The organism is Pseudoxanthomonas sp. CCNWLY206-1 (genome assembly GCF_039710385.1).
Lineage (GTDB): Bacteria > Pseudomonadota > Gammaproteobacteria > Xanthomonadales > Xanthomonadaceae > Pseudoxanthomonas_A.
The window spans coordinates 173,015-229,328 of the sequence record NZ_JBDKXI010000007.1 but is presented as its reverse complement, the minus strand read 5'-3'; the positions used below and the strand labels follow the sequence as shown (position 1 = coordinate 229,328).

General features: G+C 60.6%; 55 protein-coding genes and 1 tRNA gene (2 of these 56 cut by a window edge). 40 read left to right on the top strand and 16 right to left on the bottom strand.

The annotated features are described in order from the left end of the window. Nucleotides 1-1,043, top strand: the 3' portion of a protein-coding gene (locus tag AADW18_RS16395; RefSeq protein ID WP_337344467.1) for a M28 family metallopeptidase. Its footprint begins 607 nt before the window's first position; the window shows 1,043 of its 1,650 coding nt (coding positions 608-1,650); its start codon lies beyond the left edge, outside the window; its stop codon occupies nt 1,041-1,043. 146 nt (nt 1,044-1,189) lie between these two features. Here AADW18_RS16395 and AADW18_RS16390 read toward each other — a convergent pair whose 3' ends face one another. The 6 genes from AADW18_RS16390 to AADW18_RS16365 all read right to left on the bottom strand — a co-directional run bounded on the left by AADW18_RS16390 (nt 1,190) and on the right by AADW18_RS16365 (nt 9,264). Continuing rightward, nucleotides 1,190-1,576: a VOC family protein gene (locus AADW18_RS16390; RefSeq protein ID WP_337344466.1), complete on the bottom strand. Its 387-nt coding sequence runs from the start codon at nt 1,574-1,576 to the stop codon at nt 1,190-1,192. A gap of 213 nt (nt 1,577-1,789) precedes the next feature. Next, on the bottom strand, nt 1,790-3,205 hold the full coding sequence (locus AADW18_RS16385; protein WP_337344465.1) for a dihydrolipoamide acetyltransferase family protein: 1,416 nt from the start codon (nt 3,203-3,205) through the stop codon (nt 1,790-1,792). Further along, nucleotides 3,202-3,570 carry an SH3 domain-containing protein gene (locus AADW18_RS16380; RefSeq protein WP_337344464.1) on the bottom strand — a complete coding sequence of 123 codons (369 nt, stop codon included), beginning with the start codon at nt 3,568-3,570 and terminating at the stop codon, nt 3,202-3,204. Before AADW18_RS16380 ends, AADW18_RS16385 begins: the two co-directional genes overlap by 4 nt. Continuing rightward, nucleotides 3,570-4,610: an alpha-ketoacid dehydrogenase subunit beta gene (locus AADW18_RS16375; RefSeq protein WP_346842734.1), complete on the bottom strand. Its 1,041-nt coding sequence runs from the start codon at nt 4,608-4,610 to the stop codon at nt 3,570-3,572. The genes AADW18_RS16380 and AADW18_RS16375 overlap by 1 nt, the downstream gene beginning before the upstream one ends. Before the next feature lie 8 nt (nt 4,611-4,618). Next, nucleotides 4,619-5,695, bottom strand: a complete 1,077-nt coding sequence (pdhA, locus tag AADW18_RS16370; protein WP_337344462.1) for a pyruvate dehydrogenase (acetyl-transferring) E1 component subunit alpha — start codon at nt 5,693-5,695, stop codon at nt 4,619-4,621. A 326-nt stretch (nt 5,696-6,021) separates the two neighbouring features. After that, the gene (locus tag AADW18_RS16365) at nt 6,022-9,264 is read right to left on the bottom strand and encodes a lamin tail domain-containing protein (protein WP_337344461.1); all 3,243 of its coding nucleotides are present in this window, start codon (nt 9,262-9,264) and stop codon (nt 6,022-6,024) included. 228 nt (nt 9,265-9,492) lie between these two features. Here AADW18_RS16365 and AADW18_RS16360 point away from each other — a divergent pair, with 228 nt between their 5' ends. Further along, the gene (locus AADW18_RS16360; RefSeq protein WP_337344460.1) at nt 9,493-10,371 is read left to right on the top strand and encodes a tryptophan 2,3-dioxygenase family protein; all 879 of its coding nucleotides are present in this window, start codon (nt 9,493-9,495) and stop codon (nt 10,369-10,371) included. A 186-nt stretch (nt 10,372-10,557) separates the two neighbouring features. Beyond that, nucleotides 10,558-12,060 (top strand): oligopeptide:H+ symporter, encoded by a 1,503-nt coding sequence (locus AADW18_RS16355; RefSeq protein ID WP_337344459.1) that lies wholly within the window; start codon nt 10,558-10,560, stop codon nt 12,058-12,060. Between the two features lie 317 nt (nt 12,061-12,377). Here the strand turns inward: AADW18_RS16355 and AADW18_RS16350 are convergent, their stop codons facing one another. Then, on the bottom strand, nt 12,378-12,872 hold the full coding sequence (locus tag AADW18_RS16350) for a MarR family transcriptional regulator (protein WP_337344458.1): 495 nt from the start codon (nt 12,870-12,872) through the stop codon (nt 12,378-12,380). 105 nt (nt 12,873-12,977) lie between these two features. Between AADW18_RS16350 and hppD the strand changes: the two genes are divergently transcribed. The 3 genes from hppD (at nt 12,978) to hmgA (ending at nt 15,935) form a co-directional block, all read left to right on the top strand. After that, a complete protein-coding gene (hppD, locus tag AADW18_RS16345) occupies nt 12,978-14,072 on the top strand; it encodes a 4-hydroxyphenylpyruvate dioxygenase (RefSeq protein WP_337344457.1) in 1,095 nt (364 codons plus the stop codon). 137 nt (nt 14,073-14,209) lie between these two features. Next, a complete protein-coding gene (locus tag AADW18_RS16340) occupies nt 14,210-14,608 on the top strand; it encodes an endonuclease domain-containing protein (protein WP_346842733.1) in 399 nt (132 codons plus the stop codon). Nucleotides 14,609-14,633: 25 nt separating this feature from the next. After that, complete coding sequence (gene hmgA, locus AADW18_RS16335; protein ID WP_337344556.1) at nt 14,634-15,935, top strand: homogentisate 1,2-dioxygenase; 1,302 nt, start codon at nt 14,634-14,636, stop codon at nt 15,933-15,935. A gap of 21 nt (nt 15,936-15,956) precedes the next feature. Here the strand turns inward: hmgA and AADW18_RS16330 are convergent, their stop codons facing one another. Then, complete coding sequence (locus AADW18_RS16330) at nt 15,957-16,508, bottom strand: hypothetical protein (protein ID WP_337344455.1); 552 nt, start codon at nt 16,506-16,508, stop codon at nt 15,957-15,959. 256 nt (nt 16,509-16,764) lie between these two features. Here AADW18_RS16330 and AADW18_RS16325 point away from each other — a divergent pair, with 256 nt between their 5' ends. From AADW18_RS16325 to AADW18_RS16310, 4 genes are all read left to right on the top strand, one after another. After that, nucleotides 16,765-17,376 (top strand): lectin, encoded by a 612-nt coding sequence (locus AADW18_RS16325; RefSeq protein WP_337344454.1) that lies wholly within the window; start codon nt 16,765-16,767, stop codon nt 17,374-17,376. A gap of 81 nt (nt 17,377-17,457) precedes the next feature. Continuing rightward, complete coding sequence (locus AADW18_RS16320; protein ID WP_337344453.1) at nt 17,458-18,408, top strand: calcium/sodium antiporter; 951 nt, start codon at nt 17,458-17,460, stop codon at nt 18,406-18,408. 63 nt (nt 18,409-18,471) lie between these two features. Beyond that, a complete protein-coding gene (gene nhaA, locus AADW18_RS16315) occupies nt 18,472-19,674 on the top strand; it encodes a Na+/H+ antiporter NhaA (protein WP_337344452.1) in 1,203 nt (400 codons plus the stop codon). Nucleotide 19,675: 1 nt separating this feature from the next. Next, a complete protein-coding gene (locus AADW18_RS16310; RefSeq protein WP_337344451.1) occupies nt 19,676-20,545 on the top strand; it encodes an NAD-dependent epimerase/dehydratase family protein in 870 nt (289 codons plus the stop codon). A gap of 24 nt (nt 20,546-20,569) precedes the next feature. Here AADW18_RS16310 and AADW18_RS16305 read toward each other — a convergent pair whose 3' ends face one another. From AADW18_RS16305 to AADW18_RS16295, 3 genes are all read right to left on the bottom strand, one after another. Continuing rightward, complete coding sequence (locus AADW18_RS16305) at nt 20,570-21,049, bottom strand: Mpo1-like protein (protein ID WP_337344450.1); 480 nt, start codon at nt 21,047-21,049, stop codon at nt 20,570-20,572. 87 nt (nt 21,050-21,136) lie between these two features. Beyond that, the gene (locus tag AADW18_RS16300) at nt 21,137-21,472 is read right to left on the bottom strand and encodes an SMR family transporter (protein WP_337344449.1); all 336 of its coding nucleotides are present in this window, start codon (nt 21,470-21,472) and stop codon (nt 21,137-21,139) included. Between the two features lie 414 nt (nt 21,473-21,886). Further along, complete coding sequence (locus AADW18_RS16295) at nt 21,887-22,840, bottom strand: phosphoribosylaminoimidazolesuccinocarboxamide synthase (RefSeq protein WP_337344448.1); 954 nt, start codon at nt 22,838-22,840, stop codon at nt 21,887-21,889. Nucleotides 22,841-23,031: 191 nt separating this feature from the next. On the opposite strand from AADW18_RS16295, the gene AADW18_RS16290 reads away from it, so the two are divergent. From AADW18_RS16290 to AADW18_RS16255, 8 genes are all read left to right on the top strand, one after another. Next, the gene (locus AADW18_RS16290) at nt 23,032-23,358 is read left to right on the top strand and encodes a DnaJ domain-containing protein (protein ID WP_337344555.1); all 327 of its coding nucleotides are present in this window, start codon (nt 23,032-23,034) and stop codon (nt 23,356-23,358) included. A gap of 152 nt (nt 23,359-23,510) precedes the next feature. Further along, a complete protein-coding gene (rpe, locus tag AADW18_RS16285; protein WP_337344447.1) occupies nt 23,511-24,185 on the top strand; it encodes a ribulose-phosphate 3-epimerase in 675 nt (224 codons plus the stop codon). 296 nt (nt 24,186-24,481) lie between these two features. Continuing rightward, nucleotides 24,482-25,957: an anthranilate synthase component I gene (trpE, locus tag AADW18_RS16280; RefSeq protein ID WP_337344446.1), complete on the top strand. Its 1,476-nt coding sequence runs from the start codon at nt 24,482-24,484 to the stop codon at nt 25,955-25,957. A gap of 74 nt (nt 25,958-26,031) precedes the next feature. Beyond that, nucleotides 26,032-26,610, top strand: coding sequence for an aminodeoxychorismate/anthranilate synthase component II (locus tag AADW18_RS16275; protein ID WP_337344445.1), 579 nt, complete (start codon nt 26,032-26,034; stop codon nt 26,608-26,610). Between the two features lie 95 nt (nt 26,611-26,705). Further along, entirely contained in the window at nt 26,706-27,758 is a 1,053-nt protein-coding gene (gene trpD / locus AADW18_RS16270) for an anthranilate phosphoribosyltransferase (protein WP_337344444.1), read from the top strand. Further along, the gene (locus AADW18_RS16265) at nt 27,755-28,096 is read left to right on the top strand and encodes an antibiotic biosynthesis monooxygenase (protein ID WP_337344443.1); all 342 of its coding nucleotides are present in this window, start codon (nt 27,755-27,757) and stop codon (nt 28,094-28,096) included. Before trpD ends, AADW18_RS16265 begins: the two co-directional genes overlap by 4 nt. Nucleotides 28,097-28,331: 235 nt before the next feature. Beyond that, nucleotides 28,332-29,126: an indole-3-glycerol phosphate synthase TrpC gene (trpC, locus tag AADW18_RS16260; RefSeq protein ID WP_337344442.1), complete on the top strand. Its 795-nt coding sequence runs from the start codon at nt 28,332-28,334 to the stop codon at nt 29,124-29,126. Continuing rightward, on the top strand, nt 29,123-29,845 hold the full coding sequence (locus AADW18_RS16255; protein ID WP_337344441.1) for a haloacid dehalogenase-like hydrolase: 723 nt from the start codon (nt 29,123-29,125) through the stop codon (nt 29,843-29,845). Before trpC ends, AADW18_RS16255 begins: the two co-directional genes overlap by 4 nt. A 485-nt stretch (nt 29,846-30,330) precedes the next feature. On the opposite strand, the gene AADW18_RS16250 is transcribed toward AADW18_RS16255, so the two are convergent. Further along, nucleotides 30,331-31,080 (bottom strand): sulfite exporter TauE/SafE family protein, encoded by a 750-nt coding sequence (locus AADW18_RS16250; RefSeq protein ID WP_337344440.1) that lies wholly within the window; start codon nt 31,078-31,080, stop codon nt 30,331-30,333. 152 nt (nt 31,081-31,232) lie between these two features. Beyond that, a complete protein-coding gene (crp, locus tag AADW18_RS16245) occupies nt 31,233-31,919 on the bottom strand; it encodes a cAMP-activated global transcriptional regulator CRP (protein ID WP_337344439.1) in 687 nt (228 codons plus the stop codon). A gap of 197 nt (nt 31,920-32,116) precedes the next feature. Between crp and speD the strand changes: the two genes are divergently transcribed. Then, nucleotides 32,117-32,911: an adenosylmethionine decarboxylase gene (gene speD / locus AADW18_RS16240; RefSeq protein ID WP_337344438.1), complete on the top strand. Its 795-nt coding sequence runs from the start codon at nt 32,117-32,119 to the stop codon at nt 32,909-32,911. A 174-nt stretch (nt 32,912-33,085) separates the two neighbouring features. Beyond that, nucleotides 33,086-33,406 (top strand): quaternary ammonium compound efflux SMR transporter SugE, encoded by a 321-nt coding sequence (sugE, locus tag AADW18_RS16235; RefSeq protein WP_337344437.1) that lies wholly within the window; start codon nt 33,086-33,088, stop codon nt 33,404-33,406. Nucleotides 33,407-33,696: 290 nt separating this feature from the next. Here the strand turns inward: sugE and coq7 are convergent, their stop codons facing one another. Further along, on the bottom strand, nt 33,697-34,338 hold the full coding sequence (coq7, locus tag AADW18_RS16230) for a 2-polyprenyl-3-methyl-6-methoxy-1,4-benzoquinone monooxygenase (protein ID WP_337344436.1): 642 nt from the start codon (nt 34,336-34,338) through the stop codon (nt 33,697-33,699). Nucleotides 34,339-34,524: 186 nt separating this feature from the next. On the opposite strand from coq7, the gene rplM reads away from it, so the two are divergent. The 6 genes from rplM to maiA all read left to right on the top strand — a co-directional run bounded on the left by rplM (nt 34,525) and on the right by maiA (nt 38,303). Then, the gene (rplM, locus tag AADW18_RS16225; RefSeq protein WP_337344435.1) at nt 34,525-34,953 is read left to right on the top strand and encodes a 50S ribosomal protein L13; all 429 of its coding nucleotides are present in this window, start codon (nt 34,525-34,527) and stop codon (nt 34,951-34,953) included. Nucleotides 34,954-34,955: 2 nt separating this feature from the next. Continuing rightward, on the top strand, nt 34,956-35,348 hold the full coding sequence (rpsI, locus tag AADW18_RS16220) for a 30S ribosomal protein S9 (RefSeq protein WP_337344434.1): 393 nt from the start codon (nt 34,956-34,958) through the stop codon (nt 35,346-35,348). 9 nt (nt 35,349-35,357) lie between these two features. Then, nucleotides 35,358-35,432, top strand: a tRNA-Gln gene (locus tag AADW18_RS16215). Nucleotides 35,433-35,701: 269 nt separating this feature from the next. After that, nucleotides 35,702-36,442, top strand: a complete 741-nt coding sequence (locus AADW18_RS16210; protein ID WP_337344433.1) for a 2OG-Fe dioxygenase family protein — start codon at nt 35,702-35,704, stop codon at nt 36,440-36,442. 110 nt (nt 36,443-36,552) lie between these two features. Then, nucleotides 36,553-37,542, top strand: a complete 990-nt coding sequence (locus AADW18_RS16205; protein WP_337344432.1) for a fumarylacetoacetate hydrolase family protein — start codon at nt 36,553-36,555, stop codon at nt 37,540-37,542. 98 nt (nt 37,543-37,640) lie between these two features. Then, nucleotides 37,641-38,303 (top strand): maleylacetoacetate isomerase, encoded by a 663-nt coding sequence (gene maiA / locus AADW18_RS16200; protein WP_337344431.1) that lies wholly within the window; start codon nt 37,641-37,643, stop codon nt 38,301-38,303. A gap of 97 nt (nt 38,304-38,400) precedes the next feature. Here the strand turns inward: maiA and AADW18_RS16195 are convergent, their stop codons facing one another. Then, a complete protein-coding gene (locus AADW18_RS16195; RefSeq protein ID WP_337344430.1) occupies nt 38,401-39,543 on the bottom strand; it encodes a PilT/PilU family type 4a pilus ATPase in 1,143 nt (380 codons plus the stop codon). Nucleotides 39,544-39,634: 91 nt separating this feature from the next. On the opposite strand from AADW18_RS16195, the gene AADW18_RS16190 reads away from it, so the two are divergent. The 14 genes from AADW18_RS16190 to AADW18_RS16125 all read left to right on the top strand — a co-directional run bounded on the left by AADW18_RS16190 (nt 39,635) and on the right by AADW18_RS16125 (nt 54,724). After that, nucleotides 39,635-40,030, top strand: a complete 396-nt coding sequence (locus AADW18_RS16190; protein ID WP_337344429.1) for a DUF4398 domain-containing protein — start codon at nt 39,635-39,637, stop codon at nt 40,028-40,030. 35 nt (nt 40,031-40,065) lie between these two features. Next, the gene (locus AADW18_RS16185) at nt 40,066-40,926 is read left to right on the top strand and encodes an OmpA family protein (RefSeq protein ID WP_337344554.1); all 861 of its coding nucleotides are present in this window, start codon (nt 40,066-40,068) and stop codon (nt 40,924-40,926) included. A gap of 353 nt (nt 40,927-41,279) precedes the next feature. Beyond that, nucleotides 41,280-41,498, top strand: a complete 219-nt coding sequence (locus tag AADW18_RS16180) for a YdcH family protein (protein WP_337344428.1) — start codon at nt 41,280-41,282, stop codon at nt 41,496-41,498. Between the two features lie 124 nt (nt 41,499-41,622). Further along, the gene (locus tag AADW18_RS16175) at nt 41,623-42,993 is read left to right on the top strand and encodes a pyridoxal-phosphate dependent enzyme (RefSeq protein ID WP_337344427.1); all 1,371 of its coding nucleotides are present in this window, start codon (nt 41,623-41,625) and stop codon (nt 42,991-42,993) included. A 106-nt stretch (nt 42,994-43,099) separates the two neighbouring features. Further along, on the top strand, nt 43,100-44,335 hold the full coding sequence (locus AADW18_RS16170) for a cystathionine gamma-synthase (RefSeq protein ID WP_337344426.1): 1,236 nt from the start codon (nt 43,100-43,102) through the stop codon (nt 44,333-44,335). Next, nucleotides 44,335-45,129 carry an ABC transporter permease gene (locus AADW18_RS16165; RefSeq protein ID WP_337344425.1) on the top strand — a complete coding sequence of 265 codons (795 nt, stop codon included), beginning with the start codon at nt 44,335-44,337 and terminating at the stop codon, nt 45,127-45,129. The genes AADW18_RS16170 and AADW18_RS16165 overlap by 1 nt, the downstream gene beginning before the upstream one ends. After that, on the top strand, nt 45,126-46,430 hold the full coding sequence (locus tag AADW18_RS16160; RefSeq protein WP_337344424.1) for an ABC transporter ATP-binding protein: 1,305 nt from the start codon (nt 45,126-45,128) through the stop codon (nt 46,428-46,430). Before AADW18_RS16165 ends, AADW18_RS16160 begins: the two co-directional genes overlap by 4 nt. Then, entirely contained in the window at nt 46,427-48,205 is a 1,779-nt protein-coding gene (locus AADW18_RS16155) for a methyltransferase domain-containing protein (RefSeq protein ID WP_337344423.1), read from the top strand. The genes AADW18_RS16160 and AADW18_RS16155 overlap by 4 nt, the downstream gene beginning before the upstream one ends. Nucleotides 48,206-48,255: 50 nt before the next feature. Further along, the gene (locus tag AADW18_RS16150) at nt 48,256-49,332 is read left to right on the top strand and encodes an SDR family NAD(P)-dependent oxidoreductase (RefSeq protein ID WP_337344422.1); all 1,077 of its coding nucleotides are present in this window, start codon (nt 48,256-48,258) and stop codon (nt 49,330-49,332) included. Further along, a complete protein-coding gene (locus AADW18_RS16145) occupies nt 49,332-51,293 on the top strand; it encodes a glycosyltransferase (RefSeq protein ID WP_337344421.1) in 1,962 nt (653 codons plus the stop codon). The genes AADW18_RS16150 and AADW18_RS16145 overlap by 1 nt, the downstream gene beginning before the upstream one ends. Continuing rightward, complete coding sequence (locus tag AADW18_RS16140; protein ID WP_337344420.1) at nt 51,293-51,562, top strand: hypothetical protein; 270 nt, start codon at nt 51,293-51,295, stop codon at nt 51,560-51,562. Before AADW18_RS16145 ends, AADW18_RS16140 begins: the two co-directional genes overlap by 1 nt. Further along, the gene (locus tag AADW18_RS16135) at nt 51,559-52,716 is read left to right on the top strand and encodes a glycosyltransferase (protein WP_337344419.1); all 1,158 of its coding nucleotides are present in this window, start codon (nt 51,559-51,561) and stop codon (nt 52,714-52,716) included. Before AADW18_RS16140 ends, AADW18_RS16135 begins: the two co-directional genes overlap by 4 nt. A gap of 38 nt (nt 52,717-52,754) precedes the next feature. Continuing rightward, nucleotides 52,755-53,219: a copper resistance protein NlpE gene (locus AADW18_RS16130; protein WP_337344418.1), complete on the top strand. Its 465-nt coding sequence runs from the start codon at nt 52,755-52,757 to the stop codon at nt 53,217-53,219. 206 nt (nt 53,220-53,425) lie between these two features. Further along, the gene (locus AADW18_RS16125; RefSeq protein ID WP_337344417.1) at nt 53,426-54,724 is read left to right on the top strand and encodes an acyltransferase; all 1,299 of its coding nucleotides are present in this window, start codon (nt 53,426-53,428) and stop codon (nt 54,722-54,724) included. 568 nt (nt 54,725-55,292) lie between these two features. Here the strand turns inward: AADW18_RS16125 and AADW18_RS16120 are convergent. Then, a protein-coding gene (locus tag AADW18_RS16120) for a reprolysin-like metallopeptidase (protein ID WP_337344416.1) crosses the window boundary here: on the bottom strand, nt 55,293-56,314 show its final stretch. It continues 1,306 nt past the right edge of the window; 1,022 of the gene's 2,328 nt are visible here — the last part of the coding sequence; the start codon falls outside the window, past its right edge; the stop codon is at nt 55,293-55,295.

The following is a 56,314-nucleotide window of genomic DNA, read 5'->3' as shown; positions in this document are numbered from 1 at the left end:
TGATCGTGCATGAAACGGCGCCCGCGGCTTATGGCTGGGCGACGGTGAAGAGTTCGGGCTTGTCGCCGCTGTTCGATATTCCGCGCACCGATGCCGCCCGTTATCACACCCTGCTGCGTGGATGGATGCAGCGTGACCTTGCGGTGTCGCTGTTCAAGCGCGCGGGACTGGACTTCGAAGCGGAGAAGAAGAAGGCGCAGCAGGCAGAGTTCAAACCGGTAGCGCTCGCTGACGCGACACTATCGGCTGCGTTTGCCATCAAACGCGACCAAGTGGTTAGTCGCAATGTCATCGGCAAGCTGGTCGGCACGCAGCGTCCCGAGGAAACGGTGATCTATTCGGCGCATTGGGATGCGTTCGGTGTAGGTGAGCCGGATGCCGACGGTGACCGCATTCGCCATGGCGCGGTGGACAATGCCACCGGGGTAGCGGCAGTGCTGGAGTTGGCGCGCGTTTACGCCGCCGGCCCGCGTCCGCAGCGTTCGCTGCTGTTCGTTGCGTTGACCGCGGAAGAAAAGGGTCTGCAGGGTGCGACTTATTTCGCCGCGCAACCGCTGGTGCCGCTGGAGACCACGGCGGCGGTGATCAATATCGAGATGCTGAGCCCGGATGGTCCCACGCGCGATATCGCGTCGTGGGGCAAAGGCCGGGTTTCATTGGAGGGCGATCTGGAGCGTGTGGCGCAAGCACGTGGGCGTACCTATTCGCCTGATCCCAATTTGGAGGCCGGTTTCTTCTACCGCGCCGATCATTTTGCGTTCGCGCGAGCGGGCGTTCCAGCGATTACGGTGGGTGCGGGCCTGGACCGTATTGAAGGTGGCGTGGAAAGCGGCAAGGCGCTGCGCGAAGCGTATTTCGCCAAGTGCTATCACCAGCCCTGTGATGCTTGGAACAAGAGCTGGGACGCCAGCGGGCAGGCGCAGGATGTGACGCTGCTTTACGACCTGGGCCACGGTATCGCCAACAGCGCCGCCTGGCCTCGATGGCAGGAAGGTTCGGAATTCAAAGCAGTGCGGGATAAGAGCGAGGCGGCGCGGAAGTAAGCTAACTGCTTCCTTGTGGGAGCGATGCAAGTCGCGACCGGAAAAACGAAGAACCGGTGCGCTTCAACTGATGCGCGACAGTTAGCCGTACAGGGTTCTGCAGCCTTCCGGTCGCGACTTGCATCGCTCCCACAAAAGAACAGCGCCTACTTCCAAGTATTCGCTTCCCCACGCGAACTATCTTCATCCATCGGCACGATACAGAAGCGATGACCGGTCGGCGCTTCCATCACCCACCAGCGGCCACGCACGCATTCGATGCGCTTTGCACCCAGTTTCTCCAGGCGTGCCGCTTCGGCTTCGATGTCATCAGCTTCGATGTCCAGGTGCACGCGCGAGGGGTGCGACACCTTCTGTACCTCGATGTGCAGTCCGCCGGGACCTTCCTCGAACTTGTCGTAGATGCCCAATCCGCCGTCATCGGCGCTGACGACTTTCAGCCCCAGCGCCTGGCTCCAGAAAGCGGAAGCGGCAGGCAGGTCATCGGTCTGGCTGTCGATGATGAAACCCGCAAGGCGGCTGCGATGAGTCATGCGATTTCTCCATAGGGCGGGCCTGGCCCGCCATTGCCATTTTTCCATCACCGATGGCCATCATCGAAGCGATGGTTCGAGAACAAAATCTTACGGCCGCAACGTTATGCGGAAGCAAAAAGCCAAGGATCCTTCGGTCGGCTCCTGCCCGTCATTTCGATCGTTATCGATACGGCCGAAAGATGGTAATGGCGGGTAGAGACCCGCCCTACGTCACTGCGGCAATGCCAAGTCGTCGATCAGTACTTTCAGGAAACGCGCCGCCTCGCCGCCCGTGCAGGCGCGGTGATCGAAGGTCACCGACAAAGGAATGATCTTGTGCGATTCGAAACCGCCCATCACCGGAGTGACCTGGTGGCGTGCACGGCCGGCGGCGACGATTGCCACGCACGGCGGTACCACGACCGGCGTGGCGTAGCGGCCGGCGAACATGCCGAAATTCGACAGCGAGATCGTATAGCCGGTCAATTCCGAAGCCGGGATGCTGCGGTCCTGCACCTGTGTGCGCAGGCGATTGACGCCCTCACGGACGCCGTGCGCATCCAGGATGTCGGCGTTGCGCAACGCGGGCACGAACAAACCGTCATCGGTGTCCACGGCGATGCCGACGTCGACCTGCGGGTGCAATGTGCGGCTGAGCTTTTCGCCGTCGAACCAGGCATTCATCGCCGGCACGGCCTGGCAAGCACGGACGATGGCACGGATCAATCGCACGGTGACATCGTTGCCCGGCTGCCATGCGTGGACATCGGCATCGTCGCTCAGCGTGGTCGGCACGACCTTGGCGTGAGCGTCGGCCATCACCCGCGCCATATTGCGGCGAACGCCTTTTAGCTGTTCCGGCTGGCCGCTGACAGAGACCCCCGGCGGCTGCGTGCGCATGGGCTTGCCTGAAGCGGAGAGGGTAGTGCGGTCGTTCGGTCCCCGTGCCGTAGAAGGAGGCAAGCTCTCATTCGCTGCGCTGGGCAGGCGCGCCTGTGTTGCACGCGGGAGAGGTGTTCCAATCTTCGCAGAACCCTCTGCTGCCGCTTGTTTGACGTCGGCCATCGTGACCACGCCGTCGCTGCCGGTGGCGCGCACCCGGCTAAGATCCACGCCGAGTTTCTTCGCCATCGCACGCACGGCCGGCATTGCTTTGACGCCGCCGACCGAGGAAGCCTGCTCCTGATGCACCGTATTCGACGACTGCATGGCGCCGACGACAGTGCCCGCGTCATCGCGCTCGCCGCCGTCGCTGCCGCCCTGCGCTTCGGACGGCGCGGGCTGCACCGGCAACTGACCGCCTTCGTCGCTGGCGACCGCCTTGCCTGCCGCGCCGGCCGCCGGTGTGCCCGCGCCATGGTGGTGGCCGGTGTCCTGGCCTTCCGCGCGCTGCGGCAGGTGGGGGTCGGGTTCGAACTCGGCCAGCATGTGGCCGGTGACGACTACATCACCCGCATTGCCTGCCAGTTTCAACACCTTGCCGGACACCGGTGACGGCACTTCCACTACCGCCTTGGCGGTTTCCATCGATACCAGCGGTTCGTCCAACCGGATCACATCGCCTTCCTTGACGAACCATTCCACGATGGTCGCGTCGGGCAGGCCTTCGCCCAGATCCGGAAGGTTGAAAGTTTTGCTGTCGCTCATGCGTTGTTCTCTTCTGCAAGCTTTTCTTCGAAAGGTTCCAAACTGCGCGCGGGGATCCAGCCAGCCTGGCCGAGTACATTCTCAGCCCACCACCAATCCGCCGTTTCATGGTGCAGGGTCAGGATCTCGCCCGTTTCCGCATCCAGTTCGCGCGTGTCGTAATCATCTATCGCCGTTGCTGGGCCGTGCTCTGTATCGAACATCGATGCCGGAATCCAGCCCCCCAATCCGCTGGCCAAGGTTGCCCAGACGAAATGCGGCCACTCCACGTCGCGGTCGCCCAGCGTCACGATATCGCCAGGCGCGATGCGGATGGCTGGGCGATCCGGCGCGCGGTGCGCCCTGATGACCCGTGCCCGCCGCATCAGCCTGCGGCCAGCGCGCGCTTGGCCGCGGCGACGATCTTCTCCACGCTGGGCAGGTACTTCATCTCCAGACGGAACAGCGGGATATGCGTGTCGTAGCCGGTGACGCGTTCGACCGGTGCCAGCAGGTCGTACATGGAATGCTCGGCCAAGCGCGCCGCGATTTCCGCGCCGAAGCCCGCCGTACGCGGCGCCTCATGCACGATGACGCAGCGGCCGGTCTTGCTGACCGATTCGGCGATGGTGTCGAAATCCAGCGGCTTCAACGTGGCCACGTCGATGACTTCGGCGCTGATGCCTTCGCCCGCCAGTTTTTCCGCGGCTTCCAGCGTTTCTTTTACCTGCGCGCCCCAGGTCACCAGGGTCACATCGGTGCCGTCGCGCAGCACGAAACATACGTCCAGCGGCAGCGCTTCGCCATCATCGGCCACCACTTCCTTGTACTGGCGGTAGATGCGCTTGGGCTCCATGTAGATCACCGGATCCTGGTCGCGGATCGCGGCCAGCAACAGGCCATAGGCGCGTTGCGGCGAGGAAGGCATGACCACGCGCAGGCCGGGCACGTTGGTGAAGATGGATTCGTTGGCTTCGCTGTGATGTTCCGGCGCGCGAATGCCGCCACCCCACGGCACGCGCAACACCATCGGGCAGTGCAGCCGCCCACGCGTGCGATAACGCATGCGCGCGGCGTGGCAGATGATGTGGTCGACCATCGGATAGACGAAGCCGTCGAACTGCGCTTCGGCCACGGGCTTCATGCCTTGCGCGGCCAAGCCGACGGTAAGTCCGGCGATGGTAGTTTCATCCAATGGTGTATCCAGCACGCGGTCGGAACCAAAGCGCTGCTGAAGTCCTGCGGTGGCGCGGAACACGCCGCCGTTCACGCCCACGTCTTCGCCCAGCACCAGCACGGAATCATCGTGCGCGATCTCCCACGCCAGCGCCTGGGTGATGGCCTCGATCAAGGTGATGGCGGTTGGCGTGGCAGCAGTGTTGGCGGCTGCTACGGAAGGTGCTGCGGTGGTTTTCTCGGGTTTCATCACGGTGCTCATCGGCGACCCTCCGCGGCAATGGCGGCGGCACGCTGGGCCAGCAGTTCGGGTGGCGGATCCGCATACAGATAATCGAACATCGCCTCGACCGGCTGCACCGGCGTGTTGAGGTAGGCATTCACTTCGGTGTCGACCGCAGCGGAGCATTCCTCTTTCCACTTTGCTTCCTGGTCTTCGCTCCAAAGTCCCTTGGCGGTCAACCAGGTGCGCAAACGCGGGACCGGATCGCGTTGCCAGGCGGCTTTCACTTCGGCATCGTCGCGGTAGCGGCGGGCGTCGTCGGCGGTGGTGTGGTCGGACAGCCGATAAGTGACGAATTCCAGCACGGTGCCGCCTTGGCCTTTGCGCGCACGCTCGCTGGCGCGGCGCATGGCTTCCAGTACGGCGATCAGGTCGTTGCCGTCGACTTGCAAGCAATGCAATCCGCCGGCCAAGCCTTTCTGCGCGAGCGTCTGCGCGCCGGTTTGCGCCGAGCGCGGCACCGAGATCGCCCAGCCGTTGTTGATCACGCACAACACCAACGGCAGCTCGTAGGCGCCAGCGGAATTCAGCGCGGCATAGAAGTCCGTCTTCGAGGAACCACCGTCTCCACAAGTACTCACCGCGATATGCGGCTGCTTGCGCAGCTTGAACGCGAGCGCGGCGCCGGCGGCGTGCAGGCATTGCGTGGAGATCGGCACACTCCAGGCAAAGTCGCGGCGCGGCACTTCATAGTCGTTGCCACGCTCATCGCCGCCCCAGTACATCAGCACGTCGCGCGGTTTGACGCCGCGCATGAATTGCGCGCCGTATTCGCGATAGCTGGGGGCGAACACGTCTTCCGGGCGCATCGAAGCGCCGATGCCGATATGGGTGGCTTCATGGCCCAGGCAGGATGCGTACGTGCCCAGCTTGCCTGTGCGTTGCAGTGCGATGGCCTTGGTGTCGAAGGTGCGCACGAACAACATCTGTTTGAACAGTTCCAACAACCGTGCGGTATCGCGTCCGGCCTCCGGAAGATCGTCCCTGACAAGCGTGCCGTCCGGGCCGAGGTATTGCAGATATTCGATTTCAAATTTTGCGGCGATGGTCATCGCTGGATGTCGCTCTTGTAGGTCTTGCGGCGAATGTTAAGCCGTCCATGTTAAAGAACCGCAGCCGATACGCTTTCGTGCGCTGCAACAACTTTGGTGCTGAAAGGCGCTGTTTTTTTGTCGTGCGCCGCGACCAAGCGCTTGCGGTGTCAGCCTGTCTGGCGGTGTCAACACCGCGGATGAACGCGGTGCAGCGTTAGTGGCGACATGCTTCGGCAAGCAGGGCGGTGATATTGCTTTGCAGCAAAAAAGCAGCTGTTCGCCGCAAAAAGAAAGGGCGCGGCCATCGCCGCGCCCTTTCCGGATCTGCTTATGAAGCAGAACGGTCAGCGGATACCGATATTCAGGCTCGCCTGGTTGTTATTGCTGTTCGGGTCCGGCGTGCTTGCGCTTACCTGGGCGGTGAACTGCAAGGTGGTGCCGTGCTTGGGCTTGCCCGGCACGACGATGGCGAACGCCAACGTCTGCGTGCTGCTATCCATCTCGCCGCTGCGCGTGCATTGCGCGCTGGAGCCGGTGGGGGTGTCCTGCATGCGAGTGCACGACCAACCACGCGGGGCGGCGACGGCGGCGTAGCTGGCCGCGACATTGCTCTGCACCAACACCTTGACCGCCTCGGCCTTGTCCGGGCCAGCGTTGCGTACCGGCATCAGGAAGGTGGCGACAGTGCCGCGACGCAGTGGCAGCGCACTACCGAGCAGACGTACCGACATGTCGGCCGAGGCTTGAGGCAGAGCGGCTATTGCCACCGACACTGCCGCCGTGTTGTCTGCATTGGCGGTGTCGAGGACCGGCGAGCTGGCGGACACACCCAATCCCAGGTTGGTGCCGGCGCGTTCTGCCGGAGCAATCGCTTCGATGGCGAAGGCTGCTTCGTCGTTCGCTGCCAGCGAACCGGTGGTGCAGATCACGCGCGTGTTGCCGGCATCCTGGACCGGAGCAGCGCAGCTCCAGCCAGCGGGGATGCTCGTCAGTGTGGGCGACAGCTGTGCGGCGAACACGAACGCCACGGCGGTGGCGTTCGCTGCGCCCGGTCCGGCATTGCGAACGTTGGCGGTGTAACGCACGGTGTCGCCTACGTTGGCAGTGCTGCGGTCCGCTGTCGCGGTAACCGAGAGGTCGGCGCGGGCGAAGGTCGGGACGCGAATGCTGACGCGCACCGGATCGTGATCGGACGAACGCACCGCGATGCTGCTGTCGCCGAAGTTGTCGACGCCGAAGTCCGCGTTGATGCGTGGGTGATCGATGCGAACATCCGCGCCCATCAGCAGGGCTTCGTTGACCAGCACGTGGTCCAGCGTTTGCGCGTTGCCAGCGAACACGTACGAGTAACGCTGCGCCGGGTCGGCGATCAGCTGCGAACCGTCGATCAGTGGCGTGGTCAGCGGACTGTCCACGTACGTCAACACTTGGTCGGCCGGGGCTTCCTCGCCCCTCAGCACGCCCATCACGTCGACATAGCCGTCGTTGAATTCGAACGCATTGAAATCGCCGACCAGCACGATCTTCTCGCTCGGGTCCATCACCTGCATCTGTTGCACCAGGCCAGCAAGATAGGCGGCCTGTGCGCCACGCTTGGCGCGCACGCGTTCGCCGCCGGTGGCCCAGCCACTGCTGCCGGGCGTCATATCGTCGATGTCATTGAGCGAACGCAGGTGGTTGACGATGACCGTCACTGGGTAGCTGCCCGCGGCATCCTGATTCACGCGAGCACGCAGGCGCAGCGGCGGACGATCGTTCAGCAGACTGGTGCTGCCGTCCGGGTTGGTCATCAATGTGCCTTTGCCGAACTGGGCGACGTCCAGCACCTCGACCCGCGCGACGCCATCGGCGGCGGTGCGCGAGCTGACCAGGAAGCCGACGTTGATGCCGCCGATGTCATTACCCGGCTGCAAGTAGGGCACGTAGCCAGGCTTGCTGGCGCAGGTGGCATCGATGCGTTCGGAAAGCAGTTGCAGGATGCGCAGGTTCTCCACTTCCACCACGCCCAGGATGTCCGGTGTCTTCAGGTATTGGCAGATCGCGATCGACGCCTTGTCCAGGCGCTTGTTCATGGCTTCCGGCGTCAACGTGACGGCGCCGTTGCTGTCGTTGATTTCATCAAACAGACGCAGCAGGTTGAAACTGCCGACGGTGACTTCGTCGTAGCGCGCGTCGTTGACCGCGCTGGGTAGCATGCCGCCGCTGACCGAAGGCGGCGTGGTGGTGTCGGGCAACAACGCCCAAGTGCCGCTGAAGTAATCCAGCACGCCCAGCAGGCCGGCGACATTGGCGCCGGTGTCCACCGAGATCGGCAATGCGCCGACCTGGCCGCGGCTGCGCACCATCAAGCGTTCCTGATTGGTGTCGAAGCGGGGCGGGTTCTTGCCGGCGGGAATGGCGATGACATCCAGGATGCCGATGCCGGGTTCGCGGAAAGGACGTGCCACTTCTGGCAGCGTCACGTGGAAAACGCCGTCGGTGGAAGCGGTGGCGTCGTTTTCATCGATGCTGCCGCCGGACGGCGCCACGACCACGGACTGCGCCAGGCTGACGCGCATGCCTTCCAGCCGCTCCAGCGTGCCGGGCAGCGCGTCGGGACCCAGATCGGCCTGGGTCAGCTCGACCGCCGCGGGCAGGGCATTGCCGGCTTGCAGCAATTCCACCGTGGGCGTGACGATCTCGGTGATGCTCAGCTGGTTGGGCGCTGTAGACGGAGTGAACTCGGTGACGGTACCGGTGATCCGCACCCGGTTGCCGACTGCGGCGGTGGCGGGCGGCGCGCTGCTGGTGAAGACGAAGATGCCTTCCGACGTTGCCGGATTGCCATCGTCGTTCGCGCTTTGCAGGAAGAAACCACTGTTGAACTTCAGCGCAGTGACGATGCCTTCGGTGACGACCAGCTTGGTCGCATGCGGCGAAGCCAGACCGCTGCCCTGGATCTGCGCGATGGTCAGCGGAATGGCCGGCTCCGGCGGTTCCGGCGGCTCGGCGCCACTGTTGCGCGGATCTGGAGTGCCGGCGGTGAAGTCGGCATTGTTGTTATTGCTGTCCACGCTGCCGGCGCCGTTGCGCAGGGCGGCGGTGGAGTTGCTGAGCGTCGCGGTGGGCGCGGCGCCTTCAAAACAGTTCGCGGTGCTGCCGAAGCCGACCAGGTCGACCACGACGGCATCGCTGATCGGGCAGGTGCCCGACAGCGTGACAGCGTTATTGGTTAGCGCGACCTTGCCGTTGGTGCCGGATAGGGCCAGGGTGCCGATGGCATCCGGCGTGGGCAGGTCGACCGTGCCGCCGGCGCCCTGCGCCTGCTGGATCAGGTAGTAACCGCCCGGCGCGATGCTTCCGCTCAAGTTGGTGCGCTGCCAGGTGCTGCCGGTGGCCGACGCGTACTGCACGCTCCAGCCATCCAGGCTGACCGCGGCGGCACCGTTGTTGCGCAGCTCAATGAAGTCGTTCTTGAACGTGGCGCCGGAATTGCCGCCACCGCCGTAGACCTGGCTGATCACCACCTGCGCCTGCGCCGAGGCGGCGGCAAAGATGGAAGACAGCGAAAACAACACGGCCGCGATGCGGCCCCGGGACATTTCCATACAGCAGACTCCCCTCATGGATGTGGACGCCGCACACACGATGGCAAACCCCCGCCACCGGCCGACGCATTGTGCATCAAGGATGTCGGCCGGGCATTGCAGCGGCATGACATGACATGTCCAAGTGCCGGTTTTTGCTGGCATTCGGTCCCGGTTGGCGGTGTGCCGACCCGCGATGGAGTACCCTCTGTGCCCGGCTGGCGCACCAGCAACCAAAAAAAAGCGTAAATGACCGTAGAAAAGAACGAACGTCCGCTGGAAGAAGGCATCCACACTGACCTTGCCGGGCGCATGACCTACAGCGGTTACCTGCGCTTGGACCAGCTATTGTCAGCGCAGCATCCGGTCTCCGATCCGGCGCATCACGACGAACTCCTGTTCATCGTGCAGCACCAGGTTTCGGAGCTGTGGATGAAGCTGATGATCCATGAACTGAGCTCGGCCATCGCGCACCTGCAGCGGGACCAGGTCTGGCAGTGCCGCAAGGTGCTGGCGCGCAGCAAACAAGTGTTGCGCCAACTGACCGAACAATGGTCGGTGCTGGAAACCCTGACGCCTTCCGAATACATGGGGTTCCGCGACTTGCTGGGCCCGTCATCGGGGTTCCAGTCGTTGCAGTACCGCACCATCGAATTCCTGCTGGGCAACAAGAACCCGGCCATGCTCAAAGTGTTCGCGTATGACGCGGAAGCGCAGGCAGGTCTCGAAGCAGTCCTGCGTGCGCCGAGCTTGTACGACGAATTCCTGCGCTACCTGGCGCGGTTCGGCCATGCGGTTCCCGCTGCGCACCTGGAACGCGACTGGAGCCAGCCGCATCTGTCCGACGCGGCGTTGCTGCCGGTATTCAGTGCGATCTATGAAGATACCGATCGCTACTGGCGCGAGTATTCGTTGTGCGAAGACTTGGTGGACCTGGAAACCCAGTTCCAGCTCTGGCGTTTCCGGCATATGCGCACGGTATTGAGAATCATCGGCTACAAACGTGGCACCGGTGGTTCCAGCGGCGTGGGGTTCCTGAAGAAAGCGCTGGAACTGACGTTCTTCCCGGAGCTGTTCGAAGTGCGCACGACCATCGACGGCGGCTCAACTGCGTCGCAGGCATATTGAGACGCGCGGCAGCGCGGTAGTTTCCCCTGAAAAATCAATATCGGTGGCCATGGTGCCGCCGGCTTTGCCGTATCTGGCCGTTCATGACAGGCATTTGACGCGAACTACGCGTCTCGGTGATCCTCCCCCGATTCCGCGTCCTGGCGCGGCCTGTCACTAATCTGAACGTATTAAGGGGGAAACCGCATGAGCGGTGCCGTCGACACGCAAATCCCGGCGCTGCCGGAGTTCAAGCAGACCATGGGCCATCCGCGCCCATTGTGGATGCTGTTCATGACCGAATTCTGGGAACGCTTCGCGTTCTACGGCATGCGTTGGGCGCTGGCCCTGTACATCGTTGCCCAGTTCTACGGAGGCGACAGCGCTGGCGAGGCGCCCGCCAGCCGGCTGTACGGCGCCTACTTGGCGCTGGTCTACGCGGCGGCGCTTTTCGGAGGCTATGTCGCCGATCGCGTGATCGGTTACCAGCGTTCCATCCTGCTCGGCGCCGTGATCATGTCCACCGGCCTGTTCCTGATCATGTTGCCCAACGAGCAACTCTTCAGGCTGGGTCTTGCCACGGTGATCGCCGGCAACGGCCTGTTCAAGCCGAACATCTCGGCGATGGTCGGCAAGTTGTATTCCGTGGGCGACGAACGCCGCGACTCGGGTTTCACTCTTTTCTATATGGGCATCAACCTGGGCGCGATGATCGCGCCATGGCTGACCGGCCTGCTCGCCGAACGCGTGATGGGTGGAACACCGAACATGCCCGCTTACAAGGTGGTGTTCCTTGTTTCGGGCATTGGCATGCTGATCAGCCTGGTGTGGTTCTGGTTCGGCCGCAGGCAACTGCAAGGCATCGGCCGGCCGCCGGAGGGCGCCGAGGGCAAGGGCCGTGTACTGGCGACAGCGATCTGCGCCGTCATCGCCATCCCGGTGATCTATTTCCTGCTATCGATCGGCGCCGGCGCATTGCAGTGGACCTTGAGCGTGTTGTTCGTCGGCCTGTGCGTGCTGATCTTGAAAGAAGGTTTCAAGGACGGTGCGGTGAGGCGCGACATGGCCATCGCGATGCTGATCATCTTCGTGTTCAACGTGTTGTTCTGGTGCTTCTTCGAACAGGCAGGCAGTTCGTTCAACTTCCTTGCCCAGAACATCGTCGACCGCGATGTCGGCGGATGGATATTCCCGGTCGGCTGGTTCCAGTCGGTGAACTCGCTGGCGATCATCACGCTGGCACCGGTGCTGGCTTGGCTTTGGGTGAAGATGGGACGCAATAACCCATCGATCCCGCGCAAATTCAGCCTCGGTCTCATCTTCAATGGCCTCGCCTTCCTGCTGCTGATGTTCGCGCTGTCCAGCCTGGTCGATCCGGAGACGCTGAAAATCCCGTTCTGGACGTTGTTCATGGTCTACGTCGTCCAGTCGGTCGGCGAACTCTGCTTGTCGCCGATCGGCCTGTCGATGGTGACCAAGCTCGCGCCGGTGCGCCTGGTCGGCTTCGGCATGGGCGGCTGGTTCCTGTCCACCGCGATCGGCAACAACCTGTCGGGCATCTTCGCCAGCCACGTCAGCGGCGAGGAAGGCATGAACGTGCAGTCGGCATTGAGCGGCTACACATTCGGCTTCTGGGCGCTAGTGATCCCGGGCGTGCTGCTGTTCCTGATCGCACCGCTGGTACAGAAACTGATGCATGGCGTTAAGTGACGTACCGGCGCGTGCCGCAGGCACGCCTTTGCCGGTACGTCACCCCGGCGCAGGCCGGGGTCCAGCGTCTTTAGCCTTTGCCGGTACGTCACCCCGGCGCAGGCCGGGGTCCAGCGTCTTTAGCCTTCGCCGGTACGTCATCCCCGCACAGGGACCAGCGACTGAGAGCCACCGAGCTACAGTCGCTGGGTCCCGGTCTTCGCCGGAAGCGCTTTTCAACAGCCGAATGGCTGGTCATGACGTCAAAAGAAAAGGCGGCCACTGGCCGCCTTTTCTTTGTTCAAGCTTGCAGCTATCGACTTTCGAGGACGCACCGCTCAATGCGACTCCGCCAGCTTGACCACGCCTTCCGTCAGCTTCTTGATCAAGCTATCCAACTGCACCCGGTCTTCCGCACTTAGCTGCTCCAGCAGCAGGCGTTCGCAGCCCAATGCCATCGGCACGATCTCGTCGTAAACCGAGTAACCCACCTCCGACAATGTCAGCACCGAACGCCGCCGATCGTTTCCGTGGGTGTCCCGCTCGATCAGCCCGCGTTCCAGCAGCTTGGCCACGGCGCGGCTGACCGCCACCTTGTCCATCGCGGTGCGCTCGGCCACTTCCCCGGCCGAAAGATCCTTGTAGCGCCCCAGCACCGCCATGATCCGCCACTCGGTGATCGCCAGGCCAAAGCGGCGCTCATAAAGCAGGGCGATGGTCTGGCTGAGTCGGTTGGACAACACGCTGAGCCGATAGGGCAGGAAGTTTTCCAGCTCCAGAACGGCGTGCTCGGTGGGGTGGTCCTGGGGAGCGGCTTGCGAAGGGTCGGTCATGGGCGCGGGTCGATAGAAGAGGGTTTTTTTGCACTGCAGCTTGCTATTAGTTACATGTGAAACTATAAAGGCGGCAGATACGACGCAAGCCTAGCGAGGCGCCCCATGAACGCACAACCCAACCTCGGCATGCAGGTGACGACCTTCGAGAACCCGATGGGAATCGACGGCTTCGAATTCGTGGAATTTGCCGCTCCTGCCGACCAGAGCGAAGCATTGCACGATTACTTCCGCCGTTTAGGCTTCACCGCGGTGATGCGCCACAAGGTGCGCCCGATCACTGTGTACCGCCAGGGCGGCGTGAACTTCCTGGTCAACGAAGACCCGCATTCCTTCGCCGCGGATTTCGCCAAAGCGCATGGCCCCAGCGCCTGCGGCTTTGCGATCCGCTTCAAGAAGCCCGCCGATGAAGTAATCGCGAAGGTCATCGCCAACGGCGGCGAGGCGGTGGGTGACAAGGCGGAGACGCGAGCCGTGCCCGCGCCCGTGGTGAAAGGCATCGGCGACTGCATGCTGTACCTGGTGGATCGCTACGGTGATGCCGGCAGCATCTACGACACCGACTACCTGCCGATCCCCGGCGCCGAGCAGCATCCGAAAGGTTTCGGCCTGACCTTTATCGATCACCTGACCCACAACCTGTATTTCGGCAACATGGACAAGTGGTCGGACTACTACGAGCGTTTGTTCAACTTCCGCGAGATCCGCTACTTCGACATCAAGGGCGCGAAGACCGGTCTGCTATCGAAGGCGATGACCGCGCCGGACGGCATCGTACGCATTCCGCTCAACGAATCGTCGGATCCCAAGTCGCAGATCAACGAATACCTGGACGCCTACAAGGGCGAAGGCATCCAGCACATCGCCTGCTTCACCGACGATATCTACGAAACGGTCGAGGCGATGCGTGCGCAAGGCGTGGCGTTCCTGGATACGCCCGATGCCTATTTCGAAGTGATCGACCAACGCGTGCCGAACCATGGCGAAGACGTCGCGCGCCTGGCCAGGAACAAGATCCTGATCGACGCGGATCCGGAAACACACCAGCGCAAGCTGCTGCAGATATTCACCCAGAACGCCATCGGCCCGATCTTCTTCGAGATCATCCAGCGCAAGGGCAACGAAGGATTTGGCGAAGGCAACTTCCAGGCGCTGTTCGAAAGCATCGAACGCGACCAGATGAAGCGCGGGGTGCTCTGAGCGGCGCATGATGTTGGCCCTCTCCCAGTGGGGCGACAGCGCACGGGTTACGCGCCACTGGCGCGTGTGCGCTGGAGCGCCCACGCTGCTAGCGTGGGCAGGGGCGCGGAGCGGGGGTTGGGGTGAGGGGCAGAAGAATGGCAGATCCTTACAGGCCACCTATGGCTACCACCGCTCTTGAGCGCGCGCGCGAATTGCGCGTCAGCTCGACTGATGCGGAACGAAAGTTATGGAGTTACCTGCGGGGCAGGCAACTCGATGGATTGAAGTTCAGAAGGCAGCACGCGATTCCGCCTTGCATCGTCGATTTTTTCTGCTCGTCCGCAAAACTTATAGTCGAACTGGACGGCTCGCAACATACTGAGGAAAGCGATAGGGTACGCACTCGCTATCTGCAGGCCAAAGGGTTTGTGGTTCTGCGGTTCTGGAACAATGAAGTACTGACGCAGACAGAAGCGGTGGTGGAGGCGATCTTCAACGCCGCCTCAGCTTCGCCCCTCACCCCAATCCCTCTCCCGCAGGGAGAGGGGCTTTAAAGCGAAGGCAAAGCCCATGTCCAGCATGACCACTAATACCACCTACCAATCCGGCTTCGGCAACGAGTTCGCCACCGAAGCCGTTCCAGGCACGCTGCCGGTCGGGCGCAATTCGCCGCAGCGGGTCGCGCATGGTTTGTATGCGGAACAACTTTCCGGCACCGCGTTTACCGCGCCGCGCCGCGAGAATCGGCGCAGCTGGCTTTACCGCATCCGTCCCGCGGCGATGCATTCGTCGTTCGAGCCGTTTGTACAGCCGCGATTTCATAACGATTTCAGCAGCGCGCCAGTGTCGCCGGATCAGCTGCGCTGGAATCCATTGCCTCTTCCTGATGCCCCCACCGATTTCGTGGACGGCCTGTACACCATGGCAGGCAATGGTTCGGCCGAAGCGCAGCATGGCGTAGGCATCCACTTGTATGCCGCCAATCGTTCGATGCAGGGGCGGTTCTTCTACGACGCCGACGGCGAACTGCTGATCGTGCCGCAGCAGGGCCGGCTGATCATCGCGACAGAATTGGGAGTAATCGAGATCGAGCCGCAGCAGATCGCGGTGATCCCACGCGGTATCCGTTTTCGCGTCGAGTTGCCGGACGGCGCATCGCGCGGTTATGTGTGCGAAAACTTCGGTGGGTTGCTGCGGCTGCCGGACCTGGGCCCGATGGGTGCGAATGGGTTGGCCAATTCCCGCGACTTCGAAACACCGCACGCGGCGTACGAAGATATCGAAGGCGATTTCGAACTGGTCGCCAAGTTCCAGGGACACCTGTGGCGTGCCGTCATCGGTCATTCGCCACTGGATGTCGTGGGCTGGCACGGCAACTACGCGCCATATCGTTACGATCTGCGTCGATTCAACGCGATCGGATCGATCAGCTTCGATCACCCCGATCCTTCCATCTTCACCGTGTTGACGTCGCCCAGCGACACGCCGGGAACAGCCAACCTGGACTTCGTGATCTTTCCGCCACGCTGGCTGGTGGCACAGGATACGTTTCGGCCGCCGTGGTTCCATCGTAACGTCGCCAGCGAGTTCATGGGATTGGTGCATGGTGCATATGACGCCAAGGCCGAAGGCTTCGCGCCGGGCGGCGCTTCACTACACAATTGCATGACCGGGCATGGGCCGGACGCAGCGACTTTCGAGAAAGCCAGCCAAGCGGACCTCTCGAAACCCGATGTCATCCGAGACACCATGGCTTTCATGTTCGAGACGCGTGCGGTGATCCGTCCTGCCCGACAGGCGATCGACGCGCCGCATCGCCAGCGCGACTATCAGGCGTGCTGGGCGGGCTTGAAGAAGCACTTCGTGATGCCGACGGAATAATCGGCCCGCACGCATCCGTGGTTACTGTGCGGTGGCAGAAGTCGAAGCCGATAAATCCATGCTTTCCAAAGCGGGTAGACAGTCTTCTGGCAGCACTTCGGCCAAGCGCTCGCGCACGCGCCGGGCGAGTGAAGCAGCGGAAGTGTCTTGCAGGCAGCGGAGCGATGCGAGCAACTGGACGAGGGTTTCCTCGGGTTCGTGGCAGGCCTGCAAATCGGCCTTGTGGCGGATCGCCGCGTCATGACGTTGTAGCGCCAGCATATCCAGCATGTAGAGCTTGGCGGCTACCATTGAGCGGCGTGCGCCGGAAGTCCGGAGCGCTGGCTGAGCAGTAGTAACGGCGGGGGCAACCGGCGACGCTGTTGCGATAGGCGCCGGAGCGGCGTCGACCAAGTAGCCGGTGTCGGACAATTTGCGGATCAATGCGGGAGCGTCCTGTCCCAGCAGCCCGGTCAGGGCGGCCAAATCCCGCTGACCGTCGCACAGGATCAGCGCGCGGCGTTCGCGCATGCTTAATGGCCCGGCATGCGATTGCAGGGCGGTGCGGGCAAGATCGGTCTTGCGTGGAAGCATGTGGGCGATGGCGGGGTACGGGCGTGAGCGGCGCGGGCAGCCTAGGCGCTGGCGATGAAGCGCTCATGACAGCTCACGAGTGACGGTACCCGGCGGCGGCGCATTGGTGGGGGGCGGGCTCGCCGACAGCGGGAGGCAAGCGCAGGCCTGCCCACGGGTGCCACGGCCGCGTTCCGGGGCCGTTGACTCACATGATTGTTCGCGACGAGTTAACCAATAAGCAGTAGGCTGCCTGCTTTCCCCGTGGAGTAGCTCTATGAAGTCGATACCGTCCCTGGCCGCCATGGCTGTGCTTGCCGTCGTCCTGTCGACCGCGTGCAAGCCGGAAACACCGGCTCCGGAATCGACCGATGCCCCTGTCCCGGCGCCGACGGCGCAGACACCGGCTCCCGGCGTGGAGCCTTCGCCGCCCACGGCGTTCGGTCAAGCCACTTTCCTGGGCTATGGCGAGATGCGGCTGGGCAGTACCATCGACGAGGCCAAAACCGGATGGGGTGGCGAGTTGAAAGGTGCGCCCACTGAGGGCACCACCTGCCACTATCTGTATCCGACCTGGGCCAAGCAGCCTTCCGATCTGGCCTTCATGATGGAAGAAGGCAAGTTTGTCCGCTACGACGTAGGCACTACCGCAGAGGCGGCTCCTGGCGGCGGCAAGGTCGGCATGACCGCCGAAGAGCTGAAGCAGCTCTATGGCGATGCGTTGCAATCCATGCCGCATAAGTATGTGGAAGGTGGCCAGTATCTCTCGGTGGATGCGGACGCTGAAGCACCCAGCAAGCTGGTGTTCGAAACCGACGCCAGCGGCAACGTCACTCGCTGGCGCGTCGGGCTGTTGCCGCAAGCGAACTATGTGGAAGGTTGCTCCTGACCCAAGGGTTGTCCTGGCGCTGGCCGCTGGCTGGCGCCAAGGCATAGAATCGCTTGATTCCAAAGGCGGGGAGTAGCGGCTATGACGGAAGCATGGGGCTTTTTCGTGCTGGGACTGGTGCTGCTGGCATTGGGCGGCGACTCCATCGTCAAGGGTGCATCGGGGTTGGCACAGCGCCTTGGCGTTTCCCCCTTTGTGGCGGGTCTGCTGCTGATCGCCTTTGGTACTTCGCTGCCTGAGCTGGCCGTCAACGCGCACGCCGTTGCGGTAGGTGCGCAAGATCTCGCATTGGGCAACGCGATAGGTAGCAATATCGTCAATCTCGGCCTGACGCTTGGGGTCGCGGCGATGGTGGCGCCATTGCTGATCAGAATGCGATTGCTATCGCCGTTGCTGGTGTTGCTGACAGTGGCCACGCTGGCCGTGATTGTCTTCGGTCTGGACGGCGTGATCGGGCGAATCGAAGGGGCCGTGCTGCTGCTTGGCTTTGTCGCGATGTTGATTTTCATACTGGCGCGCAGCGCGCGCGAGAACGAGAGCGTCCGTGCGGGCGTGATCGCCTATGCCGCCACGCGTCCGGTCTTGTGGATGAATTTGCTGCGTTTCGTGGTGGCGGCAGCGCTGCTTTACTTCGGTGCGAAGTACGTGGTGCAGAGTGCGCCCGTGATCGGCGCGAGCTGGGGCATCTCTCCGTTATTGGTTGGTCTGCTGCCGGTTGCCGTGGGTACCGCGCTGCCGGAACTCGCCGCCGCCATCGCCGCGGCCAAGCGTGGTCAAGGCGACATGGTTGCCGGACACGTCATTGGCTCCAGCCTGTTCAATTTGTTGGTGGTGGTAGGTGGCATGGCAGCGTTTCGGCCGCTGCCGTTGCCCGAGTCGTTCGTGCAGCTGGAACTGCCGATCGCCATCGTGCTTTCACTGATGCTGTACCCGATGCTGCGCGGTGACCTGCGTGTCAGCCGAGGCGAGGGCGCCATTCTGTTCGTAGCGTTCCTGGGTTGGGTTGTACTGGAAGCTTTGCTGATTGCCTGATGCAAAATCACGGAGGACTCGGGCTGCCAGGGCGGACCGAAGTGGGCTGTTAGAATCCTGCCAATGAGCAGACCCAACCCTATCGCGCGCGCACTGAGCCTGCTGACCGAGTTCTTCCGCCTGCAATCGGCAGGCGGCATTGTGCTGATGCTGGCTGCCGCCTTGGCGATGATTCTGGCCAACTCACCGGCCAGCAATATGTATGAAGCTTTCCTGCATTTGCCTGTAGGCTTCGCCGTCGGCGCATTCCGAATGGACGAACCCGCAGAGTTCTGGATCAACGATCTCCTGATGGCAGTGTTCTTCCTGCTGGTGGCGCTGGAGATCAAGCGCGAAGCCCTGAGTGGCCAGTTATCCAGTCGCGACCAGATGATGTTGCCGATGCTGTGTGCGCTCGGTGGCGTCATGGTGCCGGCGGTGCTGTTCTGGGCGGTCAATCATGGTGAAGCCATTGCGATGCGTGGCTGGGCCATTCCCACCGCCACGGATATCGCGTTTGCCCTGGGCATCCTTGCACTGTTAGGGCCACGCGTCCCGCTGGGCATGAAACTGCTGCTGTCCACGATAGCGGTCGTGGACGATCTCGTCGCCATTCTGATCATTGCCATCTTCTATACGCACGAGCTGGCGATTGGCATGCTCGTCTGGGCCGCCGCCGGTGCGGGACTGATGCTGCTGCTCAATTGGCGTGGAGTGAAGCGACTCTGGCCTTATCTGTTGCTGGGCGCGGTCGTCTGGTATTTCATCTTGAAATCCGGCGTGCACGCCACCCTGGCGGGCGTGGTGACCGGCTTGCTTATTCCGCTGAAGGGGCGCGACGAAAAAGCCGCATCGCCGCTGGAAACCCTGGAGCATTCGCTGCATCCGTGGGTGGCATATCTGGTGCTGCCACTGTTCGCCTTCACCAACGCCGGATTGTCGCTTGGCGATCTCAGCATGAGTGATGTGCTGGCGCCGGTTCCGCTGGGCATAGGTCTCGGCCTGGTGCTGGGCAAGCCGATCGGCATCGTCGCCACGGCCGTGATTACTTCTTCCATGGGTCTGACCAAATATCCTGCTGGCATGGATTTCAAGACGATGGTGGGTTTGGGAATGCTGTGCGGCGTCGGTTTCACCATGAGTCTTTTCATTACCAATCTGGCATTTGCATCAGCGGGTAATCATCTGGTCGACGCCGCTGTGCTGGGCGTGCTTTGTGGCTCACTGGTGTCCGCCATTCTTGGCTGGTTGTGGCTGCGGGCCACGCTCAAGCTCCTTCCTGTCTGAGATGCGCAGCGCACTGGTCTTTGGAGGCAGCGGCCAGATTGGTTTGCCGCTGTTGGCCCATCTGCTACAAGCCGGCTGGCAGGTCCATGCGGTATCGCGCTCATCGCACGAATCGCAACCGGGGCTGCATTGGCTGGACGGCGAATTCGGGCGGGCGATGGCGCTGCCCGATCGTGTCGATGCGATTTTCAGCCTGGGACCTTTGGACAGGTTCGCGCAATGGTATGCACAGGAGCAGGTGAGTTCGCCGCGCGTCGTGGCGTTCGGCTCGACCAGTCTGGAAACCAAGCAGGCGTCCGTCGACGATTACGAGCGCGATCTGGCGGCGCGATTGGAAGCCGCCGAAGCCGAGGTGTTCCGGCATGCCGCGGCGCGCGGTGCGCATGCCACGTTGCTTCGCCCCACATTGATCTACGGCGGCGGACACGACAAGACGCTCACGCGGATCGCGTCGATGGCCCAACGCACCGGCTTCTTCGTGCTGCCTTCGGGTGCTGCCGGGTTGCGGCAGCCGGTGCATGTGGTTGATCTGGCCGACGCGGCGTTGGCAGTGATCGATCGGCCCGCCACCTACGGGCGCCACTACGCGTTGCCTGGTGGCGAGACGCTGCCTTATCGCCAGATGGTGAAACGCACGCTGGGCGCGTTGCAACCGCCGGCACGATTGATCGAGGTGCCGTCGCCGTTGTTCCGAACTCTGTTATGGGCGGCTCGGCGAAGCGGGCGAATGCAGGGTCTGAGCGATGCGGCGGTGATGCGCATGCGCGAAGACATGGTGTTCGACGCGACACCGGCCAGGGATGATTTCGGCTATTCGCCGCGGCCATTTCAGCCAGATCCCGCGGCGCTGGGATTGCAGGCGCGCGCCTAGAGTGCTCCGACGGGTGTGTTGCCCTCAGTAACGCCAGCCCAGTTTGCGATACAGCTTGCTCAGTACCCACGCCGGGCCGATCAGCAGATAGGTCAAGTCGGTCAGGAAGCTGGGCTTCTTGCCCTCGATCTTGTGGCCGATGAATTGCGCGATCCAGGCAATCACGAATACCGCCACCGCCAGCCAGAACAGGTTCTGCAATCCAAGCGCTGCTTCCAGCCAGCGAGTCGCCCAGGCCATGCTGACGAAGATCGCCAACATGCCGAAGCCAAGCTGCGGCGAGAGTTTGAAGTAGAACATCCATGCGCCGAACATGGCCATCGCCGCCCAAGCGCCGGACTTCACCCAGGTGCCGAACACCGGGATGCACCAAAGCAGCGCGATGACCGTCCAAAGAATCGCCGGTACCGCGAAGACGTGAATCAGCTGATTGGTGTCGTTCTGGTGGTCGCCGGAATAACTGGCGAACCACCGGTCCACCGGGCGTTTGGTCGTTGCGTTCATTCATCCCTCCCGAGGATTCAGTTCGCTAGGGTATGGAGCATAGCGCAGCCTGGAAGTCAGCGCTGAGCCGGCCGTCACCCGGGCGGCTCAGTGTGCGGCGGTCCTGGAAAACACCTGGATCACGATCACGCCGGCTACAATCAGCCCCATGCCCAGCATCGCCGGCACGTCCAGCGGCTGCTTCAGCACCAGCCAGCCCACCAGCGAGATCAATACGATTCCCACCCCGGACCAGATGGCGTAAGTCACGCCAACCGGAATCGCTTTCATGACCAGCGAAAGACAGTAGAACGCGATGCCGTAGCCAAGCGCGACGACCAACGAAGGTCCCAGGCGTGTGAAACCTTCAGACGCCTTGAGCGCGCTGGTCGCGATGACCTCGGCCACGATGGCCACACCCAGGAAGACGTAGGCGATATTCATGCGGAACTCCGTGCGGATGACTAGGCGGGGCCGAAGCCTACTTCACGGAGCGCTGAACCTTTGCTGTCCCCGCGCAGTTGCTGTTTGCGCCGATTTGAGCGCAAAGCGATCGGCAGAAGCGGGAATGGCGGGCTTAGAAGCTGTCGCGACTTCTGGTCAATCATGGGGCGCAAAGCAGCGCCTGCGCTGCGCTTCACGTAGAGCCGAGCTTGCTCGGCTGCTCTTCGATCTTTGTGCGTGAGGCTCAAAGCAGCGGAGCAAGCTCCGCTCTACAAGAAGCGCTTAACGGCTTGTCGTTATCGCCGGCCGTAGCGACGGCGTCGTTGCTACTGATTCGGTGCTATCGCGGGGCGCAGCTCCGCTCTACAAGAAGCGCCTACGGCCATGGCTGGTCGGTCGCTCCATGCCCGCAACTCAGTCGACCTGGATGTCGGCCAGCTTCTGCAGTGCCTCGGCATACTTCGCGCGGGTGCGCTCAATCACTTCGGCGGGTAGTTTTGGGCCAGGCGCGGTCTTGCCCCAATCCAATGTTTCCAGATAGTCGCGTACGAACTGCTTGTCGTAGCTTGGCGGGCTGGTGCCGACTTCGTACTCATCCGCCGGCCAATAGCGCGAGGAATCCGGCGTCAGCATCTCGTCCATGATGTATAGGCGCCCGTTTTCGTCGGTGCCGAATTCGAATTTGGTATCGGCCAGCAGGATGCCGCGTTCCGCCGCATATTCCGCTGCGTAACGGTAGATACGCAATGTGGCATCGCGCACTCGCTCGGCGAGTTCCGCGCCCACCGTCCTCACCATCGCATCGAAATCGATGTTTTCGTCGTGGTCGCCGACGGCGGCCTTGGTGGACGGAGTAAAGATCGGCTCGGCCAGTTTTTCCGCCTGGCGCAGACCATCGGGCAATTCGATGCCGCTGACCTTGCCGGTGCGCTGGTAATCCTTCCAGCCGCTGCCAATCAGATAGCCGCGTGCGATGGCTTCCACCGGTACCGGCTTCAGCCGTTTGGTTACCACGGCGCGCTTGGCGTAAAGCGCGGTGTCCACTCCAGCTGGCAACACGCTGGCCACATCGATGCCGGTCAGGTGATTGGGCATCAGGTGGGCGGTCTTGGCGAACCAGAAATTGGATATCTGGCAGAGCATCTCGCCCTTTCCGGGAATCGGATCGGGCAGCACCACGTCGAAGGCGCTAAGGCGATCGGTGGCCACCATCAACAGGTAATCACCTGTGAAGGCAGCACTGGAAGCGGCATTCGCAAGCGCTTCCGCGGGCAGGCGCTCGCGCGGGATATCGAAAACATCGCGGACTTTGCCGCGGTGGCGCAGCGGCAGGCCGGGCAGATCGGATTGGAGCAACGTCGTAGGCACAGACACTCCTTGGGGAGTTTGGAAAACCATCACGGTGATCCAGGGCGCCGGCGCAGCCGGTCGTCCTGCGCCCCGGCTGCGGTTCCACTCCCGCCAAGCGGGGCCGGGTTCCGGACCGGGCCGCGTAGTGTACGGCGACCGACGTCGCCATGTGGCGTAAAATGCCGGAATTGATGGAGAAGCTCGGTCCGATGAAGCGCTGGTACGGGAAACTGCTGGGATTTATTGCCGGATGGCTGCTGATGCGGCACCCCGCGGGCGCTCTGATCGGTCTGCTGATCGGCCATGCCTTCGATGAGGACTGGTTCAAGTTGAGCCGTGACAACCCCTATCGGGTTTTCAACCTGACCAGCGACGCCACCGACGCCGAGATCGATCAAGCCTATCGCCGCCTGATTTCGCAATATCACCCGGACAAGATGGCTGGCGTCGCTGACGACCTGCGCCGCCAGGCCGAAAAAAAAGCCGGCGAAATCAACGCCGCCTACGACCGTATCAAGGCACTGCGCAAGCGCTGAGAACCTGTTCAAAGTCATGCTGCGCTTGCCATCTGGCGCGCGTGCGGTGCTCGAGTGCTCATGTACTTGTATGTACACTGCGCTTTCTGCCCTCCGTCAGGCGCCATCTGGCTGCGCTCGCGACAGACTTTAAACAGGCTCTGAGCATCATCATGTCCAACTGTCTCATCGCCCCTTCCATCCTCTCCGCCGATTTCGCCCGTTTGGGCGAAGAAGTGGACAACGTGCTGGCGGCCGGTGCCGACTGGGTGCATTTCGACGTCATGGACAACCACTACGTGCCCAATCTCACCATTGGTCCGCTGGTTTGTTCGGCACTACGAAAACACGGCATTACCGCGCCGATCGACGTACACCTGATGGTGGAACCGGTTGATCGCATCGTCCCGGACTTCGCTGAAGCGGGTGCCAGCATCATCAGCTTCCACCCCGAAGCCACCCGCCACGTGCACCGCACGATCCAGCTCATCAAGTCGCACGGCTGCAAAGCCGGCCTGGTGCTGAACCCCGGCACGCCGGTGGATGCGTTGGATTGGGTGCTCGAGGACTTGGACCTGGTGCTGCTGATGTCGGTCAATCCTGGCTTCGGCGGACAGGCGTTCATTCCCTCGGCGCTGGATAAGCTGCGCGCGGTCCGCAAGAAGATCGACGCCACCGGCAAGGACATCCGCCTGGAGATCGATGGCGGGGTGAAGGCGGAAAACATCGGCGAGATCGCCGCCGCCGGGGCGGATGCTTTCGTCGCCGGTTCGGCCATCTTCAATGCCCCGGACTATGCGGACGTGATCCGCAGGATGCGCCGGGCCGTGGCTGCGGCGCGCGCCTGACCGCGCACAGCAGAAGGGCGATGACTCGCGTCATCGCCCCGGAAAATTGGAGGCTGATCCTGCCTCCGCCCGTCGTCCCTGCTATGGCCTTCCACGCTACAGCGGGGAAATGACAGCCTGATGACCGCTGCTGCGGGACGCCGAAAGGGGAACACCCAGCGCCCCGTCAATCGGGTAAAGTAGTGCCGTGTTCAGCCAGACGACCCCGCTTTCCGTTTCTTCCGCACGCCATGGGTGGCGATGGTGGCCCGTTGCCGTCGTCTGCCGCGCCCCTGTGACCCGGAAGGAACTCCGTCTTGATCTCGCTCGAACAATTTCAGCAGTACGCCGCTAGCGGCCATACACGCATCCCGGTTGTCCGCGAAGTGCTGTCCGATCTGGACACGCCGCTTTCGGTCTATCTGAAACTCGCTGACGCACCCTACACCTACCTGCTGGAATCGGTGGAGGGCGGCGAACGTTTTGGCCGTTATTCGATCATCGGCTTGCCTGCCAAGCGCGTCGTCAGCTTTCGTGGGCATGCGATGGAAATCCGCGAGCGCGGTGAACTGGTCGAAGCCCGCGAAGTGTCGGACCCGTTCGCCGAAGTCGAAGCGCTGCGAGCCGCGCATTCCGTGCCCAAGCTGGAGGGTCTGCCGGGTTTCACAGGCGGACTGGTGGGCTGGTTCGGGTTCGAGTGCATCGGCTATATCGAGCCGCGACTGGCAACCGGCGACAAACCCGATGAGCTGAATACTCCCGACATCCTATTGATGCTGTCGGAAGAATTGGCAGTCTTCGATAATCTGAAAGGCCGTCTTTACCTGATTGTCCATGCCGATCCGCGCGAAGCAAACGCATGGGAGAACGCACAGGCGCGACTAGATGCGCTGACCGGCAAGCTGCGTCAGCCCGGCGCCGGTTATCCCGCGCCAATCACCCGCGACGTGCTGGACGAGAGCCACTTTGTTTCCGGCTTCACCCGCAATGGCTTCATCGCGGCGGTGGAGAAATCCAAGGAATACATCCGCGCCGGCGACATCTTCCAAGTGGTGCTGTCGCAGCGACTCAGCGTGCCCTTCAGCGCACGCCCGGTGGATGTCTATCGCGCGCTGCGGGCGCTGAACCCATCGCCGTACATGTACTTCCTGGACGTCGGCGATATTCAAGTGGTTGGTTCGTCGCCAGAGATATTGGTGCGGCTGGATGGCGATGAAGTCACGGTACGTCCCATCGCCGGCACGCGTCCGCGAGGCAAGACGCATGAAGAAGATATCGCGCTGGAGGCCGAACTGCTGGCCGACCCCAAAGAACGCGCCGAGCACCTGATGCTGATCGACCTGGGCCGCAACGACGCTGGCCGGGTATCCAAGGCCGGCACGGTGGAGGTGGGAGAACAGTTCGTCATCGAGCGCTACAGCCACGTGATGCACATCGTCAGCGAAGTCACCGGGAAATTGCTTCCCGGCCTGAGTTACGCGGATGTGCTGCGTGCGACTTTCCCGGCAGGCACCGTCAGCGGTGCTCCCAAGATACGGGCACTGGAAGTCATCCGCGAGCTGGAACCGATCAAACGCAACGTCTATGCCGGGAGCATCGGCTACATCGGCTGGCACGGCGATGCGGACACCGCCATCGCCATCCGCACCGCCGTCATCAAGGGCGGCCGGCTGCATGTGCAGGCCGGCGCCGGCATCGTCTACGACTCGGACCCGGAGAAAGAATGGGATGAGACGATGAACAAGGGCAGGGCGTTGTTCAGGGCGGTGGCCGAGGCGGCCAAGGGTTTGTGAGTGTGCGTGTGCGCCATTTCGAAATCAGGAAACAATTCCCCATTGCCGCAAGCGAAAGGGCGGAGTAAAGCCAAATGCTCTTGATGTTGGACAACTACGACAGCTTCACCTACAACCTCGTCCAGTACCTGCAATCGTTGGGGGCTGAAGTGAAGGTGGTGCGCAACGATGCGATGACGGTGGACGAAATAGAAATGCTCTCGCCCGAACGCATCGTTATTTCGCCTGGTCCGTGCACACCGAACGAAGCCGGCGTTTCCCTGGAGTTGATCGAACGACTTGGGCGGACGACACCTATTCTCGGCGTTTGCCTGGGTCACCAGAGCATTGGCCAAGCCTACGGCGGCGACGTGGTGCGCGCCGGCAACATCATGCACGGCAAGACCTCGCGCATCCGCCATGAAGGAAAGGGCGTGTTCGCCGGACTGCCGGACGCTTACGAAGCGACTCGCTATCACTCGCTGGTGGTGGATCGCGCGACGCTGCCGGAGAGTCTGGAGATCACCGCGTGGACCGAAAACCAGGACGGCAGCTTTGAAGAGATCATGGGGCTACGGCACAAGGAGTATCCCGTGGAAGGCGTGCAATTCCATCCGGAATCCATTCTCACCGAGCATGGCCATGCGCTGTTGAAGAACTTCCTGGAGAGGTGATTTCTTCCGTCGTCATCCCAGCTTGCGCTGGGATGACGAGCAAAAGCAGTGCACCTGTTCCGCTATTCGCCATCTATCATTTCTGGCTCTAACCCATGCCCATCACGCCCTCAGAAGCCCTGCAGCGCACCATCGAACACCGCGAAATCTTCCATGACGAAATGGTCGACCTGATGCGGCAGATCATGCGCGGCGATGTATCGTCCACCATGTCGGCAGCCATCCTGACCGGCCTGCGAGTCAAGAAGGAAACCATCGGCGAGATCGCCGGCGCGGCCACGGTGATGCGCGAGTTCTCGCGCACGGTCGATGTGCCGGACAAGCGGCATCTGGTCGACATTGTCGGCACCGGCGGTGACGGCTCGCATACGTTCAACATCTCGACGGCCTCGATGTTCGTTGCCGCGGCGGCGGGCGCCAAGATCGCCAAGCATGGCAATCGCAGCGTTTCGTCCAAATCCGGCAGTGCGGATGTGCTGGAAGCGCTAGGTGCGACCATCGAGCTGCAGCCGGAGCAGGTAGCGCAAAGCATCGCCTCGACGGGGATCGGTTTCATGTTCGCGCCGGTCCATCACCCGGCCATGAAAGTGGTGGCGCCGGTGCGGCGCGAAATGGGTGTGCGCACCATCTTCAATATCCTCGGTCCGCTGACCAATCCGGCGGGTGCGCCGAACATCCTGATGGGTGTGTTCCATCCCGATCTGGTCGGCATCCAGGCACGCGTACTGCTGGAACTCGGTGCCGAGCGCGCCTTGGTGGTCTGGGGGCGCGACGGTATGGATGAGCTGTCGCTAGGTGCCGGGACCCTGGTGGGCGAGCTGCGCGATGGCGTGGTTCGCGAATACGAAGTGCACCCTGAAGACTTCGGTATCGCCATGGCGGCAAGCCGCAATTTGCGGGTGGCCGATGCGGCCGAATCGAAGTCGATGCTGCTCGGCGTGCTGGACAACCGCCCAGGACCGGCCCGCGAGATCGTCGTACTGAATGCCGGTGCGGCGCTCTACGTGGCGGGCGTCGCCGAGAGTATCGAAGAGGGCATCGCTCGCGCACGCGATGCCATCACGACTGGCAGGGCGCTCGCCAAATTGGAAGAGTTCATTGCCGCGACTCGCGCCTTTTCCACACAGCCCACAGGAGCCAAGCCATGAGCGCCAGCGGATTTGCCCACCTGCCCAAGCCACCGTATTACGCCGTGATCTTCTCTTCGCAGCGCACTGACCAGGACGATGAGGGCTACGGCGCCACCGCCGAGCGGATGGTGGAGCTGGCTCAACAGCAGCCCGGTTATCTGGGTGTGGAGTCGGCCCGCGGTGCCGATGGCTTTGGCATTACCGTGGCCTATTGGGAAAGCGAAGATGCCATCCGTGCCTGGCGCCAGCACGCCGAACACACTGCCGCCCGCGAACAAGGGCGGCGCGATTGGTACGAGCATTTCGAGCTGCGCATCGCCAAAGTGGAGCGTGCCTACGGATGGAACAAGGATTGATCGCGTCCGTATCGGCCGCAAAACGATAAGTGCGAGAATGCCCACTCTCGCGATGAACCTTTTCAAAGTCTGTCGCGAGCGCAGCCAGCTGGCGTGTGGCGGAGCGCAGAGCGCGTTGTCGTGGAGCGGGCAGTGTACGTACCGGTACATGAGCATTTTGAGCACCGCACGCGCGCCAGATGGCAAGCGCAGCAAGACTTTGAACGGGTTCTAAGGCGAGGACGACAGGACATTCATGAGCGACATCCTTAACACCATTCTTGCCCGCAAGGCAGAAGAGATTGCTGAGCGCAGGGCACGCGTGCCGCAGGCGGAACTCGCCGCGCGCGCGGAGGATGCGCCACCGACACGCGGTTTTGCTGACGCCATGCAGGCGACCATCGCCCAAGGCGACCCGGCGGTGATTGCGGAGGTAAAAAAGGCCAGTCCGTCCAAAGGCGTGATCCGTCCCGATTTCCGGCCGGCGGATATCGCGGTGAGCTATGAATTCGGCGGTGCGACTTGTTTGTCCGTGTTGACCGACGTCGATTTCTTCCAGGGCGCAGATGCCTACCTGCAGCAGGCGCGCGAGGCCTGTACATTGCCGGTGTTGCGCAAGGATTTCACTGTCGACCCTTATCAGGTTTATGAAGCGAGGGTGCTGGGAGCCGACTGCATCCTGTTGATCGTCGCCGCATTGGACGATACGCAGCTGGTGGAACTTTCCAGCTTGGCGATGCAACTGGACATGGACGTGCTGGTGGAGGTTCACGACATCGATGAACTGGAACGCGCGTTACAGGTGCCCGTGCCGTTGATCGGCATCAATAACCGCAATCTTCGTACTTTCGAGGTTTCGCTGGACACCACGTTGGCGATGAAGGATGCGGTACCCAAGGACCGGCTACTGGTCACCGAGAGCGGCATCCTGGTGCCTGACGACGTGATCAGGATGCGCACGGCCGGTGTGGACGCCTTCCTGGTCGGCGAGACCTTCATGCGGGCCGAGGAGCCAGGCGAAGCGCTGCGTCAGCTATTCTTTGCAGCATGAACGACTCGGTTTATCCCAAGCCGCTCGCCGATGCGCCGTTGGTGGTGTTCGATTTCGATCACACCTTGTATGACGGCGATTCCGGTGGCCATTTGGTCAAGTGGCTGATCAAGCGGAATCCATTGCGGATCGCCGCCGCGCTGGCCGCTTCGGTGGTGCTGGGGCCGATGGTCGCGTTTCTGCCGACTCGCCGCCGAGGGGTTTCCGGCTATATCTGGATCGGGACCTTCGGCCTACATGGCCGGCGTAGCTTCGATGCATTGATCGACCGCTATGTGGCGGCCCACCGCGAGGAAGTGCAGCGCCGGCTGTTGCCGGTGGCTTTGGAAGTGTTCCGCCAGCACCGGCTGGCCGGAGACCGTGTGGTCGTCGCCACCGGTGCGCCGCCGGAGCTCGCGCGCGCCATTCTCAGCTTCGTCGCGCACGAGGATGTGCCTGTTGTCGGCACGGCGGTCGGGCCACGATGGGGTGCGGTGATCGCCATTCGCCATTGCCACAGCGAAGAAAAAATGCGGATGCTGCGCGAGCGTGGCTACCATGACGTCTCGGTAGCATATTCCGACAGCAGCGCCGATCTTCCGCTGCTGAAGGCGGCCCACAAGCCGGTGGTGGTGAATCCGAAGAAAGCACGCGAGGCGTTCTTCCGGCGCGTGTTGCCTCGCGACACGCCTATTCTCAACTGGGGCTGCCAAAATCGAGGCGGCGAACGAGGCGTTTAGCTCTGATCGCCTTCATGGCACCGAGCGTGTGCTTCTCGTAGAGCGGAGCTGCGCCTCGCGATAGCGCCGAGGTGGTAGCGATGACGCCGTCGCAACGGCAGGCAGGCAATGAATAGCCGCGAAGACGTTTCTTGTAGAGCGGAGCTGCGCCTCGCGATAGCGCCGAGGTGGTAGCAATGACGCCGTCGCAACGGCAGGCAGGCAATGAATAGCCGCGAAGACGTTTCTTGTAGAGCGGAGCTTGCTCCGCTGCTCTTAACTCACTCAAAATACGCCGATCAAAGAGCAGCCGAGCAAGCTCGGCTCTACGAGAAGCGCTTCTATTCGCTACCGCCTGCCGTTGCGACGGCTCCATTGCCACTGGTTCGATGCTATCGCAGGACGCAGCTCGGAAATCAACGGCGCTCAGGCGTCCGCCAGTCCTTGATCAAATCAAGCAGGTCGTGATGGGCGAAATCCTGATATTCGCCGGCATCGTAGAACCGTTAGAACAGCCAAGCCCGGCCGATGTGGTACACGCTTATGCATAGCACGACGATGCCGACGATCGTCAATATGATGCGCTCCGAGACGTGCCTCACCAAATACGCAGCGAACGGCGCGGCCACGGCGCCGCCGATCAGCAGTCCCAGCACGATCTCCAGATGCTGGATGCCAATGGACAGAAAGAAGGTCAGTGACACCGCCAGAGTGATCACAAATTCGGCTGCACTGACCGTGCCGATGGTGGTGCGGATCTTGCCGCCGCCGGCAAGCAGGGTGGAGGTCGCCAGTGAACCCCAGCCGCCGCCGGCGGCGGCGTCCAGCAATCCCGCAAAAAAACCCAATACCGGTACCCGACGGATCTCCTGCCTGGGTACGAATCTGCCGGCCGAACGTAGCAGGATTAAGACCGATAGCGCCAGGAGATAGACATAGATGAAAGGCCGGATGAGCTCGCCAGGCAATTGGGTCAGCACGTACGCGCCGATGACTCCGCCGATGGTGCCGGAGATGGTCAGTCGCCAGAACAGGCGTTTGTCGATGTTGCGGAAGTAGGCGTGAGAAGCGCCCGAAACGCCAGTGGTGAAAATTTCAGCAGTGTGCACGCTGGCGCTTACCGCGGCCGGCGGCAAACCCATGCCAAGCAGGATGGAGGAGGACACCAGGCCGAACGCCATGCCGAGGGCGCCGTCCACCAGTTGCGCTGCCAAGCCGATGACGATGAACCAGTAAAACTCGCTCCCAAATTCCATCCAGTGCTCCCGCGGGCAGGGTCACCCGTGTGTCACGGTCAGAATAGCGGAGACCCATCGACGGTGTGCCGACTCAGGGAAGCAGCCCCGTGACACAAAACGCCGACTACCTGGAGGCCGTCAGGTAAGTTTATTCACATCGGCGGACACGACTAACGGGTGCCGTAGAGCACCACCGTCTTGCCACGTGCATGAAGGGCGCCATCAGCTTGCAGCTTCTTCAGGACTCTGCCGGCCATCTCGCGCGAACAACCGACCAGGCGTGCCAGCTCCTGGCGCGAGACACGCAGCTGGGTACCTTGAGGGTGGCTCATCGCTTCCGGTTCGCGCGCCAGATCGTGCAGGGTGCGAACTATGCGATCCGTCACATCCAGGAATGCCAAGCGGCTGGCTTTCCTGCTGGTATCCAGCAAGCGCCGCGACAACTGCGCGCCGATCGAGTACAGCAGCTTCGGCGCATCGGCGGATAGCGATCCGAGAAAAAGCTGATGCAAGCGCTCGTAGCTGATCTCGGCGAGTTCGCACTGGGTACGGGTGCGCAAGATCACTTCCCGTCGGTCAGATTCGATGAACAGGCCCATTTCGCCGACGAATTCGCCAGAGCCGAAATATCCCAGCACCAACTCTCGGTCGTCGTCCTCTTCGGTAATGATGCTGACCGAGCCGCTGACCACGTAGTAGAGCGTGCCGGCGGGGTCTCCAGGACGGAAAACGTCCGCGCGGGCCGGATAGCGGCGGCGGTGGCTGTGGGCGAGGAATCGCTCTATGGCGGCGGCGTCCGGCGTCAACGGACTGGCGGCTGGTCGAGCGGGGGCGATAAAGTGGTTGCCTGGGCTCATGGGTGTTTCAGGGCGGTTAATCTATGAAGCTTAGTCCGAATACGGCCCCAACAGCAAACCTCACGATGCAAGTGATGGGCCAAAGTCGCGTCGGAGCATCGACGGCAGGTGGGTTGCCCCCAAGCAGACGTTTCGTTGTAACGTTATTTGCCGCATAATCGCGCCCCTCTTCCGCTTCCCCCACAGGGATCGCCGCCGTGGTCAAACCACTGCCTCGCCTCAGGCTGCAAGGCTTCAACAACCTCACCAAGGCGCTGAGCTTCAATATCTACGACGTCTGCTACGCGGTCTCCGAAGAGGAGCGCCAGCGCTACATCGCGTACATCGATGAAGAATACAACGCCGACCGCCTGACCCAGATCCTGACGGATGTGGCCGAGATCATCGGTGCCAACATCCTGAATGTGGCCCGCCAGGACTACGATCCGCAGGGTGCGTCGGTGACCATCCTGATCTCCGAAGAACCTGTGATCGACAAGAAGCAGGCCGGCAAGGAGATCATCTCCGATGCAGTGGTGGCGCATATGGACAAGAGCCATATCACCGTCCACACCTATCCGGAAACGCATCCGCAGCACGGTATTGCCACGTTCCGGGCCGACATCGATGTCGCCACGTGCGGCGTCATTTCGCCCCTGAAGGCCTTGAACTATTTGATCGAAAGTCTGGAATCCGACATCGTCATCATGGATTACCGGGTACGCGGCTTCACGCGCGACGTGAAAGGCAAAAAACACTACATCGATCACAAAATAAACTCGATCCAGAACTTCCTGGCCAACAACATCAAGTCGCGTTACGAGATGTTCGACGTCAATGTCTATCAGGAAAACATCTTCCACACCAAGATGCATCTGAAGGACTTCGACCTGGATCAGTACCTGTTCGAAGAAAAAGCCAAGAATCTGTCGTTCAAGGAACGCATGAAGATCGAAGCGCTGCTCAAGCGCGAGATCGAGGAGCTGTTCCACGGTCGCAATCTGGTGGAGTGAGCATGAGCGGGTTTGCGGACCGGGGTTACGCCTGGTTCGGATTGCCTGCGTTAGATTCGCTTTGCAATGAACACAGCGGGACGACCCGCATGCGGCAGTGGTGCTGCATTACGTAGACCGACGGCGGTCCGGAGCGAAGGCTCCGGGCCGTTTTTTTTAGCTTGGAGGTACATCATGGCTTGGCTCTATCTGCTGCTCGCCGGACTTTTCGAGATCGGATTTGCGATCGGCCTCAAATACACGGAAGGATTCACCCGATTGTGGCCGAGTGTCGGCACCGTGGTTTCGGCAGCGATCAGCCTGTGGCTGCTGACGCAGGCGTTGAAGGCGATTCCGGTGGGCACGGCCTATGCGATATGGACCGGCATCGGTGCGGCCGGCGTGGCAATGCTGGGCATCGTCCTGTTTTCCGAGAGTGCCTCGCTGCCGCGTTTGCTCTGCATCGCGGCGATTGTGGCGGGCGTGATTGGCCTGAAGGTCACTTCGGCCGGCTGAGCTTTGGGTGTCATCGGATGTCGCGATAGAAGCCATCTCCCGGGGGAGCGACGTCCCGCCGCGAGCTCTTCGCCTCCATCGCGGCCTGATCGAAAGAGCTCGCGGCGGGACGCCGCTCCTACAACGGCGAACGATCTGACCGTCAAAGGCGAACAATCATGCTCATGTAGGAGCGCCGTCTCGGCGCGAGCTCTTCGCTTCCGTCGCAATCTTGTGGAACAGCTCGCGGGGCGAGACGCCGCTCCCACAAGCCCGAACCCCGCCCTACAGGCCATCGGGCAAGAGGCTACCTACAAGCGGTAGGCGATCGCCTTCATCAGGTTCGACGCGCCTGCCATCAAGGTGGGAATAGGGGGCGGAAGCGCGCGGGCGCCCGCTTGCTCGGCGTGATCGGCATGGCGCGCCTCGTCTTCCTTCATCACTTTCAGGATGTCGCGGCTGCGCAGGTCGGCTTCCGGCAGGGTCTGCAGGTGCTCATCCAGGTGTGCCTCGACTTGGCGCTCGGTTTCCACCACGAAACCCAGACTCCAGCCGTCGCCGCGTAGTCCGGCCAAGGCGCCCAACGCATAACTGCCGGCGTACCACAGCGGATTGAACAGGCTGGGGCGGCTATCCAGTTCACGGAGCCGGTCCGCGCACCAGGCAAGATGGTCGGTCTCTTCTTGGGCCGCTTCCAGCAGATACTTGCGAGTCTCTGTATCGCGTGCGACTGCAGCTTGGCCAAAATAAAGGCCCTGAGCGCAGATCTCACCGACATGATTGATGCGCATCAGCCCGGCGGCATGGCGCCGTTCGGTCGCATCGAGCTCCACTTCAGGCGTGTCGGCGGCAGGGTTGATGCGATGGGCGGGAGGATCGCCGAGAACGGTTTCGAGCCCGCGCTGGGCCTCGACCAAGAGCCGATCCAAGGGAGAGAGAGTACGAGTAACCATGGGCGCTATTGTGCCGCTGCGGGTACAACCGCTGCTAGGGCTACATTTCGGCGCTTGGGGTGACTTGCGCGGAAAATCGCTGGCCAGTACAATTCCGCTTCTGTCGTTCCGCAATTCACAACGCGTGGCAAAGTTCCGCCAGATCACACGGCCGGAATCAGCCCGACCAAACCAAGAGCTTTATTCATGACTACTTTCACCGCCAAGTCCGAGACCGTCCAGCGCGACTGGTATCTCGTCGACGCCACCGGCAAGACGCTAGGCCGTCTGTCCACCGAGCTGGCCCGCCGCCTACGTGGCAAGCACAAGCCCGTGTACACCCCACACGTCGATACCGGCGATTATCTGGTGGTGATCAATGCCGAAAAGATTCACGTGACCGGCAACAAGCTGGCCGACAAGAAGTATCACCGTTTCACTGGCTACATCGGTAACCTGAAGACCGAAACGCTGGCTCAGGCGCTGGAGCGCCACCCGGAGCGCGTTATCGAGATCGCAGTGAAGGGCATGTTGCCGCGAGGCCCGCTGGGCCGCGACATGTACCGTAAACTCAAGGTCTACGCAGGCCCCAACCATCCGCACGCCGCCCAGCAGCCGCAAGTCCTGGATATCTGATCATGGCAATTACCCAGAATTACGGCACCGGCCGTCGCAAGTCCTCCACCGCCCGCGTGTTCCTGCGCAAGGGCACCGGCAACATCACCGTCAATGATCGTCCGCTGGACGAATTCTTTGGCCGCGAGACCGCGCGCATGATCGTGCGCCAGCCGCTGGAGCTCACCAAGAACACTGAAAACTTCGACATCTTCGTGACCGCCATCGGCGGCGGCACAACCGGCCAGGCCGGCGCCATCCGCTTGGGCATCGCCCGTGCGCTGGTGGAGTATGATGAAACGCTGAAGACGGATCTGCGCAAGGCTGGTTTCATGACCCGCGATGCTCGCGAAGTCGAGCGTAAGAAGGTCGGTCTGCACAAAGCACGCCGCGCCACGCAGTTCTCGAAGCGCTAATAGCTATACAGCCCCGTCGCCAAGCGGTAAGGCACCTGACTCTGACTCAGGCATTCGGAGGTTCGAATCCTTCCGGGGCTGCCAATTTGAAGTCGACGGACAGGCGTCAGCTACATCGCGCCGAGCATCAGCAAAAGCCCGCCCTGTGCGGGTTTTTGCTTTTGATGGATCAAGCCTACGGTTGGAGTAGGCCGCGTCGCAATCCAGTGCATGCGGGGCAGGGACGAACAATGAAATACAGGTTGATACATGCCCGAGTAGCGTCGCCGCCGCGAGAGCATCTGGTTGCGGCGCTTGTATCAGCCGCAAGGCGGCGACGTGACTCATCCAATCGCGTAAAAGGGCCCTAGCCTATGGTCGCCACGTTTCTTCCGCCTTACTCGTCTCCGGAACAATGGCTGCCGCGGATGCATGAGCGCGGTTATATCGTGCTGGCTCCTGACAGCGTCGGGGTCTTGTGCGGCTTCTCCCCTGAGTCGCTTGACGGGTTGAAACCCAGCTGGGACGACCTGCAGCCGGATCTATATCTCAAAGATGGCGGGCGTTACCGCCGACGCCGGCATTCCTGTTTCGTCGTCGACGACGGAACGGTGACGTTGACCCCCCATCGCGCCCATTGGCAGTCGCCCGACTACAACGCCTTGCATGGCGGCATGCAGCGCTGGTTCGAGCCGATGCATCCTTCCGTGCTTTCACAGCCAAGTTGGGCGCAATTGTTGACCACGCTGGGTGGATGGTGCTCCACGCTGAAAGGCGCGCAGCCCTGGCATGTGGAAGCGCATCAGTTCCGCATCGATACCACCGACGGTATCGGCCGTCCGACACCCGAGGGTGCACACCGTGATGGCGTGGATTTCGTGGCGGTAATGCTGGTTAACCGGGCTGGCATCAAAGGCGGAGAAACACGGGTGTTCGATGCCGCCGGTCCTGACGGTCAGCGGTTTACCTTGGAAGCCCCATGGTCGCTGATCTTCCTGGACGACGAGCGGGTGATCCACGAATCAACACCTATCCTGCCGGTGGCGGAAAGCGGATACCGGGATACGTTGGTACTGACGTTTCGCGCGGGCGCATTTCAAGGCGATGATGTTTGATGCGACGATCTAGGGAAAAGCGGCCTGCGGATGGGTTCGCAATCGAACGGCAGGCGGACTATATTGGTTGCATCTGAAACCATAGCCTTGAACCACATCATTGGAGCGTTATGAAACTTGGTTCGCTTAAAGAAGGCGGCCGCGATGGCACGCTGATCGTCGTCTCTCGGGATTTGACGCGCGCGGTACGCGCTACCGGAATCGCGGCGACCCTGCAGCAGGCGCTGGAAGATTGGTCGAATATCGCGCCGCGGCTCAATGCCTTGTCCGAGTCGCTGAATGACGGCGATGCCGATGGCGTATTCGAAGTGGACTCCAAGGCCTTGGCTGCCCCGCTGCCGCGTGCTTATGAATTTGTCGATGGCAGCGCTTACCTGCCGCATGTCGAGCGCGTGCGCCGAGCTCGCAATGCCGAAATGCCCGAGAGCTTCTATACCGATCCACTGATGTACCAAGCGACCAGCGCCGGTTTCTACGGCCCACGCGACGCCGTGCGGGTGATTAGCGAGGACTATGGCATCGATCTGGAAGCCGAGATCGTCGTCATCACCGATGACGTGCCGATGGCCGTGACGCCGGAGCAAGCGGCGGCGCACATCCAACTGATTGGTCTGGTCAACGATGTTTCGCTGCGGAACCTGATCCCGGCGGAATTAGCCAAGGGATTTGGCTTCCTGCAGTCCAAGCCGCGTTCTGCGCTGTCGCCGGTATTCGTCACTCCGGATGAACTGGGCGACGCTTGGCGTGGCAATAAAGTGCACCTGCCGCTGCTGACGCATATCAACGGCGAATGGTTCGGGGCCCCGGAAGCGGGCGTGGACATGCAGTTCGACTTCTCGCAACTGGTAGCGCACGCCGCCAAAACGCGGCCATTGTCGGCGGGAACCGTGGTCGGCTCCGGCACCATCGCCAATGAAGACACTTCCAAGGGCGCCTCGTGCTTTGCCGAGAAGCGCACCTTGGAGATATTGCGTGACGGAAAGCCGTCCACGCCTTTCATGAAATTCGGCGATGTCGTCCGGATCGAAATGAAAAATCGTGACGGAAATTCCATTTTTGGCGTGATCGAGCAACGGATTGAGCAGCAGCCCTCGCCCTGAGGCATGCTGAGGCGGGACGTGACATGGGGAGCGGAACTTGGCAAAGGACAGCAAACGCCGAATGACACCACCTGGGTCAAATGCCAGGGTGAGCAGACATGAGTGAACAACTGCGCCTTTATTCGTACTGGCGGTCCAGTGCCGCCTACCGGGTCCGTATCGGCTTGAACCTGAAAGGCCTGCGTTACGAAACGCTTCCGGTGCATCTGGTTCGCGACGGCGGTCAGCAGCACCAGCCTGAATACGTCGCCAAGAATCCGCAGCACATGGTGCCCACGCTGCTGCACGGCGAGCGTGTGATTCGCCAGTCATTGGCCATCCTGGAATACCTTGATGAAGCCTGGCCATCGCCGCGTCTATTGCCGATGACGGCGCGCGACCGTGCACGGGTGCGTGGACTGGCGCAAATCGTGGGCAGCGACATCCATCCGCTGAATAATCTGCGCGTGCTTCAATATTTCGACAAAACCTGGAACGTACCGCAGAACGAGCGCGACGATTGGGTCAAGCACTGGATCCTTGAAGGCTTCGGCGCGTTGGAAGTGCTACTACGCGATGACTCGGCCACGGGCACTTACTGCCATGGTCAGACCCCGGGATTGGCCGACTGCTGCCTGGTGCCGCAGGTGTTCAACGCTCGCCGGTTCGGCGTGGACATGGAACCTTTTCCCACGCTGGTGCGCATTGAACAAGCCTGCCTGGCTTTACCGGCATTCGATCAGGCCCGCCCCGAACGGCAACCGGACGCCCAGCCCGCTTAGCGAGTCAGCTGCGTGAGACCGCTGCAACGAAGGGCGATACGAATCGTGGTGGAACGCTTCGATGCAGTGAAGAAGATTCCGCGGGTCCGGTCGCTGCTCAACCAAATCCGTGGGTAATGCGAGGCGATGAACCAGAAGCAGGGTTTTCATAATCCGCATAAGGATCGTGCTCGCCCTTGCTGCCTTCCGACAGACGGAACTTCAACGCCAGACCTTCTCGGGAATCCGCTGCACGCAGCGCTTCTTCCTGCTCGATCTGGCCATCCTTGACCATGCGGAACAGGCATTGGTCGAAGGTTTCCATGCCTTCCTCCAGCGAATCCTCCATCGCCTGCTTGATCTCATGCACTTGGCCGCGCCGAAGCAGGTCGCGGATCATCGGTGTGTTGATGAGTACCTCGGCGGCAGGCAGGCGACGTCCATCGGTGCCCTTCACCAGGCGCTGCGAGACCACCGCGCGCAGGTTCAGCGCCAGGTTCATCAGCACGTTCTTGTGCGCGCTTTCCGGGAAGAAGTTGAGGATGCGCTCGATGGTCTGGTCGGCGTTGTTGGAGTGCAGCGTTGCCAGACAAAGATGGCCGGTTTCGGCGAAGGCGATGGCGGCCTCCATCGTGGTCGCGTCCAGGATTTCGCCGATCAGGATGACGTCCGGCGCTTCGCGCATCGCGTTCTTCAGCGCGTTGTGGAAGGCGTGGGTATCCAGCCCGACTTCGCGCTGGTTGACGATGGATTGCTTGTGCCGATGCAAGTATTCGATGGGATCCTCGATGGTGAGGATATGGCCGGTGCTACTGCTGTTGCGGTAGTCGATCATCGACGCCAGCGATGTCGATTTGCCCGAACCCGTGGAGCCGACGATCAGCACCAGCCCGCGCGGGGTCATGATGATGTCCTTCAGCACCGGTGGCAGGTTCAGCTCTTCGATGGTGGGAATCACACTGCGGATGGCACGAATGACCATGCCGACTTCGCCGCGCTGCTTGAACACGTTGACGCGGAAGCGGCCCGCATCCTGCAGGGCGATGGCCATGTTCAGTTCCAGTTCGCGCTCGAAAACCGGAACCTGGCCCTCGTCCATCAGCGAGTAGGCAATCTTTTTCACCATGCCGGGCGGCAAACCGGTGTTGCCCAGTGGATATAGCTTCCCTTCAATCTTGATGTAGACCGGCGCCCCGGTGGTCAAAAACATGTCCGAGGCGTTTTTCTCGGTCATCAGCTTCAGGAAATAGCCGATGTCCATAGGTAATGCTCCCCACAATGGCGACACAGCATTGCAACTGCGACGCAGGCTTCCGACAATGGCCGCGCGCCCCTCTCGACACGGCACCCCAATGATTCGTAGCTTCGCACAATTCCGCTTGCCACTGTATGTGATGGCCGCCGCACTAGTCGCGTCGGTCACCGTTATTTCGCCACTTCAGGCTCAAACGGTCGCCACGCCGGAGCTGGAAGCGGCCCAGCAGGCGGTCCAGAAAGCAACCCAGGCCGATGCCGACCAATACGCTCCAGAGCCACTGAATGTGGCGCGCCAGGCATTGGCGCAGGCGCAAGCCGCGCATGCCAGCCGCGACCGCAAGCTCGCGCTGAGCCTGGCGCTGAGGGCGGCTGCAGACGCGGATCTGGCCCGGGCGCGCAGCAACGAGGCCGTGGCCAGTGCGGAACTGCAACAGCGCCGAAGTGAGGTTGCCGACCTGCAACGCAGACTCAGCTCGGAGGCCAACCGATGAGCCGCTTGCGCATGTTGTTACGGAATTTCACCGGCATGGCGGTGGTATCGCTGACGCTGCTGACCGCTTCCGCGACAGGGGCGGAGAATCCCGTTGTCGTACAACTCAACCAGCGGCTGGTGGGTCTTCAGTCCAACCCCGAACTGTCTGAGTACGCGGCATACGAGAAACTCCAGGCACAGCAAGCCATCGCCGCCCTGGACAAAGCGCGCAGCCGGGATCGCGAGACCGCGCAGTACGTAGCGGAGCGTCGGGTGGAAATCGCGGAAACCGCCGCGCGGGCACAGCAGGCCCGGCGCGAAGCCGATCGCCTGGACCGCACCCGCAGCGAACTGCTGGTGGAGGCTAGCCGCCGCGATGCGCAACGCGCCCGTCAGGAAGCCGAGCGGCTGCGCATCCAGGCGCAAATCCAGACGGAAGAAGCCGAGCGCCTCAGGTTGGCCGCTGAAGCCGAAACGCTGGCCCGGCAAGAGGCGGAAGACACCCTCACCACCGTGGCGGGCCAACAGACCGCTCGCCTGAGCGCGGCGCGCCAGCGCGAGTTGAAGCTCGCGCGGGAAGAGGCGGAGCTGGTTTCCGGTGCCAAGTTGCCCGCTTCCAAGTTCGAAAGCCGTGGGGAGGTGTTCACGTTGACGGCTGACAGCTTTGCGTCTGGTTCGAAGCTATCTGCCTCTGGCTCCGCCGCGGCGAGCGCGCTGGCGGCTTATCTGGACGCCAACCCCAAAGCCAAAGCCCGTATTGAGGGCTACGGCGACGCGCAGACGCCGGGGCAAACCCGTGCGAATGCTGTTCGGGACGCTCTTGTTGGGGCGGGCGTTTCCAAAGCTCGCCTGCAGGCCATGGGGAAGGGTAATGGCAGCCGCGCCAAGGCAGTCGAACTGGTTGTGGCCCATTGAATTCGTTTGATATTCAGTAACTTGAACGCAGTTCAACGCCCGGAGTAACTTTCGGCGCGACTATATTCACACGCCCGATCACACAACAATAAAACGTCCGCAAAAGGCCTTGCCGGACCGGATTTCGAGGAGTAGGGTCGTATACCCAAGTGGCTCCCGCCGCTTGGCTCACCGGAGAATCGAGCCGATGACGCTGGTATGCACTACTCAGGAGACCGCCACTGGCCACAAGGCCTATGCGGGTGCTCCTGATGGAAGCACCCGCGCCGCCCGCCCCATTCTCCGCTCCCAAGCCAACGCCCCGCGCCTGCAAAGGCCGGGGCGTTCGTATTTCTGCTGAAGGAGGTATTGCCATGTTCGAAAGTCAACCGCAGGCCGAAGTAGAAGCACTGATCAAGACCGATCCGGAGTTCAAACAGCTGTATCAGCTCCACCGCGAGCTAGACAAGAAAGTCACTGACGCCGAACTCGGCGTGCTGCCTATCGACGACACGCGACTAGGCCAGATGAAACGCGAAAAGCTTCGTGCCAAAGAGCGATTGCTCCGGATCTACGACACCAAACCTCACTAACCTCTCCCCCTCCGTCCTGACGTTTCTTGTCGCGGGCGGCGATGGCCTCCTCGTCGGCTGTCGCCGTCCGCGCCACCCAAGTGCGATAATCGGGCTTATTCAATGCCCCGAGCGCACAGCCAGCATGGCGATCAACTCTTCCGTCCTCGACCTGATCGGCGACACCCCTATCGTCAAAGCGCAACGCCTGGACACCGGCGTGTGCGAAGTGTTCCTGAAGCTGGAAAGCGCCAATCCGGGCGGATCCATCAAGGACCGCATCGGTCTTTCGATGATCGAAGCCGCCGAGAAGCGTGGCGACCTGAAGCCGGGCGCGACGCTGGTGGAAGGCACCGCCGGCAATACAGGTATCGGACTGGCACTGGTCGCCCAGCAGAAAGGCTACAAGCTGGTTCTTGTAGTTCCGGACAAGATGAGCCGGGAAAAGATTTTCAATCTGAAGGCTATGGGCGCGGAAGTCGTCCTGACCCGTTCGGACGTGGCCAAGGGCCATCCGGAGTACTACCAGGACTTGGCGGCGCGCATCGCGGCGGAAACGCCGGGCGCTTATTTCATCAATCAGTTCGGCAACTCCGATAATCCGGCCGCGCACGAATTTGGCACCGGTCCGGAAATCCTGCGCCAGATGGATGGCCAGCTGGATGCGATCGTGTTCGGTTGCGGCAGTTCCGGCACCATGACCGGACTGTCCCGCTGCTTTGCCGAGCACGCTCCCGGCGTGGAGCTGGTGCTCGCCGATCCGGTGGGTTCCATCCTGACCCAGTACATCAACGAAGGCACTGTCAGCGAAAAATCCGGCAGCTGGCTGGTGGAAGGCATTGGTGAGGACTTTCTGCCGCAGATTTCCGACTTCAGCCGGGTCAAGAGAGCTTATTCGATCAGCGACAAGGAAAGCTTTCTGACCGCGCGCGAGCTGCTGGCGAAGGAGGGCATCCTGGGAGGCTCATCTACCGGCACCTTGTTGGCCGCGGCACTGAAGTACTGCAAAGAACAGACCACACCCAAGCGCGTGCTGGTGTTCGTTTGCGATACCGGGAACAAGTACCTGTCGAAGATGTACAACGACTACTGGATGCTGGACAACGGCTTCATCGAGCGTCCGCAGTATGGTGATCTGCGCGACCTGATCCTGCGCCCCTACAGCCAGCGCGACACCGTGGTGGTCAGCCCAACCGACCTGCTGACGACGGCCTACCAGCGCATGAAGCTGTATGACGTCTCGCAACTACCGGTCATGGAAGGAGACAGGCTGGTCGGTATCGTCGATGAAAGCGACGTGTTGCTCCACGTTTACGGGGACGAAACCCGCTTCCGGGACCCGGTATCAACCGCCATGGTCAGCAAGCTGGATCGACTGGATGTGCGTTCGCCTATCGAGGCGCTGCTGCCGGTCTTTGACCGGGGGCAGGTGGCCATCATCACGAACGGCGACGCCTTCCTGGGCTTGATTACACGGATTGACCTGCTGAACTATCTGCGACGGCGAGCACAGTAAACGCATTTACCTTGTAGCATCGGCGTCGATTCGGCCGCGGCGTAGCCGCATGGACGGCAGGTTAAGTCGCAGCTGCTAAAATCGGCGGCTGCATTAAGGATCAGTTATGTCGGAAAAACCAAGCAAGACCGGGAGCGGCGCCTCGCCGCTGGCGCTCGGCACGCTGGCAATTCATGGCGGACAGTCGCCGGATCCCAGCACCGGAGCGGTGATGCCGCCCATTTACGCGACGTCAACCTATGCCCAGAGCAGTCCGGGTGTGCATCAAGGTTTCGAGTACTCGCGCACCCATAATCCCACGCGCTTCGCCTACGAACGCTGCGTGGCGACGTTGGAAGGCGGGAGCCGTGGCTTCGCATTCGCCTCGGGCATGGCGGCGACTTCCACTGTCCTGGAGCTGTTGGACAGCGGCAGCCACGTTGTGGCCATGGACGACATTTACGGCGGTAGTTACCGCCTGTTCGAGCGCGTACGCAGGCGCAGCGCCGGCCTGGATTTCAGTTTCACCGACCTCACCGATCTGGCTGCACTGGAAGCCTCTATTCGGCCGGAAACACGGATGGTTTGGGTGGAAACCCCCACCAATCCCATGCTGAAGATCGTCGACATTCTGGCCGTTTGCGAGATCGCCCACAAACACGGGTTGCGCGTCGTGGTGGACAACACCTTCGCCTCACCGATCTTGCAGCGCCCTCTGGAGCTGGGCGCCGATATCGTCATGCACTCGGCCACCAAATACCTCAACGGCCACTCCGACATGGTTGGCGGCATGGTGGTGGTAGGCGACGATCAGGAGCTGGCCGAACAAATGGCGTTCCTGCAGAACTCCATTGGGGCGGTGCAGGGACCCTTCGACAGCTTCCTGGCGTTGCGCGGATTGAAAACCCTGCATCTGCGGATGAAGGCGCATTGCGAGAATGCCCAGGCATTGGCGGAATGGCTGCAAACGCATCCTGCAATCGAGAAGGTTATCTATCCCGGTCTACCTTCGCATCCGCAGCACGAGCTTGCGAAAAGACAGATGCATGGCTTCGGCGGCATTATCTCTGTCGTCCTGAAAGGCGGGTTCGAGGCTGCCAGACGCCTCTGCGAGAAGACTCAGCTGTTTACCCTGGCCGAATCGCTGGGCGGCGTGGAAAGCCTAATTAATCATCCGGCGGTTATGACGCACGCTTCGATTCCGCTCGAGCGGCGGGAAAAATTAGGGATCAGCGATGGACTGGTTCGGTTGAGCGTAGGGGTGGAGATAGCTCGAGATCTGGTTAGCGATCTTGGTCAAGCGCTTGATTCCCTGGTGAGCGAAAAGGCGAAGCAAATGCAGGATCGCGGGAGCGCCCGGTAATGGTTGGGCAGCTGTCGCGAATCTATAGTTATAGATTCTTCATTCTTTCATCCATACGGAATGAATTTAAATCGAAGTTCTCGCGCAGCAAGCTCGGCGCGTTATGGATGATCATCAATCCGATTATCCAGTCGATTGTCTATGCGACGGTACTTTCGTCGATCATCGCTTCAAAGCTGCCGGGGATCGAAAGCAAATACGCATACGCACTCTACCTTCTCGCAGGGATGCTGGCGTGGGCTCTCTTCCAGGAAATTTTGATGGGGTGCGTGAACGTATTCGTGGACAAAGCCGACTTGATGAAGAAGGTGTCATTTCCACGGGTCTGCCTGCCGGTTATCGCAGCCGGTGTCGCGTTGGTGAACAATTTTTTCCTTCTTGTTGCGATGCTGGTCGTATTCCTATTCCTTGGGCATAAGTTTTCCGCTGCCGTGATGCTTTTGCCCGCGATCATCGCGATCAATTTCATTTTCGCTCTATCGCTTGGGACGATCTTGGGCATTCTGAATGTCGTCGTGAGGGATGTGGGGCAAGCGACTCAGGTCGTCCTCCAGGCGTTGTTTTGGTTGACGCCTATCGTCTACACGCCCAATATTCTGCCGCCCGGCGTTAAGGACGTGCTCCTCGCTAGCCCGCTGTACAAGCTGGTCAGCTCTTACCACGCAGTGCTGGTATACGGGTCGCTGCCGGACCTTGCTCACATTTGTCAGGTCGGTGCAATCGCACTGCTCCTGGCGGGCTTTGCGGTGGTGCTTTACGGACGTGCGTCGTCCGACATCTCGGATGCGCTATGAAATCAGACATCCTGAATGTTCAGTCGCTAGGCAAGTCATACGCGGAATGGGAGAGCGAATGGCTACGTTTTGGCAGTTGGCTTGGGTTGCCGTTCTCGCCCCAGCGTGAAGTCAATGTGCTCGATGACGTTTCGTTCTCGGTTTCGAGAGGTGAGTCGATTGGCATCGTCGGTAAGAATGGTGCAGGCAAGAGTACGCTGCTTAAGATCGTGACGGGAACGTTGGCGCCCACGCGCGGAGGGGTGTCCAAGTCCGGAAAGATTTCATCGATCCTGGAGCTTGGAATGGGATTCCAGTCCGAATTGACTGGGCGCGAGAACGCGTATCAGATCTCCGGGTTGATGGGTCGGTCGAGGGCGGAAGTAGATGCCGTCATAGCCGACATAGAGTCATTCGCTGACATCGGGGACGCATTCGATCATCCCGTCAGGACTTACTCCAGCGGCATGCAGGCGCGGGTCGCGTTTGCGGTGGCTACCGCCATTCGCCCGGATCTGCTGATAGTGGACGAGGCGCTCACCGTGGGCGACGCTTTTTTTCAGGCCAAGTGCTACGAGCGCATCAAGAGATACCGGGATGAGGGCATGGCAGTGTTGCTGGTCAGCCATTCAGTCGCGGATATCGTCCGCAACTGCGATCGCGCCATCTTGTTGAGCAACGGAAGACTGAAGATGGATGGTCATCCGCGCGACGTCACCAATGTTTACCTCGATGAGATATTCGGCAAGAGGACTGAGGACCCTACCTCCATTGCTGCGGAACTGACCGAAGAGCATGGTCAAGGAGCGGCTGAAAACGCAACCGACTTACTGAGGGGGATCTACGAACAGCGTCCTCTTTACCGGAAGGAAGAGTATCGCTGGGGTAATGGACAAGCAGTGATCAGCGATTACCTGGTAGTCAGCGAAACAGGCGATTATCCGGCGATCATCGAATGCGGCGAGCGCGTGAGGTTCTCCTTTCGCTGCTTGTTCAAGCAGGGATTCGACAATGTAGTCCCAGGAATCATGATCAAGACGCTCGATGGCGTGTTTGTGTACGGTACAAATTCGTTGCTTCTCAACGATGGGTGGCGTCACATTGCAGTTGCCCCGGGCGATGAGCGGGTTTTCGAGTTTTCTTTGCCGTTCTCACTCAATGCGGGCGACTATCTTATTTCTCTCGGAGTAGCGGCTGGCGAAAGTGTTGAGACGCTGGTGCCGCTGGATAGGCGCTACGACTCCATCATCTTAACGGCTACGCGACAGTCCGCTTTTACGGGGCTGATCGATCTTGGCGCGAACCTGTTGGTGCACCAATGAATGAGAATACTGATGCAGTTGCCGCGCTGGTAGCCAGACTGCCTGAGATCTATCAGCCCATCTACGGCTATGCAGAGCTTTCCTCCGGCGCGTCTCGGACAACGGAAGATCGTCTCGACGATATAAAGCGCATCTACGATCGTGTTTCAAAAAAACTTGATCGCCCTCTGCGGGTTCTGGACCTGGGTTGCGCACAAGGATTCATGAGCTTGTCGCTCGCATCGCTTGGCGCGAGCGTAGTGGCCGTGGACATGTTGCCGGAGAACATCGAGTTATGCCGGAAACTAGGAGCGATCAACCCCAAGCTTGACGTGAACTTTGTCGAGGCGCAAATAGAAGATTTTGTGTCTTCGCTCGACAAGGGGCATTTCGATCTGGTGCTGCTTCTGAGCGTCATACATCACGTTGCATTTCATGTTTCGCCGGACGCCGCGATGTCGACGGTCGAACGCCTTCGATCGATATCCCCGGTGTTGGTTGCTGAGCTGGCGCTGGCGGATGAGCCGCTATATTGGGCGTCGGCCTTGCCCGAGAATCCGCTGGATACCTTCGGATCGGCTGCCTTCGTCCGGGAGATAAGGCGGACTGGGACACATCTCTCCGAGGTTAAGCGTCCGCTTTACTTTGTCAGCGATGAACTGTGGTACGCAGTGGATGAGATTGGGACCATCGAGTCTGTCAGGCGCGGTGGCCATCGTTTTGCCAAGTCGTCCTTCAAAAGCAGCCGCACTTACTACATGTCCGCGGACCGTGTGCTAAAGAAGCTCGCGTTGATTGGCGAAGATGCGGATGTAAACAGGAGAGAGATAGATCGTGAGGTGGAGTTTCTGAACCAAGTGGCGGGCAACGAGGATTATCCTCGCGTCTTTGGCGTCGAGGACGATGGTCAGCACTCGTACCTGCTTAGAGAAAAAATCCGCGGCGAGCTTCTTACAGACCTGACCGATTCCGGTTCGTCTTTCGACTATTACATCGCGATTCGAGACATTCTAAGGGAATGCATCAATCTGGAGGGTATGTCGCTATACCATCAGGACATACGTGCCTGGAACGTTCTTCGGCGTGAAGACGGTAAGTACTGTTTGATCGACTATGGCGCTATCTCTCCGTCCAAGAACGATTGCTTCTGGCCCCAGAACGTATATATATCGTTTCTCGTTTTCGTAAAAGAGCTCGTCTCTGCCCCGCTAATCTTGGCTGAGCCCATACGAGAGGTCAGCGTCACTCCCTACGGGTTTCCTGGACACCTTTCTTATTGGATCGCATCCCTCTCGAAGATTCCTCTGCACTCCTGGTCATTCGAGTTGATGTTGGCCGAATTGGAGCAGTCATTTCTGGATCCTGGGGCGGCCGCGGTGGAGCCCGAGAGTGCGCGTGAAGCGCTGCTCCAGATGCTGGAAGAGGCGGTGACCGAGCTGGCAAGGTCGCATGGCCGTCTTGCGGCTGCCTTGGACGCCGATCGTGAAGCGACCGGGGAGAGGATCGGCGTGGAGAAGGAAAGGATATCCAACTTGCACCATGATATGCACGGATTGCGACTGGAGCAGGGCGCGCTGGCCAATAAGGTTGAAGAGCAACTGTCCGCGATATCGCACAAGTTGGAATATCTATCGCACAGGCTGGAAGCGATGGATGCGGGTATCAGCGGGCTCAATGCCACGATCCTGGAAAACTTCGAAAGAAGCGCTGCTCTGCACGAAGAGCTTGCCCGCGATGTTTCAGAGATAAAGACAAAAATTTCAACGGGATTCTGGAAGCGTTTTCTTTCTCGCTAGTTATTCCGACGCGTTATTAAATTTACTAGATATGAAGATGGGGATTTCGTATGGAAACTAAAGAGAAAGTGCTAATCACGGGTGGCGCCGGATTTATCGGATGTGCGATATCGGACCTGCTCGTGAATGCGGGACACTCCGTTGTGGCTTTCGACAATCTGCATCCACAGATTCACGAGAGGCAAGAGCGACCGCTGGCTTTGAACTCCGGCGTTGAGCTGATAGTCGGCGATGTCACGGATGCTGAAGCTTGGGATCGCCTCCTCGCTTCTTTTCGCCCGACGTTGGTCTACCACCTTGCTGCGGAAACGGGTACGGGCCAATCTTTGTTGGAGGCTACCCGTCACGGGAGCGTGAACGTCGTTGGCACAACGCAGATGACCGATGCATTTGCGCGTCATAGTCTGGTGCCGAAGTCGATAGTTTTGGCGTCGAGCCGCGCAGTCTACGGGGAGGGTGCTTGGCGCGATGACGCGGGGAGCGTGATCTATCCCGGAATTCGCACGCATGCGATGTTGTCTAACGGTCAGTGGGAACCCGCGCACGAAGAAGGAGGGCATTATGCTGCGCTTCCACATGCGGCAGCCCGGGTAAAGGCGAGCCCCACAAGTATCTATGGCGCGACCAAGTTGGCCCAGGAGCATATACTCATGGCGTGGTGCTCCGCCATGGGCGTCGACTTGAAGATACTCCGCCTGCAGAACGTATATGGAGTTGGTCAGTCGCCGATCAACCCTTACACCGGGATCATCACGCTCTTCCATCGCATGGCTCGAAAGGGGCAGGCCATTCCCGTTTATGAGGATGGCGAGATCGTGCGCGATTTCGTTTACATCAGCGACGTCGCGCGGGCGCTGATTCGAGTGGCTGCGACTGAAGGAAGCGGCGAAACGATTGATGTTGGAACTGGACGCCCGGTCACGATCATGGAGGCTGCGAAAACGATTGCCGCCTTGCATGGCGCGCCGGCTCCCTTTATCACCGGCCAGTTCAGGGATGGTGACGTCCGCAGTGCGGTGGCAGACACGAGCGAGCTTTCGAAGTGCGTGGATGTCGGCAGCTTCGTCTCGTTTGATCAGGGTGCCAAACTGGTAGGCGAGTGGCTAGTCGAGAAGGGTTACGCGTGATGACGGCAACAGCTCTGCCAATCGATGCTGATGCCCAGATCGCCGCCGGAGTGTTGCTACTGGCGCTGGACGATCCAAGACAGTGGGTTGATTGCGTTCGCAGTTGCCTGGCGATTCAGGGGACTGATGTTGTCCATATCGCGAGCTCCGCCCCCGAGGTAGCGCGCAAGTTGTATGGAGGACTTTCAAGGGTTCAGGTCTTTGAAGCCTGGACGCTTTCCGAGGCGATCGAGCGGGTGGAAGCGGTTTCGCCCGAACTCGACGCGATTCTCGTCATCGATCATCCGGTAGCGGTGTCCACCGCGTTCCTCTCCAATTCCTTAGAGAAGCTGACGCAAGACGGCCGAGTCGCGACGATCTCCTTTCTTTCCAATGCAGCGGGCTATCTAAGTTTTCCGCATAGGAACACGGCCGTGTCCTATGGTATCGGCGGTATGGATGAAGAGACGGTCACTCAGCGGTTGCGTGAGTTGGCGCCTGAGCCTGCTTTGGTCCCGATAGCGATGCCCGCGGGGAGCGCTGTCCTTATTGCGCTGTCACCGTATCGACTATGCGGAGGCGACGAAATAGGACGGCATTCGAACATCAAGCTTGCTTTGGCGCAGATCGCCCTGCGGGCGTCTCGCAGAGGGTTTTCCCATCTGTTGGACTCATCCACCTACGTGATGCATCCATGGCTGCAGAGCCATGCTCCCGTCGAGGCGATCGATGACGAGCTCACAAGGCATTCCTTGCACAGGGAATTCAACGAGTTCCCCGCGCTTTACGACCAGGAACGCGGTTCGATCGGCTCACCGATGGCGATCGCCATGGATGTAGCCAGGGCCAAGGTGCAGGGCCTACGCTTGCTGGTGGATGGATCATGCCTGGGTGCTATGGAAATGGGTACCCAGGTGCAGACGGTGTGCCTGGTCGACGCGTTGGCGCGGCGCAAAGACGTCTCGGCTATCGCCGTGGGTGTCCCGGGCGGCGTGGTACCAGGCTATGCCTCCAAGTTGCTGAAGTATGGAAAAGTCACGTTCTGCGCTGAGGATGGCCTGCACTTCCGTGGAGCCCCGCACGTCGACATCGTCCACAGGCCATTTCAGCCCGATGCCGCTATTCCCTGGGGGCGTTGGCGGGAGCTGGGGAAGCGCGTGGTCATTACCATTCAGGACTTGATTGCATACAAGATCGGCAGTTACCACCGGGATGGCCTGGCCTGGATGGGTTACCGGGAAAACATGAAGGCCGCCGCGGCTACCGCCGACGGCGTGGTTGCCATCTCAAACGACACCCTCAACGTGATCGAGGAGGAGCAGTTGAAGGTGGGTCCCGATAGGACCTGCGTCGCCAAGAACGGCAGCGACCATCTGGATCCCGATGAAGCGGTGTCAATTCCCAATGCCGTCATCAAGGCAGGCCTGTCCTCCCGGCGTTTCGTCCTTGTGCTTGGCGCCAACTACACCCACAAGAACAGAGATCTGGCGATCAAAATCTGGGACGCCTTGGTACAAAAGGGTCATGATCTGGCGCTGGTGATGGCAGGCGCGCAAGTGCCCATGGGTTCATCGCGGCTCGAGGAAGCGACCTTGCGGTTGCAGACGGGAGGTGATCTGCTGTCGCTGCCAGACGTTTCGAGTTTCGAAAGAAACTGGCTGATGCGCCACGCGGCGCTTGTGCTTTATCCAACCTCTTCGGAAGGGTTCGGGCTGATTCCTTTCGAGGCGGCAAGCATGGGCGTTCCCACGGTGCACGTCAGCTTTGGACCGCTCAAGGAGCTCATTGAAGACGAATCGATCCCCCGGACGTGGTCGGTGGATGAGTTGACCGAGTATGCGCACCAGATACTGATCGACCCGGACAGGGCATCGCAAGTGGTTAAGGCGATTCTGCGGAATGCCGCGAGCCTGACGTGGGACGACACGGCCGCGCGGCTCGTGGATTTCTATAGGATTATTCTCTCAAAGGTTCCGAGATAATGGACAAGCAAGACATCGACAAAATTTCGCTGGAACAGGCACTGATCGACGTTGAAGTCGCCAACAAGCGCGTACTTGATCTGACGGCGCGTCTGACATCGCTGAGTAGAGAGCTGATGGAGGCGCGAGCGCGCCTGAACGGAGGTGCAACCACGACTGAGATTGATTATGGGCGGACCAGTGCTGACGACAAGCTTCGGCAGATCGCATCTTCGAGGGTATATCGTCTGGCCCGGGCGCTGAGTCCGAAGTTGCGGAGGGTGCTGTGACGACAACGCGGGTTCTTCACTGCATAACGGTTTACAACGGACGCCAGTTCGTACCACGCGCCATCGCGAGTGCGGTACGAATGGCCGAAGCCAGTACCGCATCCGTGGATATCCTTATTCTCGACGACGCCAGTCCGGAGCCAGGTTGGAGCGAAGAGCTCGAGCAACTTTGTCTGAAATCAGGGGTCTTCTACTACCGGACCCCACGAAATCTTGGCATCCCGCGCAACGTCAGTCTCGGATTGTTGACGGCGCTGGAGCACGGTTACGACTACGTGGTCATCAATAACTCCGATGTGGTCTTTCCAAAGAATCTCATCAATACCATGTTGCCGGTCGCTGCCCTGCCCAACGTTGGGTCGGTGACCGCCTGGTCGAATAACGTCTCGATATATTCCATCCCGAACGAAGATCCGGACGAGTATCTAGCCTCCCAGGAGACTGTCGACCGTATCTGCGACGTTTGCACCAACACCTTTGCGCAGGATGCGGTCGACATTCCTGCCGGAATTTCCTTCTGCATCATGATTCCGACGGAGGTGGTGCGCGAAGTAGGGATCATGGATCCCTGTTTCGGAAGGGGATATTGCGAAGAAACGGATTGGAGCCTCAGGAGTTTGGCCGCTGGCTATCGGTTGTGCTTGGCGCCTGGCGCATTTGTCTATCATCAAGGGCGCGGCTCCAACCAAGCGGCCGGACTGGTTTCGGCAGGAGCGACCACCGTTCCTGCGAATGAGGCCATCATCGACATGAGGTATCCCAAGTTCAGGGCGGACGTCGATGCGTTCATCCGCTCGAAGAAGATGGAAGAACTATGGGATCGCGTACAGGAAGCGATCGTGGCGGATGTAGCGCAGCGGGACGGCTACGATGTGAACATCGGCTGGTTGGACTTTCCTGCCAAGTCAGGCGGTGCTTCGGTAAATGTACGCGCGGACGCGACGGGTTTGTACGGCAAGGTGAGTGCGTTGGGGTTCTCGACCAGGATCAGCCTGTCCGCTACCGACCCGCTTGGCCAGCTGCAAGCCAAGTTGGGCAGCAAGCCGAGATCAGTGAAGATCAGCGATCGTCAAGTAGTGCCCGAAGGTATGGAATCAGTCCTTATTAACGGGGCTGATCAGGTAGTTCCCTATCGATATCCAAGCCGGATTTGATGTTTTCGTCTAAACCAACCTATCTTGTGAGCATATATATGTTGAAAGCTAGCAAAGTCATTACGGTTAGTATCGTGGCCTTCGCATTGGTGGCCTGCGGAAACAACAGCACCGACAAACAAGAGCAGACCGAAGCACCGAAGTCAGCAGACGTCGCGCCGGCAACGGTGGAAGTGACTCAAGCCAGTCTACCTGGCGCCTACATCGGCACGCTGCCGTGCGGCGACTGCAAGGGTGTGATCACCAAACTCGAATTGCTTGCGGATGGCAGCTATAAGTTGAACGAGACCTACGATGGGAAAGTGGGCGACGGCAGTATTCTGGATAGTACGGGCACTTGGAATGCCGATCTGGCCAGCAGGCGTCTCAAACTGGATCCGGCCGCGCAGGAATGGGAAGACCGCACGTTCGAGATTGTGTCCGCAGGTCACATCAGGCCCCTCGACGCAGCCGGCAATCCATACTCCGCAGAAGGCGGTAATGACCTGAAAGCAGGACTTTGAAGAGCTCCGGGTCGCAGTCGCTCTCACAGGCGTCCGCACCCAGATTTTGTTCCGCTCGTGATGAGGGAGTTCCAACGCATAGGTCTTTGCCCTTGACGAGGAGTTCACTTCCTTGACGCAGTCACATCGCGGCGTGCCCCGCGGTCTTATATCAAGAATGTACCAAGTGCGGAGCCCGAGGCTCGCAAGGATATCAACCGTGATCAATGGGTTTGCCTGAGATGGTGCTAGCGCAGAAGCTTCTCCCTTTTCAGGACAAGAACGTGCCATACCTCGATGCGATTCGAGGTGTGGCGGTCCTCTTTATTCTGATCAGACATGCATGGGGTCTTTCCGGCTCCCCCCCGTTCTCCTTGGGGGTTGTGGACCTGACGCCTCTCATCGTGATGATGTCTTCTGGCGTCGACCTGTTCTTTGTTCTTAGCGGAATGCTCCTATCTTCTCGATTCCTAAAGAACGATGCCTCCGGGCGCCCATCGCCGAGCATCTCCCACTACATGCGCGCGCGCATTCTGAGAATAGGACCGCCATATTGGGTTGTCCTCTTTCTCGTGGTTCTGCTCTACACGCCTCACTATATCGACAACGCGCGGGTGTGGAGCGAGTGGGGCGCCGCAAACTTCATTGCGCATGCGACATTCATGCAGACCGCTTTCATTTGGTCTTTCGGCACCTATGGTGTTGCGTCGCCTTTCTGGACGCTAACAATAGAAATGATGTTCTATCTCTCACTGCCGTTCGTAGTGCCGTTGTTCTACAAGGGGCGCTGGTGGCAGGGTGTCGTCGCCTCAGTCTTGGTGAGCATCGTCTGGCTCTACCTCGCTAGGAATGGCCTGACTTGGCTCGTCGACGTAATTGGTAGGCATGATTTTGACCTTCCTTTCAATCAAGAGGTCATCCGTTTCAATCTTAGTCATCAAATATTGAGCTATCTTCCGCACTTCGCCATCGGCTGTGCGATAAGCGTAATACTTCAGCGCTTTAGAGGGCGGACACTGACTTCAGAGCTTATGGGGTTGATTTACTTTGGCCTTGGCATCCTCGTAGTGGTCGCGATGATGTATTTTCTCGGCGATATCTCTATGCGCAACGGGTTTGCCAATCCCACGCTATACATCCTTGATTTTTCGAGGGATGCGCGCGCGTACTACTATCTTGAGTCGATACCCTTCGCATTCGGCTACGGACTGATCCTCTTGGGAGCATCGCTGGCATCGAACAAGCTCAAGGCAAACATCTCGTCATTTCCGCTCTTATGTATCGCGGGAGTGCTTGGTTATTCGATCTACCTGATTCACATGCCGCTGCTGTATACCATTAGAGATCACGCCTGGTTCGCTATGGACCCGAGGCCGTACTGGAAGTTCTTTAAGTTGCTCTTCGCTGGTGGTGGTGTTGTCTTTCTTTGTTCGCTGGGTCTGTTCTACGCAGTGGAGCGTCCCTCCATGCTGCTAGCCAATCGTGCTAGCCCAGTACGCGATGCCGTCAAGGAAGAAGTGTCCTGAAAACGGCGCAGGTACTGAACGCGGCTAGCGCGGAGCGAGCGTGCGCGCGGAACCAGATATAGAAGTGGGTTGAGGGTGCCAGATTGCGCGAGCGCCGCTGGTGGTACCCAGTACGTCCGGTGCGTAGCGTCAGGTACTAAGTGCTTGGAAAGACAGGTGCTGTCGACCCTCTGGGCACGACAGCGGCGTACGAACAAAGCGATGTAGATTCAGCACTAGGGCGTTTGCCCGGCGAAGCGAATGCTTGCGTTCTGCCTCGGCGTGCTTTGCATACCGCTCGCTTGGGCAAAAGCAATGATCACTTAGGAAGATTGGTCATGGCCCATAGTTGAAGCGATCGGGAAACGCCCGGCTCGCGATTGCGGGCATGTGGATCAAAAGTCAACTGGTCATGCCAAGCACCATTCCTTTCCCGTACAAGTATCGTCTGCGAGGTGAACGCGAGCAGCGACACCCGCGCTGCTCGCATGCTAGCCAAGCAAATGATCGACCTTTGGCTCGCGAAAGGAATTGTTAGCCAGTTTCAACAAAAAGAAAGTTCCCGGGAGTGCCGAGAACTTTCCGTGCGTTACTGCACTATTGTCCAACCATCGGCGTAGTAGCCGGCGACGATTCGATTGAAGTTGCTGCCGGTCCCAAGCAAGACCTGAGCGCTTCTATTGGATGAGCACATCAAGCCGATGTCGCCGAGTCCGTCGCCGTTGTAGTCCGCATATGATTTCGGAATGCAATCGGTCGGAACCAGATGCAAAAAGCTGCTGCTCACAAGCGTTCCATTCATCAGCCATGTGTTGATCAAGCCGGTGGAGGGCTGGTGCCACACGAGATCATTCTTACCGTCGCCATTGGCGTCGATACTGCCGACAAGTGTCCAGGTCGGCCATGCGTTCCCCACTTTGAATTGAACGAAATCGTTTGTCACGCCGAACAGCACGTAAACGCTGCTGTCCGCGCAGGATAGGGCGATATCCTCTTTCGCATCACCATTGATGTCTCCCGCCCCGGCTACGTTGCAAGCTGCGGGCGCCGCTTTTGCGAAGCTCGACAGCACCTCGCTGCCACGCATGTGCCAGACATTGATGTTAGTTGCGTTCGCCGTGCTTTGCTTCCAGATGATGTCATCGTAGCCGTCGCCATTAATATCTGCGGCAGTAGTGATCTCCCAGCCTGCTGCGTAGTAACCGGCGACTTGGCGGCTGTAACCCGTCGGGCTGCTCAACCAGGCGTGGACCCTGGCATCGCCCGCGCAAGTAAGGACCACGTCTGAAATGGAATCTCCGTTCAGATCCCCAAATGCTCTAGGCGTGCAGCTGGCGGAGGCGACGTCCCTTGTAGAGCCGAGCACGGTACTGCCGCTCATCAGCCATGCGTTCAGGGTGCCGGACGATTGCTGATACCAATGGACATCGCTGCGCCCGTCGCCATTGATGTCCGCCCTTGTCTTGTCGAACGGAACAGTGCTCGTACGGAACTGCGCAACCACCGGAATCGTTTGGTTCAAACTGCGCGCATTGTCCGCTTGGTTAGCTACACCGCAGGCATTCCCGCCACATGTCGAGATGTTCGGATTCGAGAAAACGCGGTAAGGCG

Bases quoted from the DNA above. Each gene is read 5' to 3' on its own strand.
- AADW18_RS16390 (WP_337344466.1), bottom strand. From the start codon at position 1,576: ATGACTCATCGCAGCCGCCTTGCGGGTTTCATCATCGACAGCCAGACC.
- AADW18_RS16385 (WP_337344465.1), bottom strand. From the start codon at position 3,205: ATGAGCGACAGCAAAACTTTCAACCTTCCGGATCTGGGCGAAGGCCTG.
- AADW18_RS16380 (WP_337344464.1), bottom strand. From the start codon at position 3,570: ATGCGGCGGGCACGGGTCATCAGGGCGCACCGCGCGCCGGATCGCCCA.
- AADW18_RS16375 (WP_346842734.1), bottom strand. From the start codon at position 4,610: ATGAAACCCGAGAAAACCACCGCAGCACCTTCCGTAGCAGCCGCCAAC.
- pdhA (WP_337344462.1), bottom strand. From the start codon at position 5,695: ATGACCATCGCCGCAAAATTTGAAATCGAATATCTGCAATACCTCGGC.
- AADW18_RS16365 (WP_337344461.1), bottom strand. From the start codon at position 9,264: ATGGAAATGTCCCGGGGCCGCATCGCGGCCGTGTTGTTTTCGCTGTCT.
- AADW18_RS16360 (WP_337344460.1), top strand. From the start codon at position 9,493: ATGACCGTAGAAAAGAACGAACGTCCGCTGGAAGAAGGCATCCACACT.
- AADW18_RS16355 (WP_337344459.1), top strand. From the start codon at position 10,558: ATGAGCGGTGCCGTCGACACGCAAATCCCGGCGCTGCCGGAGTTCAAG.
- AADW18_RS16350 (WP_337344458.1), bottom strand. From the start codon at position 12,872: ATGACCGACCCTTCGCAAGCCGCTCCCCAGGACCACCCCACCGAGCAC.
- hppD (WP_337344457.1), top strand. From the start codon at position 12,978: ATGAACGCACAACCCAACCTCGGCATGCAGGTGACGACCTTCGAGAAC.
- AADW18_RS16340 (WP_346842733.1), top strand. From the start codon at position 14,210: ATGGCAGATCCTTACAGGCCACCTATGGCTACCACCGCTCTTGAGCGC.
- hmgA (WP_337344556.1), top strand. From the start codon at position 14,634: ATGACCACTAATACCACCTACCAATCCGGCTTCGGCAACGAGTTCGCC.
- AADW18_RS16330 (WP_337344455.1), bottom strand. From the start codon at position 16,508: ATGCTTCCACGCAAGACCGATCTTGCCCGCACCGCCCTGCAATCGCAT.
- AADW18_RS16325 (WP_337344454.1), top strand. From the start codon at position 16,765: ATGAAGTCGATACCGTCCCTGGCCGCCATGGCTGTGCTTGCCGTCGTC.
- AADW18_RS16320 (WP_337344453.1), top strand. From the start codon at position 17,458: ATGACGGAAGCATGGGGCTTTTTCGTGCTGGGACTGGTGCTGCTGGCA.
- nhaA (WP_337344452.1), top strand. From the start codon at position 18,472: ATGAGCAGACCCAACCCTATCGCGCGCGCACTGAGCCTGCTGACCGAG.
- AADW18_RS16310 (WP_337344451.1), top strand. From the start codon at position 19,676: ATGCGCAGCGCACTGGTCTTTGGAGGCAGCGGCCAGATTGGTTTGCCG.
- AADW18_RS16305 (WP_337344450.1), bottom strand. From the start codon at position 21,049: ATGAACGCAACGACCAAACGCCCGGTGGACCGGTGGTTCGCCAGTTAT.
- AADW18_RS16300 (WP_337344449.1), bottom strand. From the start codon at position 21,472: ATGAATATCGCCTACGTCTTCCTGGGTGTGGCCATCGTGGCCGAGGTC.
- AADW18_RS16290 (WP_337344555.1), top strand. From the start codon at position 23,032: ATGAAGCGCTGGTACGGGAAACTGCTGGGATTTATTGCCGGATGGCTG.
- rpe (WP_337344447.1), top strand. From the start codon at position 23,511: ATGTCCAACTGTCTCATCGCCCCTTCCATCCTCTCCGCCGATTTCGCC.
- AADW18_RS16275 (WP_337344445.1), top strand. From the start codon at position 26,032: ATGCTCTTGATGTTGGACAACTACGACAGCTTCACCTACAACCTCGTC.
- trpD (WP_337344444.1), top strand. From the start codon at position 26,706: ATGCCCATCACGCCCTCAGAAGCCCTGCAGCGCACCATCGAACACCGC.
- AADW18_RS16265 (WP_337344443.1), top strand. From the start codon at position 27,755: ATGAGCGCCAGCGGATTTGCCCACCTGCCCAAGCCACCGTATTACGCC.
- trpC (WP_337344442.1), top strand. From the start codon at position 28,332: ATGAGCGACATCCTTAACACCATTCTTGCCCGCAAGGCAGAAGAGATT.
- AADW18_RS16255 (WP_337344441.1), top strand. From the start codon at position 29,123: ATGAACGACTCGGTTTATCCCAAGCCGCTCGCCGATGCGCCGTTGGTG.
- AADW18_RS16250 (WP_337344440.1), bottom strand. From the start codon at position 31,080: ATGGAATTTGGGAGCGAGTTTTACTGGTTCATCGTCATCGGCTTGGCA.
- crp (WP_337344439.1), bottom strand. From the start codon at position 31,919: ATGAGCCCAGGCAACCACTTTATCGCCCCCGCTCGACCAGCCGCCAGT.
- sugE (WP_337344437.1), top strand. From the start codon at position 33,086: ATGGCTTGGCTCTATCTGCTGCTCGCCGGACTTTTCGAGATCGGATTT.
- coq7 (WP_337344436.1), bottom strand. From the start codon at position 34,338: ATGGTTACTCGTACTCTCTCTCCCTTGGATCGGCTCTTGGTCGAGGCC.
- rplM (WP_337344435.1), top strand. From the start codon at position 34,525: ATGACTACTTTCACCGCCAAGTCCGAGACCGTCCAGCGCGACTGGTAT.
- rpsI (WP_337344434.1), top strand. From the start codon at position 34,956: ATGGCAATTACCCAGAATTACGGCACCGGCCGTCGCAAGTCCTCCACC.
- AADW18_RS16210 (WP_337344433.1), top strand. From the start codon at position 35,702: ATGGTCGCCACGTTTCTTCCGCCTTACTCGTCTCCGGAACAATGGCTG.
- AADW18_RS16205 (WP_337344432.1), top strand. From the start codon at position 36,553: ATGAAACTTGGTTCGCTTAAAGAAGGCGGCCGCGATGGCACGCTGATC.
- maiA (WP_337344431.1), top strand. From the start codon at position 37,641: ATGAGTGAACAACTGCGCCTTTATTCGTACTGGCGGTCCAGTGCCGCC.
- AADW18_RS16195 (WP_337344430.1), bottom strand. From the start codon at position 39,543: ATGGACATCGGCTATTTCCTGAAGCTGATGACCGAGAAAAACGCCTCG.
- AADW18_RS16190 (WP_337344429.1), top strand. From the start codon at position 39,635: ATGATTCGTAGCTTCGCACAATTCCGCTTGCCACTGTATGTGATGGCC.
- AADW18_RS16185 (WP_337344554.1), top strand. From the start codon at position 40,066: ATGGCGGTGGTATCGCTGACGCTGCTGACCGCTTCCGCGACAGGGGCG.
- AADW18_RS16180 (WP_337344428.1), top strand. From the start codon at position 41,280: ATGTTCGAAAGTCAACCGCAGGCCGAAGTAGAAGCACTGATCAAGACC.
- AADW18_RS16175 (WP_337344427.1), top strand. From the start codon at position 41,623: ATGGCGATCAACTCTTCCGTCCTCGACCTGATCGGCGACACCCCTATC.
- AADW18_RS16170 (WP_337344426.1), top strand. From the start codon at position 43,100: ATGTCGGAAAAACCAAGCAAGACCGGGAGCGGCGCCTCGCCGCTGGCG.
- AADW18_RS16165 (WP_337344425.1), top strand. From the start codon at position 44,335: ATGGTTGGGCAGCTGTCGCGAATCTATAGTTATAGATTCTTCATTCTT.
- AADW18_RS16160 (WP_337344424.1), top strand. From the start codon at position 45,126: ATGAAATCAGACATCCTGAATGTTCAGTCGCTAGGCAAGTCATACGCG.
- AADW18_RS16155 (WP_337344423.1), top strand. From the start codon at position 46,427: ATGAATGAGAATACTGATGCAGTTGCCGCGCTGGTAGCCAGACTGCCT.
- AADW18_RS16150 (WP_337344422.1), top strand. From the start codon at position 48,256: ATGGAAACTAAAGAGAAAGTGCTAATCACGGGTGGCGCCGGATTTATC.
- AADW18_RS16145 (WP_337344421.1), top strand. From the start codon at position 49,332: ATGACGGCAACAGCTCTGCCAATCGATGCTGATGCCCAGATCGCCGCC.
- AADW18_RS16140 (WP_337344420.1), top strand. From the start codon at position 51,293: ATGGACAAGCAAGACATCGACAAAATTTCGCTGGAACAGGCACTGATC.
- AADW18_RS16130 (WP_337344418.1), top strand. From the start codon at position 52,755: ATGTTGAAAGCTAGCAAAGTCATTACGGTTAGTATCGTGGCCTTCGCA.
- AADW18_RS16125 (WP_337344417.1), top strand. From the start codon at position 53,426: ATGGGTTTGCCTGAGATGGTGCTAGCGCAGAAGCTTCTCCCTTTTCAG.